The sequence below is a fragment of the Streptomyces sp. NBC_00523 genome (assembly GCF_036346615.1).
GTDB lineage: Bacteria > Actinomycetota > Actinomycetes > Streptomycetales > Streptomycetaceae > Streptomyces.
Genome location: NZ_CP107836.1, coordinates 4318941 through 4374515, shown reverse-complemented (window position 1 = coordinate 4374515; position 55575 = coordinate 4318941). Strand labels below are relative to the sequence as shown.

At 69.6% G+C, this 55575-nt stretch carries 60 protein-coding genes, 3 tRNA genes and 1 pseudogene (1 of these 64 cut by a window edge); 31 read left to right on the top strand and 33 right to left on the bottom strand.

Features of this window, described 5'->3' with window-relative positions; all coding sequences use genetic code 11:
* The 6 genes from OHS17_RS19960 to OHS17_RS19935 form a co-directional block, all read right to left on the bottom strand.
* On the bottom strand, positions 1-62 hold the start of the coding sequence (locus OHS17_RS19960) for a TetR/AcrR family transcriptional regulator (RefSeq protein WP_330315303.1). The gene continues 487 nt to the left of window position 1, outside the view; the window shows 62 of its 549 coding nt (coding positions 1-62); the start codon lies at positions 60-62; the stop codon falls past the left edge of the window.
* 140 nt (positions 63-202) lie between these two features.
* Positions 203-631 carry a MaoC family dehydratase gene (locus OHS17_RS19955; protein ID WP_018101271.1) on the bottom strand — a complete coding sequence of 143 codons (429 nt, stop codon included), beginning with the start codon at positions 629-631 and terminating at the stop codon, positions 203-205.
* A complete protein-coding gene (locus OHS17_RS19950) occupies positions 631-1083 on the bottom strand; it encodes a MaoC family dehydratase N-terminal domain-containing protein (protein ID WP_018101272.1) in 453 nt (150 codons plus the stop codon). The genes OHS17_RS19955 and OHS17_RS19950 overlap by 1 nt, the downstream gene beginning before the upstream one ends.
* 133 nt (positions 1084-1216) lie before the next feature.
* Positions 1217-1381 carry a 50S ribosomal protein L33 gene (rpmG, locus tag OHS17_RS19945; protein ID WP_003956487.1) on the bottom strand — a complete coding sequence of 55 codons (165 nt, stop codon included), beginning with the start codon at positions 1379-1381 and terminating at the stop codon, positions 1217-1219.
* Positions 1382-1469: 88 nt separating this feature from the next.
* Positions 1470-1542: transfer RNA gene (locus OHS17_RS19940), tRNA-Met, on the bottom strand.
* A 44-nt stretch (positions 1543-1586) separates the two neighbouring features.
* Positions 1587-1659: transfer RNA gene (locus OHS17_RS19935), tRNA-Thr, on the bottom strand.
* A gap of 214 nt (positions 1660-1873) precedes the next feature.
* Between OHS17_RS19935 and OHS17_RS19930 the strand changes: the two genes are divergently transcribed.
* A complete protein-coding gene (locus tag OHS17_RS19930) occupies positions 1874-3133 on the top strand; it encodes an amidohydrolase family protein (protein WP_330313287.1) in 1260 nt (419 codons plus the stop codon).
* Between the two features lie 34 nt (positions 3134-3167).
* Positions 3168-3824 carry an SDR family oxidoreductase gene (locus OHS17_RS19925; protein WP_330313286.1) on the top strand — a complete coding sequence of 219 codons (657 nt, stop codon included), beginning with the start codon at positions 3168-3170 and terminating at the stop codon, positions 3822-3824.
* Positions 3825-4003: 179 nt separating this feature from the next.
* Here the strand turns inward: OHS17_RS19925 and OHS17_RS19920 are convergent, their stop codons facing one another.
* The 3 genes from OHS17_RS19920 to OHS17_RS33915 all read right to left on the bottom strand — a co-directional run bounded on the left by OHS17_RS19920 (position 4004) and on the right by OHS17_RS33915 (position 6722).
* On the bottom strand, positions 4004-5200 hold the full coding sequence (locus OHS17_RS19920) for a NaeI family type II restriction endonuclease (protein ID WP_330313285.1): 1197 nt from the start codon (positions 5198-5200) through the stop codon (positions 4004-4006).
* A 78-nt stretch (positions 5201-5278) separates the two neighbouring features.
* Positions 5279-6367 (bottom strand): DNA cytosine methyltransferase, encoded by a 1089-nt coding sequence (locus OHS17_RS19915; protein WP_330313284.1) that lies wholly within the window; start codon positions 6365-6367, stop codon positions 5279-5281.
* Between the two features lie 136 nt (positions 6368-6503).
* Positions 6504-6722: an HNH endonuclease gene (locus tag OHS17_RS33915; RefSeq protein WP_443066143.1), complete on the bottom strand. Its 219-nt coding sequence runs from the start codon at positions 6720-6722 to the stop codon at positions 6504-6506.
* A gap of 220 nt (positions 6723-6942) precedes the next feature.
* Between OHS17_RS33915 and OHS17_RS19910 the strand changes: the two genes are divergently transcribed.
* The 4 genes from OHS17_RS19910 to OHS17_RS19895 all read left to right on the top strand — a co-directional run bounded on the left by OHS17_RS19910 (position 6943) and on the right by OHS17_RS19895 (position 13181).
* On the top strand, positions 6943-8607 hold the full coding sequence (locus OHS17_RS19910; protein ID WP_330313283.1) for an HNH endonuclease: 1665 nt from the start codon (positions 6943-6945) through the stop codon (positions 8605-8607).
* 594 nt (positions 8608-9201) lie between these two features.
* Positions 9202-9531 carry a CU044_2847 family protein gene (locus tag OHS17_RS19905; protein WP_330313282.1) on the top strand — a complete coding sequence of 110 codons (330 nt, stop codon included), beginning with the start codon at positions 9202-9204 and terminating at the stop codon, positions 9529-9531.
* Between the two features lie 59 nt (positions 9532-9590).
* The gene (locus tag OHS17_RS19900; RefSeq protein ID WP_330313281.1) at positions 9591-10823 is read left to right on the top strand and encodes an AAA family ATPase; all 1233 of its coding nucleotides are present in this window, start codon (positions 9591-9593) and stop codon (positions 10821-10823) included.
* Positions 10824-11720: 897 nt separating this feature from the next.
* Positions 11721-13181, top strand: a complete 1461-nt coding sequence (locus OHS17_RS19895; protein ID WP_330313280.1) for a S8 family peptidase — start codon at positions 11721-11723, stop codon at positions 13179-13181.
* Positions 13182-13534: 353 nt separating this feature from the next.
* Here the strand turns inward: OHS17_RS19895 and OHS17_RS19890 are convergent, their stop codons facing one another.
* Positions 13535-14239, bottom strand: coding sequence for an AAA family ATPase (locus tag OHS17_RS19890; RefSeq protein WP_330313279.1), 705 nt, complete (start codon positions 14237-14239; stop codon positions 13535-13537).
* Positions 14209-14967 carry a GntR family transcriptional regulator gene (locus OHS17_RS19885; RefSeq protein ID WP_330313278.1) on the bottom strand — a complete coding sequence of 253 codons (759 nt, stop codon included), beginning with the start codon at positions 14965-14967 and terminating at the stop codon, positions 14209-14211. Before OHS17_RS19885 ends, OHS17_RS19890 begins: the two co-directional genes overlap by 31 nt.
* Positions 14968-15402: 435 nt before the next feature.
* Here OHS17_RS19885 and OHS17_RS19880 point away from each other — a divergent pair, with 435 nt between their 5' ends.
* The 13 genes from OHS17_RS19880 (at position 15403) to OHS17_RS19820 (ending at position 26215) form a co-directional block, all read left to right on the top strand.
* The gene (locus OHS17_RS19880) at positions 15403-15669 is read left to right on the top strand and encodes a DUF6284 family protein (protein WP_330313277.1); all 267 of its coding nucleotides are present in this window, start codon (positions 15403-15405) and stop codon (positions 15667-15669) included.
* The gene (locus OHS17_RS19875) at positions 15666-15956 is read left to right on the top strand and encodes a DUF6303 family protein (protein WP_330313276.1); all 291 of its coding nucleotides are present in this window, start codon (positions 15666-15668) and stop codon (positions 15954-15956) included. Before OHS17_RS19880 ends, OHS17_RS19875 begins: the two co-directional genes overlap by 4 nt.
* Positions 15953-16954 carry a DUF2637 domain-containing protein gene (locus OHS17_RS19870; protein WP_330313275.1) on the top strand — a complete coding sequence of 334 codons (1002 nt, stop codon included), beginning with the start codon at positions 15953-15955 and terminating at the stop codon, positions 16952-16954. Before OHS17_RS19875 ends, OHS17_RS19870 begins: the two co-directional genes overlap by 4 nt.
* Complete coding sequence (locus tag OHS17_RS19865; protein ID WP_330313274.1) at positions 16951-17313, top strand: RRQRL motif-containing zinc-binding protein; 363 nt, start codon at positions 16951-16953, stop codon at positions 17311-17313. The genes OHS17_RS19870 and OHS17_RS19865 overlap by 4 nt, the downstream gene beginning before the upstream one ends.
* Positions 17303-17695 carry a DUF3307 domain-containing protein gene (locus tag OHS17_RS19860; protein ID WP_330313273.1) on the top strand — a complete coding sequence of 131 codons (393 nt, stop codon included), beginning with the start codon at positions 17303-17305 and terminating at the stop codon, positions 17693-17695. Before OHS17_RS19865 ends, OHS17_RS19860 begins: the two co-directional genes overlap by 11 nt.
* A 15-nt stretch (positions 17696-17710) precedes the next feature.
* Positions 17711-18274 carry a plasmid transfer protein TraA gene (gene traA, locus OHS17_RS19855; RefSeq protein ID WP_330313272.1) on the top strand — a complete coding sequence of 188 codons (564 nt, stop codon included), beginning with the start codon at positions 17711-17713 and terminating at the stop codon, positions 18272-18274.
* 65 nt (positions 18275-18339) lie between these two features.
* Positions 18340-20346 (top strand): plasmid transfer protein TraB, encoded by a 2007-nt coding sequence (traB, locus tag OHS17_RS19850; protein WP_330313271.1) that lies wholly within the window; start codon positions 18340-18342, stop codon positions 20344-20346.
* A gap of 179 nt (positions 20347-20525) precedes the next feature.
* Positions 20526-21008, top strand: a complete 483-nt coding sequence (locus OHS17_RS19845; protein ID WP_330313270.1) for a hypothetical protein — start codon at positions 20526-20528, stop codon at positions 21006-21008.
* A 105-nt stretch (positions 21009-21113) separates the two neighbouring features.
* The gene (locus OHS17_RS19840; protein ID WP_330313269.1) at positions 21114-21842 is read left to right on the top strand and encodes a DNA methylase; all 729 of its coding nucleotides are present in this window, start codon (positions 21114-21116) and stop codon (positions 21840-21842) included.
* Positions 21839-22666, top strand: a complete 828-nt coding sequence (locus OHS17_RS19835) for a bifunctional DNA primase/polymerase (RefSeq protein WP_330313268.1) — start codon at positions 21839-21841, stop codon at positions 22664-22666. The genes OHS17_RS19840 and OHS17_RS19835 overlap by 4 nt, the downstream gene beginning before the upstream one ends.
* Before the next feature lie 2 nt (positions 22667-22668).
* Complete coding sequence (locus OHS17_RS19830) at positions 22669-24144, top strand: ATP-binding protein (RefSeq protein WP_330313267.1); 1476 nt, start codon at positions 22669-22671, stop codon at positions 24142-24144.
* Between the two features lie 436 nt (positions 24145-24580).
* Positions 24581-24769: a helix-turn-helix transcriptional regulator gene (locus OHS17_RS19825; protein ID WP_330313266.1), complete on the top strand. Its 189-nt coding sequence runs from the start codon at positions 24581-24583 to the stop codon at positions 24767-24769.
* A gap of 66 nt (positions 24770-24835) precedes the next feature.
* Positions 24836-26215 (top strand): tyrosine-type recombinase/integrase, encoded by a 1380-nt coding sequence (locus tag OHS17_RS19820; RefSeq protein WP_330313265.1) that lies wholly within the window; start codon positions 24836-24838, stop codon positions 26213-26215.
* 172 nt (positions 26216-26387) lie between these two features.
* Here OHS17_RS19820 and OHS17_RS19815 read toward each other — a convergent pair.
* Positions 26388-26469 (bottom strand) — tRNA-Tyr (locus tag OHS17_RS19815).
* A gap of 191 nt (positions 26470-26660) precedes the next feature.
* On the opposite strand from OHS17_RS19815, the gene OHS17_RS19810 reads away from it, so the two are divergent.
* The 3 genes from OHS17_RS19810 (at position 26661) to OHS17_RS19800 (ending at position 28478) form a co-directional block, all read left to right on the top strand.
* Positions 26661-27149 (top strand): YajQ family cyclic di-GMP-binding protein, encoded by a 489-nt coding sequence (locus tag OHS17_RS19810; protein ID WP_018101275.1) that lies wholly within the window; start codon positions 26661-26663, stop codon positions 27147-27149.
* A gap of 146 nt (positions 27150-27295) precedes the next feature.
* The gene (locus OHS17_RS19805; protein ID WP_330313264.1) at positions 27296-27802 is read left to right on the top strand and encodes a methylated-DNA--[protein]-cysteine S-methyltransferase; all 507 of its coding nucleotides are present in this window, start codon (positions 27296-27298) and stop codon (positions 27800-27802) included.
* A gap of 13 nt (positions 27803-27815) precedes the next feature.
* On the top strand, positions 27816-28478 hold the full coding sequence (locus tag OHS17_RS19800; protein WP_330313263.1) for an alpha-ketoglutarate-dependent dioxygenase AlkB family protein: 663 nt from the start codon (positions 27816-27818) through the stop codon (positions 28476-28478).
* A 1-nt stretch (position 28479) separates the two neighbouring features.
* Here the strand turns inward: OHS17_RS19800 and OHS17_RS19795 are convergent, their stop codons facing one another.
* From OHS17_RS19795 to OHS17_RS19730, 14 genes are all read right to left on the bottom strand, one after another.
* Positions 28480-28752, bottom strand: coding sequence for a GlsB/YeaQ/YmgE family stress response membrane protein (locus OHS17_RS19795; protein WP_018101278.1), 273 nt, complete (start codon positions 28750-28752; stop codon positions 28480-28482).
* An 89-nt stretch (positions 28753-28841) separates the two neighbouring features.
* Positions 28842-29234, bottom strand: coding sequence for a YccF domain-containing protein (locus OHS17_RS19790; protein ID WP_026171283.1), 393 nt, complete (start codon positions 29232-29234; stop codon positions 28842-28844).
* Positions 29231-30094 carry a zinc metalloprotease HtpX gene (gene htpX, locus OHS17_RS19785; RefSeq protein ID WP_018101280.1) on the bottom strand — a complete coding sequence of 288 codons (864 nt, stop codon included), beginning with the start codon at positions 30092-30094 and terminating at the stop codon, positions 29231-29233. Before htpX ends, OHS17_RS19790 begins: the two co-directional genes overlap by 4 nt.
* A gap of 195 nt (positions 30095-30289) precedes the next feature.
* A complete protein-coding gene (gene mscL, locus OHS17_RS19780; RefSeq protein WP_018101281.1) occupies positions 30290-30754 on the bottom strand; it encodes a large conductance mechanosensitive channel protein MscL in 465 nt (154 codons plus the stop codon).
* 116 nt (positions 30755-30870) lie between these two features.
* A complete protein-coding gene (locus OHS17_RS19775; protein WP_330313262.1) occupies positions 30871-32388 on the bottom strand; it encodes an NADH-quinone oxidoreductase subunit N in 1518 nt (505 codons plus the stop codon).
* A complete protein-coding gene (locus OHS17_RS19770) occupies positions 32385-33935 on the bottom strand; it encodes a complex I subunit 4 family protein (protein WP_330315302.1) in 1551 nt (516 codons plus the stop codon). Before OHS17_RS19770 ends, OHS17_RS19775 begins: the two co-directional genes overlap by 4 nt.
* 27 nt (positions 33936-33962) lie before the next feature.
* Complete coding sequence (locus tag OHS17_RS19765; RefSeq protein WP_330313261.1) at positions 33963-35963, bottom strand: NADH-quinone oxidoreductase subunit 5 family protein; 2001 nt, start codon at positions 35961-35963, stop codon at positions 33963-33965.
* Positions 35960-36376 (bottom strand): NADH-quinone oxidoreductase subunit NuoK, encoded by a 417-nt coding sequence (nuoK, locus tag OHS17_RS19760; RefSeq protein WP_161206912.1) that lies wholly within the window; start codon positions 36374-36376, stop codon positions 35960-35962. Before nuoK ends, OHS17_RS19765 begins: the two co-directional genes overlap by 4 nt.
* Positions 36376-36960, bottom strand: coding sequence for an NADH-quinone oxidoreductase subunit J family protein (locus tag OHS17_RS19755; protein ID WP_330313260.1), 585 nt, complete (start codon positions 36958-36960; stop codon positions 36376-36378). Before OHS17_RS19755 ends, nuoK begins: the two co-directional genes overlap by 1 nt.
* On the bottom strand, positions 36957-37520 hold the full coding sequence (locus tag OHS17_RS19750) for a NuoI/complex I 23 kDa subunit family protein (RefSeq protein WP_330313259.1): 564 nt from the start codon (positions 37518-37520) through the stop codon (positions 36957-36959). The genes OHS17_RS19755 and OHS17_RS19750 overlap by 4 nt, the downstream gene beginning before the upstream one ends.
* Positions 37520-38488, bottom strand: coding sequence for a complex I subunit 1/NuoH family protein (locus OHS17_RS19745; protein WP_330313258.1), 969 nt, complete (start codon positions 38486-38488; stop codon positions 37520-37522). Before OHS17_RS19745 ends, OHS17_RS19750 begins: the two co-directional genes overlap by 1 nt.
* The gene (locus OHS17_RS19740; protein ID WP_330313257.1) at positions 38485-39354 is read right to left on the bottom strand and encodes an NADH-quinone oxidoreductase subunit C; all 870 of its coding nucleotides are present in this window, start codon (positions 39352-39354) and stop codon (positions 38485-38487) included. Before OHS17_RS19740 ends, OHS17_RS19745 begins: the two co-directional genes overlap by 4 nt.
* Entirely contained in the window at positions 39351-39986 is a 636-nt protein-coding gene (locus OHS17_RS19735) for an NADH-quinone oxidoreductase subunit B (RefSeq protein ID WP_330313256.1), read from the bottom strand. Before OHS17_RS19735 ends, OHS17_RS19740 begins: the two co-directional genes overlap by 4 nt.
* Positions 39977-40399: an NADH-quinone oxidoreductase subunit A gene (locus tag OHS17_RS19730; RefSeq protein ID WP_376455720.1), complete on the bottom strand. Its 423-nt coding sequence runs from the start codon at positions 40397-40399 to the stop codon at positions 39977-39979. Before OHS17_RS19730 ends, OHS17_RS19735 begins: the two co-directional genes overlap by 10 nt.
* Positions 40400-40609: 210 nt before the next feature.
* Here OHS17_RS19730 and OHS17_RS19725 point away from each other — a divergent pair, with 210 nt between their 5' ends.
* From OHS17_RS19725 to OHS17_RS19690, 8 genes are all read left to right on the top strand, one after another.
* Complete coding sequence (locus tag OHS17_RS19725; protein WP_330313255.1) at positions 40610-41806, top strand: sensor histidine kinase; 1197 nt, start codon at positions 40610-40612, stop codon at positions 41804-41806.
* Positions 41807-41942: 136 nt separating this feature from the next.
* Complete coding sequence (locus OHS17_RS19720; RefSeq protein ID WP_330313254.1) at positions 41943-43298, top strand: sensor histidine kinase; 1356 nt, start codon at positions 41943-41945, stop codon at positions 43296-43298.
* 141 nt (positions 43299-43439) lie between these two features.
* Positions 43440-44099, top strand: coding sequence for a response regulator transcription factor (locus OHS17_RS19715; RefSeq protein WP_026171285.1), 660 nt, complete (start codon positions 43440-43442; stop codon positions 44097-44099).
* Positions 44100-44351: 252 nt separating this feature from the next.
* Positions 44352-46307 carry a 2-oxoacid:acceptor oxidoreductase subunit alpha gene (locus OHS17_RS19710; protein ID WP_330313253.1) on the top strand — a complete coding sequence of 652 codons (1956 nt, stop codon included), beginning with the start codon at positions 44352-44354 and terminating at the stop codon, positions 46305-46307.
* Positions 46300-47358: a 2-oxoacid:ferredoxin oxidoreductase subunit beta gene (locus tag OHS17_RS19705; RefSeq protein WP_330313252.1), complete on the top strand. Its 1059-nt coding sequence runs from the start codon at positions 46300-46302 to the stop codon at positions 47356-47358. Before OHS17_RS19710 ends, OHS17_RS19705 begins: the two co-directional genes overlap by 8 nt.
* Positions 47359-47505: 147 nt before the next feature.
* Positions 47506-48366, top strand: coding sequence for an SDR family oxidoreductase (locus tag OHS17_RS19700; RefSeq protein ID WP_330313251.1), 861 nt, complete (start codon positions 47506-47508; stop codon positions 48364-48366).
* Between the two features lie 116 nt (positions 48367-48482).
* Positions 48483-49487 carry an EamA family transporter RarD gene (gene rarD / locus OHS17_RS19695; RefSeq protein WP_330313250.1) on the top strand — a complete coding sequence of 335 codons (1005 nt, stop codon included), beginning with the start codon at positions 48483-48485 and terminating at the stop codon, positions 49485-49487.
* Entirely contained in the window at positions 49475-49933 is a 459-nt protein-coding gene (locus OHS17_RS19690) for a VOC family protein (protein WP_330313249.1), read from the top strand. The genes rarD and OHS17_RS19690 overlap by 13 nt, the downstream gene beginning before the upstream one ends.
* A 45-nt stretch (positions 49934-49978) precedes the next feature.
* Here the strand turns inward: OHS17_RS19690 and OHS17_RS33910 are convergent, their stop codons facing one another.
* The 6 genes and pseudogenes from OHS17_RS33910 to OHS17_RS19655 form a co-directional block, all read right to left on the bottom strand.
* Positions 49979-50887: a peptidoglycan-binding domain-containing protein gene (locus tag OHS17_RS33910; protein WP_383168780.1), complete on the bottom strand. Its 909-nt coding sequence runs from the start codon at positions 50885-50887 to the stop codon at positions 49979-49981.
* Positions 50888-50927: 40 nt separating this feature from the next.
* Positions 50928-52007 carry a peptidoglycan recognition protein family protein gene (locus OHS17_RS19675; RefSeq protein WP_330313248.1) on the bottom strand — a complete coding sequence of 360 codons (1080 nt, stop codon included), beginning with the start codon at positions 52005-52007 and terminating at the stop codon, positions 50928-50930.
* A 16-nt stretch (positions 52008-52023) separates the two neighbouring features.
* Positions 52024-52425, bottom strand: coding sequence for a peptidoglycan-binding domain-containing protein (locus OHS17_RS19670; protein WP_330313247.1), 402 nt, complete (start codon positions 52423-52425; stop codon positions 52024-52026).
* 233 nt (positions 52426-52658) lie between these two features.
* Positions 52659-53225, bottom strand: coding sequence for a hypothetical protein (locus OHS17_RS19665; protein WP_330313246.1), 567 nt, complete (start codon positions 53223-53225; stop codon positions 52659-52661).
* Positions 53226-53367: 142 nt separating this feature from the next.
* Positions 53368-53706: pseudogene (locus OHS17_RS19660) on the bottom strand (DUF6879 family protein); the annotation flags it as partial.
* Positions 53707-53728: 22 nt separating this feature from the next.
* Positions 53729-54580, bottom strand: coding sequence for a sigma-70 family RNA polymerase sigma factor (locus OHS17_RS19655; RefSeq protein ID WP_330313245.1), 852 nt, complete (start codon positions 54578-54580; stop codon positions 53729-53731).
* Positions 54581-54664: 84 nt separating this feature from the next.
* Between OHS17_RS19655 and OHS17_RS19650 the strand changes: the two genes are divergently transcribed.
* Positions 54665-55123 carry a carboxymuconolactone decarboxylase family protein gene (locus OHS17_RS19650; RefSeq protein WP_330313244.1) on the top strand — a complete coding sequence of 153 codons (459 nt, stop codon included), beginning with the start codon at positions 54665-54667 and terminating at the stop codon, positions 55121-55123.
* 150 nt (positions 55124-55273) lie between these two features.
* Here OHS17_RS19650 and OHS17_RS19645 read toward each other — a convergent pair whose 3' ends face one another.
* The gene (locus OHS17_RS19645; protein WP_330313243.1) at positions 55274-55513 is read right to left on the bottom strand and encodes a hypothetical protein; all 240 of its coding nucleotides are present in this window, start codon (positions 55511-55513) and stop codon (positions 55274-55276) included.
* Between the last annotated feature and the right edge of the window lie 62 nt (positions 55514-55575).

Genomic DNA, 55575 nt, shown 5'->3' with positions numbered 1-55575 from the left:
CCGCGGGCGAACTCGGTGATCGCCGCGCGGATGACGCTCTCGCGTCGCTCATCTGCACTCATCCTTGCCATGCCCATAAGTTAGTACTCAATCACTAACTTCGTCAAGCGGGATGTCAGGTGGAGTTGCGAACGGGGGTACGCGTAAGGGGCACGGCCCCTTGGACCGTGCCCCTTACGTGGCGTCGCGCCGCCCCTCGCCGTCAGGCGAGCTGCACCACGGCCCGGGACATGCCCAGGACCTTCTTGCCGTCGCTCATGACCGTCAGGTCGACGCGCACCCGCCGGTCGTCCAGCAGGGCGCCCACCTTGCCGCTGACCTCGATCTGCGCACCCTTGTCGTCGTCGGGGACCACGACGGGCTTGGTGAAGCGCACCCCGTACTCCACCACCGCGCCCGGGTCGCCGGTCCAGTCCGTGACCACGCGGATCGCCTCGGCCATCGTGAACATGCCGTGCGCGATCACATCGGGCAGCCCGACCTCGCGCGCGAAGCGCTCGTTCCAGTGGATCGGGTTGAAGTCGCCCGAGGCACCCGCGTACTGCACGAGCGTCGCCCGGGTGACCGGGAACGACCGCGCCGGCAGCTCCGTACCGACCTCGACGGACTCGTAACTCACCTTCGCCGTCATCACGCCTCCTCGGCGGCGCGCGCCACCAGCTTCGTCCAGGCGGTCACGACCAGCTCACCGGACTCGTCGTGGACGTCCCCGCGGACGTCCAGGATGTCGTTGCCCGCCATCGACTTCACGGCCTCGATGGTCGAGACGACCGACAGCCGGTCACCGGCGCGCACGGGGCGGACGTAGACGAACTTCTGGTCGCCGTGCACGACCCGGCTGTAGTCCAGGCCGAGCTGGGGGTCCTCGATGACCTGGCCGGCGGCCTTGAAGGTGATCGAGAACACGAAGGTCGGCGGCGCGATCACATCGGCGTGGCCGAGGGCCTTGGCGGCCTCGGGGTCGGTGTACGCGGGGTGGGCGTCGCCCACGGCCTCGGCGAACTCGCGGATCTTCTCCCGTCCGACCTCGTACGGCGCGGTGGGCGGATAGGTCCGTCCCACGAAGGACTGGTCGAGCGCCATGAACTCGCAACCTCCTGATGAAAGAACGACTGGGCCGGCCTGTGACGGCGTCCGGCCCCATTCAACGCCAAACCCGCCGCACAACGACACGAGGCCGCCCCCCGAAGGGGACGGCCTCGTGTACGAGCCTGATTCAGCGCGTTTCGCGGTGCGCGGTGTGCGAGTTGCAGCGCGGGCAGTGCTTCTTCATCTCAAGACGGTCCGGGTTGTTACGCCGGTTCTTCTTGGTGATGTAGTTCCGCTCCTTGCACTCCACGCAGGCCAGCGTGATCTTCGGGCGGACGTCGGTGGCAGCCACGTGAGTGCTCCTTGGACGGACGATGGACGGATGAACGCAAAAAAGAGTAGCCGATCGAAGGACCGACCCCACAATCGGCTACTTTTAGTAGCGGTGACCGGACTTGAACCGGTGACACAGCGATTATGAGCCGCTTGCTCTACCGACTGAGCTACACCGCTTTGATGACTGGGCCCCCCGCCGAAGCGGGGTTTCCGATCACCAGAGCCCCAATGCGGAATCGAACCGCAGACCTTCTCCTTACCATGGAGACGCTCTACCGACTGAGCTATTGGGGCGAGCGATGAAGACATTACACGCTCGGTCGCCGATCGCCCAAATCCGTTTCCCGGTGCCCGCCCGACCTGGTCGCGTACCCCGCTCGGGGCGCCCTCACACCGCTGATCAGCAAGGCCGCACCGGTACGACTATTGCGCTCCTCCTCCGACCGGGCCGCGCCCACCTCTAGGCTCTACTCACTCTGCGTGATCTTGACCCCTTCCCTGGAGCACGATGTCCGACAGCCAGCCGCGGCGGCCCGACGACCACGCGGCCGACACCACCGGCGGCCCGGAGACCTCCGCCCTGACGCTCTGCGGCGCCCGCCTCGCCGACGGCCGCGTCGTGGACGTACGCGTCTGCGGCGGCCGCATCGAGGCCGTCGGGACCGCGGGCAGCCTCACCGCCGCCCCCGGCGCCCGCCTCGACCTGCGCGGCCACCTCCTGCTCCCCGCGCCCGCCGAGCCGCACGCCCACAGCGACACCGCCCTCACCGCGGACGGCTCCGGGCCCGCGTCCGAGCGGCCCGAGGACGTCCGGCGCCGCGCCACGGAGGCCGCGCTGCTCCAGCTCGGCCACGGCGCGACGGCCCTGCGCTCGCACGTGCGGATCGGCGGCCCCCAGGGCCTGGCGGCGCTCGAAGCGGTCCTCCAGGCCCGGCGCTCGCTGCGCGGCCTGGCCGACCTGACCCCGGTCGCCGTCCCCCGGCTGCTCACCGGCGTGGCCGGGGCGGGCAACCTGGCGATGCTCCGCGACGCGGTGAAGATGGGCGCCGGGGCGGTCGGCGGCCGGCCGGACCTCGACCCGGACCCGGCGGGATACGTGGAGGCCGTCCTGGAGGTCGCCGCCGAGCACGGCTGCCCCGTGGACCTGCACCTGGACGGCGACGACCCCGCCCGGCTCGCCCGGTTCGCCGCGCTGGCGGGCGGCCTGCGCCAGGAGGTCACCATCGGCCCCTGCGCCGGTCTCGCCCGCCTCCCCGCCGACGTCGCCGCCCGGGCGGCCGGGCAGCTCGCGGCCGCCGGGGTGAGCGTCACCTGCCTCCCCCAGGGCGGCTGCTGCGGTACGGAACACCGGGGCGCCGCCCCCGTACGGCTGCTCCGGGAGGCCGGGGTGCGGGTCGCCGCGGGCAGCGGGGCCCTGCGCGATCCGGCCAACCCGGTGGGGCGCGGCGACCCGCTGGAGGCGGCGTTCCTGCTGGCCTCGCAGGGCGGCCTGCGCCCCGAGCACGCCTACGCGGCGGTGTCCGCCGAGGCCCGGCACGTCATGGGGCTCCCCGAGGTCCGCGTCGAGGCGGGCTTCCCGGCCGAGCTGCTCGCCGTACGCGGGGAAGGGCTGGCCGGGGCGCTGTCGCTGGCGTACAGCCGGATCGTGGTGCACCGGGGGCGGGTCGTGGCCCGGACCAGCGCGGTGCGCGAGTACTGCGACTCGGAGGCGGGCGGCGGGCCCGGTCTTCCCCGCCAGGGACGGCCGGAATCCACCGGCGGGCCGTGAGCGTCACGGCGCGCTCCGGCGTACCGTCGGTCGTATGCGCATTGTCATCGCAGGTGGACATGGTCAGATCGCGCTGCGGCTGGAGCGGTTGCTCGCCGCGCGCGGGGATGAGGCGGCCGGCATCATCCGCAACCCCGGACAGAGCGACGACCTCAGAGCGGTGGGCGCCGAGCCCGTGGTGCTGGATCTGGAATCGGCCACGGTCGACGAGGTCGCCGAGGCACTGCGGGGCGCCGACGCGGCGGTCTTCGCGGCCGGTGCGGGCCCCAACAGCGGCACGGCCCGCAAGGACACCGTGGACCGGGGCGCGGCCGTGCTCTTCGCGGACGCGGCGGAGCGGGCGGGGGTGCGGCGTTACGTCGTGGTCTCGTCCATGGGCGCGGACCCGGACCACGCCGGGGACGAGGTGTTCGACGTGTATCTGCGGGCCAAGGGCGAGGCGGACGCGGACGTACGCTCCCGCTCCGGCCTGGACTGGACGATCCTGCGCCCCGGGATGCTCACCAACGACGCCGGCACCGGCCAGGTCCTCCTGGCCGCCTCAACGGGCCGCGGCCCGGTCCCCCGCGACGACGTGGCGGCGGCCCTGGTCGAACTCCTCGACACCCCGGCCACGGCGGGCCTGACCCTGGAACTGATCTCGGGCAACGTGCCGTTGACGGTCGCGGTGAAGGACATCGCGGGCAACTGACCCACGCCACGAAGAAGGCCCCCGTTCGAAGAACGGGGGCCTTGCTTGTGGCGGCGCCAGGGTTCGAACCTGGGTAGGCTGAGCCGGCAGATTTACAGCGGGCTCGGTTCACCGCCTACGACCTGCGGTGTTTCGTGCGCCACCCTCCGCTGGGGGCCACCTGGGGGACGAGGGCCAGGTCAAGGGATCTGCCCATCAATCCTTCGCTTATCAGGAAGGTCGGGCGCTGGAACGGGAGAGGCCAACAGCTCCTCCCCGCGAGGGCGCGCCCAGAACTGGCCATCCAATGAAAACTTCGGCCGCTCATCGTCAGATGAAACAGGAACGAGGCGGGTGGAGATCCACTCCCCCTTGGTCGGTGCCAGCAGCCCAAGCGCGCGGGCGACGTGTGGGTGTGATCCTTGGTGCCCCAGCACGACGATGCCCTTGGGGCGCAGAGCTATACGGGCGTCACGGGCCCGTTTCGGCGCGTCGTCCTGCTGTCCGACGGTCAACACTGCCTGTCGGCCAATGAGACGTTCCTGCACCTCGCAGAACAGCCTATTCACCCGCTGCTGGCCCGACGAGGCTCGGCCCGGCAGTGATGCAGAGAGAATCTGCTCTCGTACTTCGCGTTCGAGGTGGAGCAGCAGGTTCGTCGGCAGGTCTGTCTGGAGCCCACCCCAAAGCCAGTACACGTCCGACTTGGCTCCGTCGGAGAGCTTGCGCTTGTTGTCTCGGTTGTACGCACGGACGAGGTCGCCGTTTGCACCCGGCGCTCTCTTCCAACGCAGGCGCTCATCGGTGATCCGCACTATGCCAGCGGCCCACCGGCTCGTGTCGTCGTCGATCCAGGTGACGACTGCAGCATGGTCGGCACGGCCACTCCGCTCACCGTGGTCGGCGCACAGATACATCTCCATCGGGATCTCCCAGCCGCCGAGATCCTTGGAGAACTTGCAGTCGATATCGAGGCCGGCGATGGACCAGTCGAGGTCTGCGCCGTTGTCGATGGCGAACTCCTTGGTGAGGTTCACCTCGACGGCCGTGCCGAGATATGTCTTCTCGGTCTTCGTCAGGTGCTGGTACGCCCAGCGCCCCGTCCGCTGGCCATCGAGCAACTCGTCGAGGGAGTCGCGGAGCGCCCATCGGAAGCGCTCCCGCGCCTCCGGTTGGCTGTAGAACCACTCCACGAACGGGGCAAGGTCCTCGGGGACCGATTGCGTAAGGCCGGACTGGATCCGCCACTCACGCGGCACCCTGCTCATGGGCTGAGTCGGGAACTCCCAAGTCCGGTACGAATTACGGCGCGAGTGCTTCGCAGCCAACGCACGCGAATCCTGCATGCCAGCCTGAGCAGGCTCCTCCGGCAACCACAGACCCTCTTGTATCGTCACGCGCTGAAGTGTGGCAGCAGGCACCCAGCCGAGTTCGACGAACCCTCCTCCGCGGGCTTCGAGGAGGGCGCAAAAGCGTCAGACCCGGACCAGCACCCCGTCATCAGCCGCCGTCGCGGCCTGCTCCGGCAGTCGGTGCCACCAATCAAGCTTCGCCAGCATGTCCTCACTCGGAGGAGACCAGCCGAAGGCGGCACTCAGTACATGCATCGCCAGGCGCGGCGGGACGGCATTCCCGATCTGCTGCCCGATGTCGCGACCGGACCACGGGTAGTCGGCGGGAAAGGTCTGCAGACGTCCGGCTTCGGAGTGATTGAACCGATCCAGCTCAGCCCCGTCGAGGGAGACGACACGGTTTCGGCGGATCTTGCCTGTCACGGTGGCAGAGGGCTGAGATGAGGTCCTGCGCCCCCGCAGTTTGGGGTCGCCGCCGGTTCCGTAGTTCGAGATGACCTCGAAGGGTGTTCCTCGCTGGATCACGTCGCTCATGGTGCGCCAGGGCTCCTTCGACGGGTCGCCAGCGCCACGTGGAACCCCCTTGCGGTAGGTCCGATGCGTGGGGGCGGGCAATTTCACGTCGTGTTCCCCCCTACGCGCGATCAATACCGCTCTCTTCCGTGTCTGCGGAACGCCGTAAGCCTCCGTGAGCAGGAGGCCGTAGTCCACGGAGTAGCCCTCATTCCGGAGGGCGTGGGCGTACGCCTGCCAAACAGGAAGCACCGCAGGGACCTGCTCCAGGATGATCGCCTCGAAGGGCTTCCTCTGCACGTCGATGGCTTCCAAGATCCATCGCAGAGGTTCCAGCACCAGGCCGGTCCGTTCGTCATCCAGTTTCGCGAGATCACTGATGATCTCGGCGCGGTCGACCCGAGCGATCATGCGGTCAACGAACTTGAGAACGTCATCAAGGGCCCTACGGCCCGCGCCACTGCCTGCGACCGTAAAGGTTTGGCAGGGCGGGCCGCCGGCCAGTACGTCTGCGTCCGGGAAGCCGGCCGGACCGTACTGCCTCACGTCGCCCTGAATCGTGCCCAAGCCAGCAGCCCGCCGAGTCTCGCAAGCGTCGGCATCCCATTCGATGCCGACCGTGGGTACTCCCAATCTCTCAGCAGCCACGTCCACGCCACCAGGTCCGGCGAACAAGTCGACGATCTTGGTTGGCTGCACGTGATCTCCAGAGCATCAGGGTGGCGGTCTCCGCAGCTGCACTTTGCAGTACAGCCGCTGTGCGAGCGTACCTGTGACCGCTGACAGCCCTGTGCTACGCGAGTCTCTCGCGACTCGGCCGGAATCGTGTGGAGTGCTAGAAGTCCTGCAGGTCTGCCCCGTACTCCGGGTCGAACGACTCACCCTTGGGAACGCCGCCCATGAGGGCGTGGCGCCCTCCTCGGCACTGATTGCAGAGCGTGATCAGATTCCCTTCGTCGTCCTTACCACCCGCGTGGACTGGCAGAACGTGATGAATCTGTAGCGAGGCACCCACCGCTGCAGTCCCCCCCCGCCCGCAGTCCGGCAGCTGCACGCTTGTCCCTGTCGAGGATCTTGGAGAGCAACCCTGTGTCCGAGTCACCTGGCAGGATCAGTGATCCGGAGTCGGATGCAGTGCAGGGGGAAGCTCGGTGGGGAACCAATTGCGCGTCGGCGAGGTCCTGCGATCTGCTCGGAAGAGAGACCCCGAGCCCGTTCTCATCGATGGGTACCCGAACATCCATCACGTCACTGCCTCGCAAAGTCTCCCGCGGATGCAGTTGAGCAAGGGCATCAATCCCATCGCCAAGATCATGGCAGTAGACGGGCGCCGTCGTCCGGCCATCCTGATCCGGTCCAGCCCTTGGAAGGCCGGTACGTCTGAGACCCCGTGGCACGACGTGTTCGACCTGGACAACGGACGTGTGCGCTACTACGGCGACCACAGGGTGGACCACACAGTCCCGGTGGGTCGCACGGACGGCAATGCTGTCCTTCTTGAGACGATGACGCACCATCAGGGCGCCACACCGGAACAACGCGCCCTGGCCGCACCGCTGCTGGTTTTTGCTGCGGTGCCGCGGAACAAGACCCCGAAGGGTTACGTCCAGTTCTGCGGCGTGGCAGTCATCGAGAGGGCTGAGCAGATCGATCAGGAGACGCAGGGCCGCCCCTTCCGGAACTACCGTTACGAACTGGCTGTCCTGGACCTGAAGGAAGATGGCGGTGGGGTCGACTGGTCGTGGATCGAGGCGCGGGGGGATCGATCTCATTCGACCGCGGCAGCGCTTGCACGCGCACCACGGTCATGGCGTCGCTGGGTTGAGCATGGGCATGCCGTGCTCCCCGAAGTGCGCCATCGTCCAGTTGAATCCGAAAGAGACGAGAGGAACGAACCAGAGGCAAGCGTCGATAGTCATGAGTCGTTGGGGCTGTTCCCGGTGCCTCGTCAGTCCCGTGCTTCGATCTCTAGTTCACCGAACCGCATCGAGGCTTCGAAGGAGCTGACCCCGAGCGCTCTGATGCACGGACTGCGGACCCTGAAGGTCCACCAGGTCAACGGTCGACGGAGCCGGCACAAGCCGTTGTCCTTGCTGTGGGGCATCGCGCGAGTCGCCACAGGAAAGTCCCGCCTGGCTCGCTGGGGAGAGTTCCGTGACGAGGTGAGCGGGCTCATGGCCGAGTTCGGACACCCCGATTCGTCCGTGTCTCCTGAGTATCCGTTCTGGCACCTCCACACGAGTCGACTGTGGGAGGTGCGCGGGATCGCCGCCGAGCAGGCGGCCAAGACCCAAGCCGCAACCTTCGACCGATTGGCCCCCGAAGCCGGGATGACCGAACAGGCCGCAGGGCTGCTGGATGACCCCTTTGTACGGTCTCAGGCAGTCGCCGTCCTCCGGGAGACCTACCTTGCTGACGTCGATCAGCATGCGCTGATGGAGCGCCTCGGGTTGGCCGGCTTCGAGAGCGCGAGCGGCATCGGCGCGCCAGACGGAGGCGAGCAAGGGGACGAGGCCACCAATGCCACTGAGCGACGCGACTTCACCGGTTCACGCATCGTCCGCGACACCCGACTCGTCCGAAAGGTAAAGAGCTTGCACGCCGATCGTTGCCAGGCATGCGGCCTGCAACTGGCGACACGCTTCGGCACCTATAGCCAGGGGGCTCACATTCGAGGGCTCGGTCGCCCGCACGACGGCCCCGACGAATTGCCGAACCTGCTCGTGCTCTGTCCCAACCATCACGTCCAGTTCGACGCACTAGCGATCTACATCGACGCCCACGGCATCGTTCGTCTGACTGCCGACGACAGCAGCATCGGCGCGCTGCGCCGGCACCCTGCTCACCACATCAGCGAAGCCCACCTCCGCTACCACCGTGCGCTGTGCGGTAGGGACCTTGTCGGCTCGGAGATTCAGGACGTCGCTCCCCTAACGTGACGCGCCTGCGGCCCGCCGCGCGGGCCGCAGTCAGCAGCGTGCGCGTGGCCAGACCCCAACGCACCAGAGTGAGCTGCACCGAGTCGGCGCCGTGACGGCTTTTACTACCGTGCCACCCCACCCGCCTACACACGGCGCTGACCTGCTCCTATAACCTGCACAAGCCTCAATGCGCTAGGCCCAAGCCCGCGCATGGCCCACGGTCAGCCCGGAAGGGCGGCGTCCGTCTCCTTTTCGGGCTGCCCTCTCCGCCCCGACGCGACTTGGGTAAGGGCCATGTCTTAAGTGGACAGCCCTCTCACCTCTACTGGCAGTCCGCAGGCGTCCCCGGTTGCTCGTACGTGTCGTGGGCGTGTTGTTACGCACTTAGACCCACCGGGCGGCTCCCCCGACGCCCAGACTGAGCGCTGAACCGCGCCGCTGCGGGTGCGCTTCCTAGCCCTAGCCGGGAAGTGGGCGCTCACTGCAGCCACACGCAGACCAAAGCGCGGGAACCAGCCGAACTTACGAACTGATTTGATGCAACCCCTCTGCAAGGGCCCAAGCGTGCGAGATCATCAGTCTGTAAGTGAATCAGCCACACTGGGGGAAGATATGTACAAAGCGGTCAAAATCGATGGTAGCGACTCTGTGTTCCTGATTGAAGTCACTCCCCTTGCTATGGAAAGCATCGATCAGACAAAAATTCTGCGGGGGCGCGGGACGCCCGAGCAGGCACTGACCAATCTGCGCCAGGTGGGTGATGCCATCGTCCAGACCTGCGAAGACGTCTCAGCAGCAGTGCGGGAGCGCTTCGCTGACGCCGCCCCGAACGAGTTGGAGGTCAAGTTCGGGGTTTCTCTCAGTGGCGAGGGAGGCGTTCCCCTGGTGGGCAAAGTCAAGGCTGACTCAACATTCGAGGTGAGAGCGTGCTGGACGCGCTGATCAGCACTTCGTGTGGTTCACCTACGCACTACGGGTGAACATCATGTACCAGTTGACGGATGTGGCCTGGTCAGGGGACCAAACCAGTTGGTAACCTGCCCAGCATGAGTAAGCCGGAGGATGGCAGCTGGTCAGGTCTGAGTAACACCGAGCACGCACTGCTTGAGCTGATGTCGGCTGCCCTGAAGGCGGACGAACGAGCTGCGCAAGAACTGTGCCGACGGTGGATGCGCAGGCCGCCCACAGCGTCCGGTCATGCAGTTGCTCTCCGGGCAGAGCTGAGAGCTTTGCTCACGGCTTCGCCCGAGCGCTCTCCCCTTCGAGGAGGCGCGGCACCTACCGATGACTGGGAGCCGCCGGCCGTCGCCGACTTGCCGAGAGACCCAGATACCAACCAAACGTTGCTCCGCTTGGGTGGGCCACCTGCCGTCTCTGGGCCTGTGCTCGACGAGTTCTGCAGGGCACAAGTCGACAGGATCGTTGCTGAGCGCCCGCTGCGTGAGCGGCTTATGGAGGTAGGACTGCAGCCGTCTCGCAGCGTCCTCTTGAGCGGTCCTCCCGGCGTAGGCAAATCCATGACTGCTGCGTACATCGCCGAGCAAATGAAACAACCGCTTCTCGTCGTGGACTTGGCGTCAGTGATGTCGAGCTACTTGGGGCGGACTGGGCGCAACCTGAGGGCAGCACTTGATTACGCATCAAAAACAGAATGCGTCCTGTTCATTGATGAATTTGACGCATTGGCGAAAAGGCGAGACGACAGCACTGACATTGGGGAGCTGAAGCGCCTGGTAAACGTTCTACTTTTGGAACTCGACCGGTGGCCCGCTGGAAGCTTCTTGGTCGCCGCTACTAATCACCTAGATCTGGTTGATACAGCTATCGCGAGGCGCTTCGATGTCAAAATCGAAATGCGCATGCCAGAGCGCGAGCTTCGACAGAATCTGCTAACCCAAATTCCGGTCATTGCGGCCGGAGACGTTGGCACAGAATTTGTTTCATTGTTGGCTCTCGCAACTGAAGGAGCATCGCATTCCGATATCGTCAAGCTTGTGAACGGTCTAGCGAGAGCAGCAATCATCGAGGACGGAAACCTGAAAGCTTTCCCGAAACGTATTGCAGAGCATGCCATGGCCGCACTTCGCGAGCAATCGGTTACTGATACAGAGACGCGGTCTCAGATTATTCGCCTTGCGCATCAGTCACTTGGTTATTCACAACGAAAAATCGCAGGAATTCTCGGCGTAAGCCATCCAACAGTAAGTCGAGCTTTGGCTTCACGAGAAAAATAGGGGACTTAGTTGCAATTCCCTGGGGGGGAATAAATGAGCCGTAAAACTGGCGGGCGAATCCTCGTCGGGGGCGAGCAAATGTCCGAAATGGTTGATCGAGTTTCAGGAGGAGGAAGCAAGTTCTATCCGTTCTCCATGGAGGAGACCAGGGACTTCCTTGGGCCCCAGGTGCGATCATTGCGGGACTCTGCGGTCCGCATTGATTCGGCCCTGCGAGCCGAACATGTAGTCTTCGAGGCTACTCTGCTGCCGAACTTCCTGGCTAATAGTTACTTCCCGGATCGCCTCGTTAAGCTGTTGGGGCTAACTCCGCTCGGATCTCGCCCAGCTACTGCCGATTTGACGCTTCGCAGCGGCACCACACCGGATGTGCCAACCAAGTCCCTGATCGTCGCTGGGGACGATGCGAGCTTGAATCGCTTAGCCAACATGCTTGAGGGTCGCGAGCTTAACCGGGCCGAAAAGGCGGCCGCGGAAGAACTGCGCCAGTTCTCATCAATTAGCCTGCCGCGTCGTGAGGAAGTGCTGCGGGATTCTACGATAGATACTATCGACCCAGGCCGGGGCTGTATAGCCTATGAGGCCGTCCTTCACCCCGACCCAGATAATCCTGGGTCGGGACGGCAGCCCATGAATAACCGCCTTTTCCATAAATTCGAAGAATACATTGCGAGCCTAGGAGGGGAAGTAGCGGGCACACGCCGCGACATAATTGGCGGACTAACGTTCGTGCCTGTGTTTCTTCCTGTGGACCGGGCAGAGCAGGCTGCTGCCTTTAACCCGCTTCGTTCGATACGGCGTATGCCGCGCATTCGACCCGTTCCTACGGCCCCACTCCGGTCAGCTCCACGAATAGGGCGGCCAGCGCCTCCTGCTGCTGACGCTACTGCGCCCGAGGTGCTTATCTTCGATGCCGGAATAGATGAGGACGGTGACTACTTCGCCGGCTCTGCTCAGCAACACCATCTGACGGACGAAAGTCCCGAATACGGCTGTCTGGAGCACGGAAGCGCTGTGACGGGAGCTGTCCTATATGGGAATGTGCAACCAGGACAACAACTGTCGAAGCCCCCGGTCAGGGCCACCCATTACAGGTGTATTCCCGGGCCAGCTGAGGATGGAACGGAACTTTACTGGCTCCTGGACCAGATTCAGAAGAAGGTCACGGAAGACGACGCTATGATCGTCAACCTCAGTCTCGGGCCGGAAGTTTCTGTGGACGACGGCGAGCCGCACCGCTGGACGGCTGTTCTCGATAGCTTGGCATACGAGAGGGATATACTTTTCGTCACTGCCGTTGGGAATAATGGCGAAACCAGCGACAATCGAATAATGGTCCCGGCCGATATGGTCAATGGACTCAGTGTCGGAGCATGCGATCGCCCCTATCCTGAGGCATTGTGGAGCAGGGCCCCGTACAGTTGTGTCGGTCCGGGGCGCCCTGGGGCTCTGGTGCAGCCGTCGGTCATGGCGTTCGGTGGCGACGAACAATTGCCATTCGCTAGGCTAAGAGCCGACGGAAGAATATCGTACGATTGCGGGACAAGTTACGCGGCACCTCTGGTTTCGCACGAGCTAGCGGTTTTGTCTGGCGAGCTTGGAGACCGAGCTAGCGCTTCGGCATTGAAGGCGTTCGCTGTCCATTTTGCCGAATCGCATGCTGACCCGAACGTAAGCACTGGGTACGGACGGCTTATAAACGATCACGCTTCCGCCCTCTGGTGCGACAGTAACGAGGTCACTGTCATGTACCAAGCTTCTGTTGAGCGTGATCAGATACTGGGGTTTCTCCTTCCCGTGCCTGAGTCTGTTGATCGAGGAAGGGTGAAGGTTAGGTGGACTCTCGCCTATGCGTCACCCACGGATCCGACTGAAGCAGTCGAGTACACGGAATCCGGTCTGGAATTTACACTTCGTCCACATGCCGCCAATTACTCATTTCGAGATCCAGAGAACTCCTCGCACACCGTGAAGGTTAATATCCGTGATGAACCGGAACGGGTAGCCGAGCTGGAAGAGGAAGGCTGGATTCGCAGCAAGAATCCGGTTTCTCGTTCTCAAAAAATAGGACCGAAGGCGTCAGAGGCCAGCAGGCGTCGTGGAGGGAAGTGGGAGACGGTCATGCAGGGGCAAGACCGTCTTCAGGCGAAGAGCCTCTGGCTTCCTCGACTAGATATCGAGTACCTGACACGGGCTGGCGGCGTCCTTACTCGTAGTGCGGCGCCGGTGGACTTCACCCTCCTAGTGACCGTGACATCGCTTTCTGGTATTCCGGTGTACCAAATGGCACAGTCGGAATTCCCGGTTCTTTCTGCGCTTCCTGTGCCAATTGCAACTGAGGTACGAACTCAAACCTGAACTCCATCACGAGCGCGGGAGCCGCTTTGGTTAGAAGCTGCCTTGACGCGAGTGATCATGGCTCCGTAAGCATCCGGCGCGTCGGGCAGTCTGTGCATGACCGGTAAAGCGCGACATGGAGTCATGGCCTGCGAGACTCGTGCCAAGGCGGCCGTCTTAAGCCATGGAGTCTGCCGCCTGGCCACGGCGTAACCCCTTACGGGACGCATGCGGTGCGCGCGACAGGGGTGCCGGGCTGACTGGGAAGGACGGGCCGAGGCAGGTCGCGCGGTGATGGCCGCCTCGATGAGGAAGAATGCAGGCGGAGTCGTCCTGAAGAACTGCGGGCCGTGTGCGCCCTCTTGTCAGGGGGATCAGCGGTCAGGACGATGCAAGGCCACGAGGACGACGGTCGGGTCACCCCCGTATAGCAAGTGCGACTCCTGTGGTGTAGGCGGCACGAATCTAGTGCGGTAACGCTGGAGGTCGCTTTCCGCGAAGTAGATTGCGTTCGGGTCGTTCGCGTGGAACTCGTTGCGCTTGCTGACCCTCGCCCACAATTCTTCATGGCTGGCAGCGAGGTAGACGAGCAGGGGGACCGCGCCTGCTTCAGTGGCGATGCCTTGCCATTTAGCTCGGTCCTCCGGAGTCCAGAGGCCATGGTCAACTACGACGTCCTGCCCGGCTTTGAGCTGTGCGCGGAGGTCGGCCGCCACGTCTTCGAGCACGGGCCGTTCCAGGGTAGGGAAGACGCCCCGAGGGAAGTCGACTCCGTAGACGCCGTGTCGGCGGAACATTTCCTCGTCCGGGCACAGGCGGACGAATCCCCGATCCGTCAAGGCACGGGACAGTGTGGTCTTGCCGGAGCCGGGGAGTCCGGCCATGAGCACGCAGAACGGGGGACGTGTGGGCTTCGGTTGCGTCAAGGCTCGTGAGATGACTGCTGCCTCGGTTTCGGTTCCTCGCGCAGGGGTGCCACCGGGCCTGGCCGTGAGCGGGGTGCCCCCTCGCCCTTCTGGCTCGTTCGCGGGCGTGCTGTTCGCGCCTTTCACAGGGTGACCTCGGTTTCGGTGCGCCATGTACGTCCTGGGGCACCGAGGTCTACGCCGTACTCCACGGCGGTGTCCTCGCTGTCGAGGAACTTCGCTGTCATCACGACCACGGGGTCGGCCGGCGGGTTCTCCGGGTCCAGTTCCAGGAGCCGCGCGTGCTCCGGCGTGAGGCGGCTGGACGATGCTGTGTCGATGCGACGAGTGATCGGGTGGCCGGTTGCCTGCGCGATGAGCTGAAGCGACGTGCCTCCCGTCAGTCGCGCGCTCTCTGCCAGCTGCGGCACCAGCTTCCCGTACCGGGCGGGAATCCACGACGTGCTGTGAGCAACGATGCCGTGCCGGTCCCGGTACACGCGGCTACGCCGTACGACCTTCGAGCCGGGCTTGATGTCCAGGGCCTGCGCCACGTCGGCGGGTGCTGGTACGACGGCTGCCTGGTGCGAGTCGGATCGTTCGCCCGTCCCCCAGCTGGAGCCGGTGCGGCGCCCCCGGTCCTGACGCTGGGCGCCCGAGGACATCGGGGCCGGCTGGTCCAGGACCTCGGTGCCAATTCCGTGGATGCCTCGTACTAGGCCCTCGCTTCGCAGCTTCCGCAGGGCCTTCTCCGCCGTGGCGGCGCTGACCTTCCACTCTTCGGCGAGGTTCTTGATGCTCGGCAGGAGCTCCCCCGGCCGCAACTCGCCGGAAGAGATCAGCTTTGAGTAGTGAGCGGCAATCTTTGCGTAAGGGGCCCGATTGTCGGCCTGGCCTGCCATTTCGCTTGCTCCTTCGCGTGAACATCCCTGAGGTTCCCTACCTTACTGCTTGACACCGCAGGGAACCCTAGGGAACCTTAGGGATGCACCCGCCGGTCGGTCCGATCGAGCGGAGGGCGCCCCGACACACCTGTGTCTGTCGCCCGGAGGGCTCCGTGAAACGGGCTCCAAGGAAGCGCCGGTTCTTTGACAACTGAATGGGGATCACGCCGCCTCTCCTAGGCCAAGTAGGCGGCCACACGGGCTCTCCGTGTGAGTACAGCGCAATCTGCTCTCTCCGCAGCGTTCGAGCTGCGGCCGGTTGCCTCCGCCGCACGTCTCGTACGTGCGGCGCTGAGGGGAGCCGGTTTTCCGACTTCGACGGCGTGCGGCCCCGGTGCTCGAACACCGGGGCCGCTGTTCGGGCCGTCTCACCTGCCAGGGAGACAACGACCCATGAAGACCATCGCTGCACTTCAGGACCTTGTTACGACGGCGTCGCTCGACTTCGAGCCGCCGGCCGCCGAGCTGGACGCGATCGAGCAGGAGATGCCGCTCATCCAGGCGGAGGTCGCGCTGCTTGACGCCAAGATCATGACCCTCGACCGCCCGGCCAGCGAGCTGGACGCACGGCGTATCCGCCGGGCCCGGAACCGGGTCATGGCCGCCCGTCGCGACCTGAGCAACCGCACGGTCACGGCAGAGCCGGGCGGTGCGGCGTGAGCGCACCCGACACCTTCCCCGCGGTGATGACCACGCAGCAGGACACCGGCAGGTGGCGTCTGTACGTGGCGATCTACGGCGTGCCGGCCTCCCAGTGGCCCGAGTACGTCTTCGACGGCGCCACGGTGCCGAGCGTTCGGGACCGTTCACGGGCCCTGGACGCGCTCGGTTACACGTTCACCGCAAGCCCCGAGTGGGGCTGGATCGAGGATTACGTGCCGGGCGACGATCCCGCCCAGCCCGTGTCCCTCTTCGCGTCGGCTCAGGTGCGGAAGGTGGCGTCGTGAACGATGTTCATATCCGTTCAGCGGAGAAGGCGCTGTCGTTGGGGACCTGGCTGATCGTGGGCGGCGCGATGCTGTTCTCGATCCTCACGGTCACCCCGCTGATGGAGCGCCACACCCCTGAGGGCTGGACCTGGACGGCCCCGATCCTTCCCCTCGTCGTGGACGCGGCGGTCGTCATCGTCGTGCGGCTCGATTCCGTGCTGGCCCGGCTGGGCGGGCACGGTGGGCGGTGGCCCATCGCGCTGCGGTGGATGACGGGAGCGATGACCCTCGCCCTGAACGTCGCGGACTCCGCGCTAAAGAAAGAGCTGGTCGGCGTGGCCGTGCACGCGGTCGCGCCCCTCTTGCTCATCGTCACGGCAGAGACCGGTCTTGCCTACCGGCAAGCCATTACCGCCGCCCAGCGGGCCCGTGAAGCCCAGCTCAAGGCCGAACGCAAAGAGCGTGAGCAAGCCGCCGCCGAACGCCGCGAGGAGCAGGAGCGGCGGGCCCGCGAGGAGCGCGAACACGCCGCCCAGTTGGCGCGCGAGCAGCGCGAGCACGAAGCCCTCCTGGCTCGCGAACAGACCGCCCGCGAGGAGGCCATGCGGCGTGAGGAGCGCGAGCGGACAGAGGCCCGGGAGCGGGCCGAGCGTGAGGCCCGTGAACGTCGTGAACGCGAGAGTGAACAGCAGCAGGCTGAGCGTGAACGCCTCGAACGCGAGGCCGCCCATCGCCGCGAGCGCGAGCGTCTGGAGCGCGAGCAGGCCGAGCGTCGGCAGCAGCGGGAGCGGGCGGAGCGTGAGGCCCGTGAACGGGAAGCGCTGCTGTCCGGTGGGCCGGTGAACACCAAGCTGCCCGAGGACCGAGCCCGCCAGATCGTCACCGCCGCCCACGCCTCAGGCATGCCCGTGCGCACGGCTGCGGAGTTGTGCGGGTGGTCGGTCGGCTGGGTCTCCACCCGCTACCAGGAACTGCGCGACACCACCGCCCCCGCTCTCGAAAGCGCCTCGTCATGAGTGGCCTGCCCGTGTACCGGTGGCGCCTGGCCCCGGACGGCCTGGCCACCCGCCGACAACTCCGCGCCATGGGCCTGCGGCCCGGGGGCCAAGGCGTCGTCGCAGAGGTGCACCGGCCCCGGCGCCGGCGTGAACCGCTGGTCGCCTACCTCTACCGCGTCGACCTCGCCCGCCCCGTTCGACCGATGACTCCGAGCCGTACCGCAGCGTTGGAGAAGGCCATGCGGGCCCGGCGCATCTGCCCTGCCTGCTGCCGGGATGCCGGGTACTGCATCCCGCGCTCGCTGGGCATGTGCGTCCCCTGCCACGACGACCCCGCCCGCGACCGCGTCGTACCGGAGGCGTGCCGTGTTCGCTGACCTCGCGTTCCTGCTCTACCTCGGCCACCTGATCTCCGACTACCCGCTCCAGACCGACCACCAGGCCGGGCACAAGGCCGCACCCGGCCTGACCGGTTGGCGGGCGAACATCGCCCACGCCGGAACGCACGTTGTCGTCTGCGGCCTGCTGCTCGCCCTGGGTGCGGCCGTGCTCGGGTGGCGGCTCCCGCTGTTGTCCGCGACGGCCGCTCTGGTGTGGATCGGTGGCACGCACGCGGTCATCGACCGGCGGTGGCCGGTCCAGTGGTGGATGACCCACACCGGCCAGTCCGCATATGCCGCCGCCGGTGGCGCCGCGCACGTCGATCAGACCGCCCACATCGCCGCGCTCGTTGCCGCGGCGCTCTTCCTCTCCGCTTGAGACAAGGGGTTCACCATGGCAAGCAACAGCACCCGGACCACCCCGCCCCGCCCCCGGACCAGGGGTGGGCAGGCGCCCGAGGGCAAGGGCGCCAAGTTCGCGAACCACGCCGGGGCGGCGTTCGGCGGGTTCGTCGGCTCGGTGGCCGGCGGATTCGTCCCCCCGATCAACGTCACCGTCAACAACAACAAGTCAGCCTCCGTCCCCGGAGCCCGCCGCCACGCGGAGAGCCTGCTGCCTCCGCCGGAGTTCGCGACACCCGCGCAGATCCGGAACTACTGCAACAGCCTGCGGGCCGCGGCTGTGATGCTCTCCTTCGAGGTCGCGATGGGCGCCGAGATCCTCAAGGCCGTCCTCGCGACGGTCCCGGACCCCAACGGCCGCATGGGCGGGGCGAAGATCCGGGCGTTCAAGGTGTCCCGCAAGATGCAGCGGGCCGCCGAGGAACTGCGCAACGCCGCGAAGATGGCCGCGGCCTGCTACGCGCAGTTCCAGCAGGAGTACGAGGGCGAGCTCAACGCCCACCGCCACCGCGCCCAGCGCCCGCAGCAGCCCCGCATGAACTGGGGTGCTCAGTGAGCCGCCGGTGGGTCGATCAGGACGGACGCGACATGGAACGGGAGCTGGACAGGATGGGAAGGCGGATGAGGAACCCCGGCGAGCACGGCACGTCGGGCGGCGGGAGCGTCGGGGCCTACCTGCTCCACCGGGCGAAGCCGCACCTGCCGCCGTGGCTCGGCGTCGCCGGGATCGGCGTCGCCGGGTCGGGTGCGCACCTGATGTGGGCGGACTCGGTCGGCGCCGGCGTCGGCCTCACCCTGTCCGCGGTCGCCCTGACCGGGGCGACCTGGTGGGCCGGGCGCGAGACCAGCCCCCAGCGGCGCCTGCACTCCGCGATCACCGTCGCTGCCGGGTCCGCATGGATGACCGGAGCCGCCCTCGCCGGTCCCCTGGCCGGCAGCCTCCCGGACGTCTACCTGATGGGCGGGGCGGTCCTTGCCCTGTCCTGGAACATCCGCATGGCTCTGCGTACCTCGGACAGCGAGGTGGCCGGGGCGGCGGACAAGGGACTGCTGGAGAAGGTCGGTCTCGCGAAGGCGAAGATCGGGCGTACGCAGGTCGAGCCGAACCGGGTCACCGCCGCGCTCGCGCTGGAGCCCGGGGAGCAGACCACCGACGACGTCGCGAAGGCCCTGGCGCGGATCGCGTCGGCGCTGGACCTGCCGCAGTCGGCGGTACGGTTCCAGCCCGACCCGGACTCCGCCCGCCGCGGGGACCTGGTCATCGTGCCCAAGGACATGCTCACCGAGGCAGAGCCGTGGGAGGGACCGTCCCAGCCGGGCGGGTCGATCATGGACCCGCTCGTCATCGGGCGGTACGACGACGGATCGCCGCTGGTGGTGTGGCTGCCGGGCGACCCGGAAGCCGGGCGCAACGCCCAGCACTTCCTGATCGCCGGGGGCACCGGCTCCGGCAAGGGCGACGCGGCGCTGAACCTGCAAACGGAGATCCTGTCCCGCCGCGACGTCATCATGTGGCTGTCCGACCCCAAGGCGTTCCAGGACTTCCGCCCCCTGCTGCCCGCCTACGACTGGGCCGTGGAAGGCGGGGCAGGCACCGAAGCCATGGTGGAGGCACTTCAGCAGGTCATCCCGGCCCGGACCGGGTGGCTGGGCAAGCACTCCTACCGGCAGTGGACCACGCAGGCAGCCGAGCGGCAGACCGACCCGGCGCACTCCTGCCGCCCGGACAACACCGCATGTGGGTGTGAGGGCATGCCGTACATGGTCGCCTGGATGGAAGAGGCTGCCAACACCCTGCGGGCCCTCGGCGACGACGCGTTCACCGGCATCGCGCAGGAAGCCCGCTCCGCCGGGTGCTCGCTGATCGTGTCGCTCCAACGGCCCTCGTACGACCAGATGTCCACCAGCACCCGGGCCTCCCTGCCCTCGGTCATCGCTCTGGGCTGCGACCCCCGCGATGAGGGGTTCTCCCTCCCGGACTCGGTCATCGACGCCGGGGCCCACCCCGGAGCGTGGGGCAACCGCAAGCCGGGCTACTGCTACGTCGTCGCCGGCGGCATCGACCCCGACCGCTACGCCGCCCCGGCCCGCACACGGCAGTTCACCGCGGATGCCGCATCGGTCATGGAAATGCTCGCCCAGTGGGCGCTCCGTAACGGTGCCACCGCCGACGCCGTCACCACCGGGGCCGCGAAGGCGGTCGTCGGCAACGCCTACACCGGCCGGCAGACCCCGAGCGACGAGACGGAGCCGACCGTGCCCGACCACGACGACGACAGCAGCCAGACCGGCACCCTCCTGGACCCCGAGGACGCCGCCATGGACCCCGAGGCCGACCTCCCCGACCCGCAGCAGGGCGACGACGCCCCGTTGTTCGGACAGGAGGCTGGTCGCAAGCCGAGCCCGGAGGAAGCCCGGCAGTTGTTCGCCCGCGCGCTCGATGAGTTCGAGGCGAACGGGCAGATGGTCGTCGGGCCGAAGGACTTCATGGACTGGTGCGACGCCAACGGCTACAGCCGCCCCTGGGTCTCCGCTCGTCTCCGCGACGCGGCCATGGAAGGCCGCCTCCAGCCGACCGCCCAGACCGGCCGCTGGCGCATCGTTCCCGCCCTCGCCGCCGCGGCCTGACACCCGGCGTGACGCCTGACACCATCACGGGCCCGTGACACCCAAACCCCTAGGCGGGAGCAGGTGTCACGCGCCCTGACACCCCGGCCTGACACGCCCTGACACCCACACGTGACACCCACCGGGGTCCCCGCTCAACCGAGCGCGGCACCCCGGCCCGTTCCGGGAGGAACATCCCCATGAACCGACCCGAACAGCCCCCCGTCGACCGGCCGCTCACCCCCGCCGAAGCCGACCTCCGCGCCCGCCAACTCATCGACCAGGCATACATGCCGACCTCGTACCGCGACGAGACCACCCCACCCGCGTACGGGCCGACACCGCCCATCGCGCAGCCGGGGCGCCCACCGATGAGCCAGAAGGCCGCGGACGCCAGCGCCCTCATGCTCACCGGCAGCATCGCCACCCTGTCCCTCGGCGGCGCGACCTCCCTCGTCCTCTACACCCTCGGCCACGTCGACCCCGTAACCCTCGCCGTCGGCGCGGGCGGACCCGTCGCCCTGATCCTCGCCGTCGGCTCCTTGCTCCGCTCCGCCGGCCGCGCCAAGGCCGACGCCCACACCGAGCACCACCACCACTACAAGGGCCCCGTCCACCAGGACCAGCGCACCACCCGCACGACCAACCGGGGCGTCTGGACCAGAACCGTCAACCGTCACTGAGCGACAGAAACCTGTCCAAGCACGACTGAGGGCGGCCCCCGTCTCGCCAAAGCCTGGGGCCGCCCTCATCCAGCAACCCATTCACGAGAACTGGAGACATCCAGCATGACCCAACCCACCACCATCCGGCGAGCCCGCGGTCACCGGCCCAAGATCCTGGACCTCTTCTCCTGCGCCGGGGGCGCGGCCATGGGATACAACCGCGCCGGATTCGACGTGACCGGCGTCGACATCATCGACCGACCCAGCTATCCCTTCAGCTTCGTCCGGGCTGACGCCCTGGACCACCTCGCCGCCCTGATCACGTCCGGGGAGATCACCCGGTTCGCGGCGGTGCACGCCTCCCCGCCGTGCCAGGCCGGATGCACGCTCACGGTCGGTACCAACCAGTCGCGCGGCTGGGGCCGTACCCACGTCCAGCTCATCCCCGAACTCCGGGTCCTGCTCGACACCACCGACCTCCCCTACGTCATCGAGCAGCCCAACGGAAAGGCCCCCGTCCGCGCCGATCTTCGGTTGTGCGGGGAGATGTTCGGGCTCGGGGTCCTGCGCCACCGCGTCTTCGAACTGGGCGGCGGCTGGACCGTGCCCCAGCCCGCGCATCCGAAGCATCGGGGGTACGTGCGCGGCTACCGCCACGGCGTCTACCGCGACGGACCATACGTCGCCGCGTACGGGGCCGGCGGCGGCAAGGCCAGTGTCCCCGAGATGCAGGCCGCCATGGACATCACCTGGACCGACGTCCGCGAGGAACTGACCGAGGCCATCCCCCCGGCCTTCACGGAGCTGATCGGCAGTGCCCGAATCGCGTCGATGCAGGCGGTGGCCGCATGAACACCCACCTGCAAACCGCCCTCGGTCTGGCCGCACGCGGCGTGCCGGTGCTGCCGCTGCGGGCAGGAAAGGTCCCGTTCGGGAACTGCCGAGCCTGCCGGAACAACGCCTGCGGCGGCCGGCCGAGCATGAAGACCCCCGGCCCCTGCGAGTGCTCGCGCCCCTGCCACGCCTGGGCCGCCGCCACCACCGACCCCGCCACCTTGACCGGGCCCGGATGGGCGTCGGCGTGGCGACAGGCCGGTGCTGTGGCCTACCACCCCGGCGGCACCAAGCTGACCGTGGTCGACCTGGACGACGCCCACGCCATCGCCTGGGCCCGTGCCACGCTCCCCGCCACTCGCACCGTGCCGACGACGCGGGGCGAACACTGGATCTACAAGGGCAACATGCAGTCCGCGAACGCCGTGCGCCTCGGCGTCGACATCAAGTCCACGATGTCTTACGCCCGCTGGCTGGGCCCCGGCACCGGCACTATGGCCCCCCTGCCCCACACCGTCCGCGCGCTGGTCGCCTCGAAGCCGTCTCCGGTCCGGCCCGTCACCGCGCCCCTGCCGACCGCGGACGAGGAGTGCCGGCACCGCACACCCGTCTTCCTGGAACGCGGGATCGCAATGGCCGAGCAGCAGATCACCGCAGCCACCACCGCCGTGCACGCCACCGTCTACCGCACCTTCCTCGCCGTGCTCTCCACCCACGGCGGGTGCGGCTGCCTGACCGACACCCACATGCAGCGCCTGTTCGCCGCCGCCCAGACCAAAGGCGAGAGCGCCCGGCACTGCACCGACGCCTGGACCAACGCCCTCGCTCGACTGGGGATGTAACCGTGTCCGACGACGAGAAGAACCCCGCCCGCGAAGTCATCACCGACTACGCCCAGTCCCACTTCCGGTACTTCCGCACCGCCGACGGCACCGTCTACGCCCAGCGCAACGGCCACCCCGTCGCCCGCCCCATCCGCTCCCAGGGCACCACCGGCAGCCACCGCCAAGAACTCATGGTCGGCCTCTACAAGGACGGCCACGGCATGTTCAACGGCACCGCCCTCAAGGAAGCGCTCGACTTGATCGAAGCACTCGCCCTGACCGAGGACACCCAGGCCGTGCACATCCGCGTCGCCCCCGGCTTCGACGGCGCGACGTGGCTAGACCTGGGCCGATCCGACGGGCAGTCCGTGCGCATCCACCCCACCGGCTGGGACATCACCGTCCCCGACCCGCGCGAGGTGTGCTGGCGGCGCACCCAGCTCACCGGCGAGCTTCCGTTGCCGGCCAAGGACACCGAGGGCAAGGGCATCGACCTCCTGCTGCGGCTGTGCAACTTCGCCACCGCGGAAACCGAGTGCCTGGCCATCGCCTGGCTCATCGGCTGCCTGGGACCCTCCGTTCCCGTCCCCGCCCCGTTCCTCACCGGCCCCCAGGGGGCGGGGAAGTCCACGGGCGGACGAATGCTCGTACGCATCGTGGAGGGCATGAGCGGCGACCTACGCCGGGCCCCGAAGGACGAGGAGAACCTGATCGCCGCCGTCGCCGCGGGGTGGGTAACCGCGCTGGACAACCTGTCCCACATGACGCCGGACCTGTCCGACGCCATGTGCTGCATCGTCACCGGAGCCGAGAACGTCAAGCGCGCCCTGTTCACCGACGGCGACGTCTTCCGCGCCCGCTACCGCCGCCCCCTGCTCCTGACCGGCATCGACGTCGGCGTCATCCGCCCCGACCTCGCAGAACGCCTCCTGCCCTTGCGGCTGGAGCGCCCCCGCGTCCGACGCACCGAAGCCGAACTCTGGATGGAGTACGAGGACGTCCTGCCCGTCGCCCTCGGGTCGCTCCTTGACCTGACGGTGAAGGTGCGGGCCGCCGAGGCAGAGACGCCGACGGATCTGCGGATGGCGGACTTCGCGCACCTGTGCGCGCAGCTCGACGTCGCCACCGGCCTCGGTGCACTCGCGGCGTACCGGGCGAGCCTGGACGACCTGAACGACGACGTGATCGAGGGGGACCTCCTCGCTCAGACCGTCCTCGCGCACGCCGACACCATCGCCCCGAGTAGCGAGCAGCGCATGACGTCCACCGAGTGGCTGCACTGCCTCAGCCGCGTCTACAGCGGTGACGAACTCCGTCCGCTCCCCAAGGGGTGGCCGACCACCGGCAAGGTGCTCTCCGACCGGCTCAAGCGGCTGCAACCCACCCTCGCCGCCCGCGGGGTCCTCATCGACAGCGGACGCACCAAAGCGGGCCGCTACCTCGAAATGACCCGCCAAAGCGCACCGCCACCGCCCGAACAGGCGACCGCATTCTGACCCGAGCCCGGCTCACCCGCCCAAGCAAGAAGAGCACCGCCCGCCCGGGTGCTCCTCTTGCTTGTCGGCGGAACGCCGCGCCAAAGGCGTGCCCGAAGGGCTCCTTCTCACGCCTGAACGAGCACCACCACTACTACAGACCGCCCCTCTCTTTTCCTAAGTAGGGAAGGTCTGCGTCACCTGCGTCACCCACGGCGAAAACTGGCCCTTGACCTGCGACAACAACGGTGACGCAGACGGCCGCCCCTGCGTCATCCTGCGTCACCTGCGTCACCAGGCGACGCAGACGATGACGTACCGATGACGCCCGCCCGCTCACCTACGTCACCCAAAGCCCCTGGTCAGAGGCTCAGGTGACGCGGGTGACGCGGTGACGCAGAAATCCCCACTTAGGACAGATGCACCCTCACGCCCAGATCCCAGAGGAGTAGCACCCATGGCCCACCCCCAGATGCTCAAACTCCCCGAAGTCCTCGCCGAACTCGGCATGAGCCGCGCCGCCTTCTACCGCATGCGCGCCCGCCGTCAGGGCCCCCGCCTCATCAAGCTCCCGAACGGCCAGATCCGCGTTCGCCGCTCCGACCTGGACGCGTGGTGGGCGCAGTACGAGGAGACCGCCGCCTGACCTTCCCCTGACGCACCGACCACCGAGGGCCCGCCACTCAGGCGGGCCCTCTCCTCATGGAGAACCATGTCTCTCACGTACGACGTAAGCCTCTACTCACTTGAAGTCCGCCGCGAACGCCCGAAGCCCTACCGGGTGCGCTGGCGGGTCGGGCAGCGCAAGCACTCCAAGAGCTACCAGCTCAAGGCGCAGGCCGACGGCCGCCGGTCCGAGCTGATGACCGCCGTCCGGCGCGGCGAGCAGTTCGATGAGGAGCTGGGGCTCCCCGTGTCCGAGATTCGCGCGATGCAGGGCTCCATCACCTGGTACGAGCACACCCGCGCGTACATCGACCGGAAGTGGGCCGCCGCGCCGGCGAAGTCGCGGAAGAACTACGCGGACGCCCTCGCGACCATCACGCCGGCGCTCATGAAGACAAGGGTCGGGCGCCCGGACACGGCGACGCTCCGCAAGGCCCTGTACGGGTGGGCGTACAACCGGAACCGGTGGGATGACGAACCCCCGGCGGACGTGGCGCACGCCCTGCGCTGGGTGGCCAAGAACTCGTATCCGATCTCCGCGCTCGAACAGTCCGCCACCGTACGGCTCGCCCTGGACGCGCTCGCCCTCAAGCTGGACGGCAAGCCCGCCGCCCCTCGCACCGCGCGCCGCAAGCGGGCCTGCCTGAGCGACGTGCTCGGTCTCGCAGTCGAGCAGGGCTACTTCTCCACGCCGGTCAACCCGCTCACCACCGTGAAGTGGGCGGCTCCCAAGACCGCCGAGGAAGTCGACCCAGACAGCGTGGCCAACCCCCGCCAGGTGCGAGCGCTGCTCAGGGGCGTACGCGAGCAGGGCCCCCGCGGTGAACACCTCGAAGCGTTCTTCGGCTGCCTGTACTACGCGGCCATGCGGCCGGCAGAGGCAACGGCCCTGCGGCTCCCCCAGTGCCACCTGCCGGAATCCGGCTGGGGCACCCTGACCCTCCGGCAGGGCTTCGTACGGGTCGGGAAGGGCTGGACCGACGACGGCCAGGCGCACGAGGCCCGGCACCTCAAGGCGCGCGCGGTGAAGGACTCACGGCCCGTGCCGATCCCTCCGCACTTCGTGCGGATGCTCCGGGAGCACGTCGCCGCGCACGGCACCGCCCCGGACGGGCGGCTGTTCCGGACCAACCGCGGCGGGCTGCTCCAGGAGACCGGGTACGGCGAGGTGTGGGCGCAGGCCCGGGCGGACGTGCTCACGGAGGAGGAATCGGCGTCGCAGCTCGCCCGGCGACCGTATGACTTGCGTCACGCCGGGGTGTCCTTCTGGCTCAGCTCCGGGGTGGATCCGATGGAGTGCGCGCGGCGGGCCGGCCACACGATCGCGGTGCTGTTCCGCGTCTATGCGAAGGTGCTCGCCCGTACGCAGGACCGGGCGAACCGGCGGATCGATGAAGCCATGCGGGAGTGGAACGAACCCGAGTAGGCACCCTCCCCCGGGGGACGTCTGGGGGACACGCCCTGGTCGGAGCTGGGATTCCAGCGAGATCAGGTGAGACAAGGTGGCGTTTCGGGCGCCTGGAGCTCCCCCGCCCGCACAACGAAAAAACCCCTTCCGACCTGCCAAAACAGCAGGTCGGAAGGGGTTTCACTTCCAGTGGCGGCGCCAGGGTTCGAACCTGGGTAGGCTGAGCCGGCAGATTTACAGTCTGCTCCCTTTGGCCACTCGGGCACACCGCCAAGGGATGCCGCCTTCGAGTCCCGGGTTTCCCGCGGTGCTCTCTGGCAACGACGTAAACAATACCTGATGACCCAGGGTGCTACGCCACCGGATTGTTCGGAGGCCCGGACGGTCTCGGGTGGCTAGGCTTTACGCGGCCGCTGCGCCAGGTACGTACTTCCAGCACCCCCGATCCAAGGAGCCACACGTCATGGCCGACTCCAGTTTCGACATCGTCTCGAAGGTCGAGCGGCAGGAGGTCGACAACGCCCTCAACCAGGCCGCCAAGGAGATCTCCACCCGTTACGACTTCAAGGGCACGGACGCGTCGATCGCGTGGTCCGGCGAGAAGATCCTGATGCAGGCGAACGGCGAGGAGCGGGTCAAGGCCATCCTCGACATCTTCCAGTCCAAGCTGATCAAGCGCGGGATCTCGCTGAAGTCGCTGGACGCCGGTGAGCCGCAGCTGTCCGGCAAGGAGTACAAGCTGTTCGCCTCGATCGAGGAGGGCATCTCCCAGGAGAACGCCAAGAAGGTCGCGAAGATCATCCGCGACGAGGGCCCCAAGGGTGTCAAGGCCCAGGTCCAGGGCGAGGAGCTGCGGGTCACGTCGAAGAGCCGGGACGATCTGCAGGCCGTGCAGGCGCTGCTGAAGGCCCAGGACTTCGACTTCGACGTGCAGTTCGCGAACTACCGCTAGAGCGGGGCGGTCCGGGTGCGGAGGCTTTCGTTCCGTGCCCGGACTGCATGTCCGAATACCGCCGGTTCCGGCGGTTCGGGCGCAGCAGACTGGTCCGTGGCGGCCGGCGTTCCGGCCGGTCGTACGGACGAGGAGAGGGACCGGTCATGACCATGCACGCGACGGTCGACAGCCCGCTGGGTGAACTGCTGCTGACCGGGGAAGAGGCCCCGGGCGGGGCGGGCGTCGCGCTCGTCTCGCTCTCCGTGCCGGGCCAGAAGGGCGGCACCGTTGTCCAGGACGGCTGGGTGTACGCGCCGGAGGCGTTCGCGGGGGTCGCCGCCCAGTTGCGGGAGTACTTCGAGGGGCGCAGGACGCGCTTCGAGCTGGTGTACGCGCAGGGGCGGGGCACCGAGTTCCAGCGGCGGGTCTGGGCCGCGCTGGACGCCGTTCCGTACGGCGAGACGGTCTCGTACGGGCAGATCGCCGCGCGCGTCGGCGCGTGCGGCGCCGGGGTGCGGGCCGTGGGCACGGCGATCGGGCGCAATCCGCTGCTCGTCGTGCGGCCGTGCCACCGGGTGATCGGCGCGGACGGCGCCCTGCGCGGGTACGCGGGCGGGCTTGAGCGCAAGGAACGGCTGCTGGGGCTCGAAGGGGCCCTGACGGGGCGTTGACGGGCCACCGCTGATGGACGGGCTCTTCCCCAGGTCGCGGGCCGTCGTCGCGCCCGGGGCCGTGCATGTGCCCGACTGGCTGTCGCCGGAGCGGCAGCGGGAGTTGGTGGCGGCGTGCCGGGAGTGGGCGCGGGGGCCCGTGCCGCTGCGGCACACCGCGTTGCCGGGTGGCGGGGTCATGTCGGTGCGGACGGTGTGCCTCGGGTGGCACTGGCAGCCGTACCGCTACTCGCGTACCGCCGACGATGTGAACGGCGCTCCGGTCGTCCCGTTCCCGGACTGGCTCGCGGAGTTGGGGCGGGCGGCGGTGGCGGAGGCGTACGGGCCGGGAGACGGCTCGGAGGCGTACGCGCCGGATGCCGCGCTGGTCAACTTCTACGACGGCACGGCCCGGATGGGCATGCACCGGGACAACGAGGAGCGGTCCGGGGCGCCCGTGGTGTCGCTCAGCATCGGGGACACGTGTGTCTTCCGGTTCGGCAACACGGAGGGCCGGGGCAGGCCGTGGACGGACGTGGAGCTGGCGTCCGGGGACCTGTTCGTGTTCGGCGGTCCGGCACGCCGGGCGTTCCACGGGGTGCCGGTGGTCCGGCCCGGCACCGCCCCTCCTGGTACGGGGATGAGCGGTGGCCGGCTCAATGTGACGTTGCGTGAAACAGGGTTGGGGCCTGGCTGACTCAGCGGCGTTCGCGGGAGTTGCCGAAGAGCAGCCGGTAGGCGATCAGCAGGATCAGTGAGCCGCCGATGGCCGCGACCCAGGTCGCCGGGTCGAAGAAGTCCTTGGTGATCTCGCGGTCCAGGAAGCGCGACGATATCCAGCCGCCGAGGAACGCGCCGACGATCCCTATGAGCGTGGTGCCGATCAGGCCGCCGGGGTCGCGCCCCGGCAGCAGGATCTTGGCGATGACGCCCGCGATGAGCCCGAGAATGATCCAGCCGATAATGGTCATGCGTGCGAACCTACCCGTCCCTCTGTCCTGGAATCCAAGACGCCGGGGACGGGCGGGTGGTTGCGTGCGCCGCGCCGCGGTCCGGGGGCCTACCAGCCGGCGAACTGCTCGTCGGTGCGCACGATCTCCTTGCCGAAGGGCATCAGGGACACCGGGATCAGCTTGAAGTTGGCGATGCCCAGGGGGATTCCGATGATCGTGAGGCACAGGGCGATGCCCGTGGTGATGTGACCGAGCGCCAGCCACCAGCCGGCGAGGATCAGCCAGAGCACGTTGCCCACGCAGGACGGGCCGCCCGCGTCCCGGCGGTCGACCACCCGGTGCCCGAAGGGCCACAGGGCGTAGACGCCGATCCGGAAGGCGGCCAGGCCGAACGGGATGCCGATGATCGTGATGCAGAGCAGGAGTCCCGCGAGCAGGTAGCCGAGGAACATCCAGAATCCGCAGAGGACCAGCCAAATGACGTTCAGAATGGTTTTCACGGGCGAGGACCTGCCATCTGCTCGAGTCGGGCGATGCGCTCCGCCATCGGCGGGTGGGTCGAGAACATCTTGGACATCCCCTGCCCCGCGCGGAACGGGTTGGCGATCATCATGTGGCTCGCGGTCTCGATCCTGGGCTCCGGGGGCAGCGGAAGCTGCTGTGTCCCCGCCTCCAGCTTCCGCAGGGCACCGGCGAGGGCCAGCGGGTCGCCGGTGAGCCGGGCGCCCGAGGCGTCCGCCTCGTACTCCCGGGAACGGCTGACGGCCAGCTGGATGACGGACGCGGCGAGCGGGCCCAGGATCATGATCAGCAGCATGCCGAGGAGGCCGGGGCCCTCGTCGTCGTTGGAGCGGCCGACCGGGATCAGCCAGGCGAAGTTGACCAGGAACATCACGACGGAGGCCAGTGCTCCGGCGACGGACGAGATGAGGATGTCCCGGTTGTAGACGTGGCTCAGCTCGTGGCCGAGGACGCCGCGCAGCTCGCGCTCGTCCAGGAGGCTCAGGATGCCCTCGGTGCAGCAGACCGCCGCGTTGCGCGGATTGCGGCCGGTCGCGAAGGCGTTGGGGGCCTGGGTCGGGGAGATGTAGAGCCGGGGCATGGGCTGGCGCGCCGAGGTGGAGAGCTCGCGGACCATGCGGTAGAGCTGGGGCGCCTCGAATTCGCTCACGGGGCGGGCGCGCATGGCCCGCAGCGCCAGCTTGTCGCTGTTCCAGTACGCGTACGCGTTGGTGCCGACCGCCACCACGAGGGCGACGATCAGGCCCGTACGGCCGAAGAAGCTGCCGATGACGATGATGAGTGCGGACAGGCCCCCGAGGAGTACGGCGGTTCTCAGCCCGTTGTGCCGGCGGTGCACGGTACGCCCTCCAAATCGTGCAGCAGGGGAGCCCTTGGCGGGTGGGGCCCCACCGCTCAGTGGAGCCTCCCGTACTGGTCAACGCCAGGCGGCGGGAGCGAGTTCCCTGGTCCGGACGGCCCGACGGCCCAGGCCGGCCCCGCTGTACGCGTGGGTCCGGGCTCTGGGCCGTCCGGGTGGAGGTGTCCGGCGCTCTCAGCGCTGGGCGGGGAGCTTCGCGAGTTCCACGGCCTCGGGGTCGGGCTCGACCTCGCTGGTGCAGTGGGCGCAGCGGGAGGCGATGGCCGGGATCTCCGTGTAGCAGCGGGGGCAGTCGCGCAGGGCGGCCTTGATGTCGACCGGCTCGTCGGCCTTCTTGGCGTTGAAGCGGTCCTGGACCTTGGCCATCGGCATGACGACGCCGAAGTAGAGGACGGCGGCGGTGATGAGGAAGGCGATGGCCGCGGCGATGAACAGGCCGTACGGGAACTTCACGCCGTCGACCGTGAAGTGCGCGTTGCTGAAGTCGCCGGTGCCGCGCGTGATGATGCCGATCAGCGGCACGATGAAGCCGTTGCTGAACCCGGTGACGACCGCGGTGAACGCGGCTCCGACGGCGAGACCGACCGCCATGGAGATGACGTTCCCGCGCAGGATGAAGTCCTTGAACCCGCTCAGCACTGCTCTGGCTCCTTGTGGTGATGAGAACGTCGTACGCGTTCCAAGGCACCGACCTTGCCCTGCGCGGGCGGCCCGGAGCAAGCCGATCTTGTCACCTTTCGAACAGGCGATCGGAATCAGAAGAGATTGACGGTGGCGAATCTCAGCACGGTCTGCGGAGCGCCCGACAGGACGACTCCGGCGGCCGCGGTGAGGACGATCGCCGCGGTCAGGGACGCCGGGACACGGTGCCGTACGGCGGGCGCGGCCTCTTCCCCGTCGGCGGGCGCGCGGAACAGGGCGGCCGTCCACTGGAGGTAGTAGTACAGGGCGACGACGACGTTGACGGCCATCACGACGGCGAGCCAGCCCAGGCCCGCGTCGACGGCGGCGGAGAACACCGTGACCTTGGCGAAGAGCCCGATGATCCCCGGCGGCAGCCCGGCCAGGCAGAGCAGGAAGAACGCCAGCGCGAGGGCGGCCAGGGGCCGGGTGGCGTACAGGCCGCGGTAGTCGTCCAGACGGTTGCCGGGGCGGGTACGGGCGACCAGGGCGGCCACCGCGAACGCGCCGAGGTTCACGACGGCGTACATCAGGGCGTACGCCACGGTGGAGCCGATCCTGCGCTCCCCGGCGTACGCGGCGGAGGCGATCGGGACCAGCAGGTACCCGGCCTGGGCGACGGAGGACCAGGCGAGCAGGCGTACGGCGCTGCGCGCGCGGGAAGCGCTCTGGCGCAGCGCGGCGACGTTGCCGACGGTCATCGTGAGCGCGGCGAGGACCGCGAGGGCGGGGCCCCACACGTCCGCGTACGCCGGGAAGGCGATCACGGTGACGAGGATGAGGCCGGTGAAGCCGACCGCCTTGCCGACGACCGAGAGGTAGGCGGCGATGGGCAGCGGGGCGCCGACGTAGGTGTCGGGCACCCAGAAGTGGAAGGGCGCGGCGGCCGTCTTGAAGGCGAAGCCGACCAGGGTCAGCGCGACGCCCGCCCCGGCGAGGGTGGAGAGCTGGGGGTCGACGCGGCCGAGGCGCCCGGCCAGGTCCGTGAGGTGGAGCGTGCCGGTGGCCGCGTACACGAAGCTGACGCCGAGGAGCATCACGGCGGTGGCGGTCACGGAGGACAGGAAGAACTTCAGCGCGGCCTCGGAGGAGCGCCGGTCGCCGCGCTTGATGCCGACGAGGGCGAACGCGGGCAGCGAGGCGACTTCGAGGGCGATGACCAGCGTGGCGAGGTCCCGCGAAGCGGGCAGCAGCGCGGCGCCGGCGGCCGACGAGAGCAGCAGGAACCAGAACTCGCCCGCCGGGAGCTTACGGGTGTCGCCGAGGGAGAGCAGCGCGGTGAGCAGCGCGCCGCCGAGCACGAGGGCCTGGATGACCAGGGTGAAGTGGTCGGCGGTGTAGCTGCAGGCGTGGCTGCCGCTGGTGAGGCAGAAGGTCGAGCGGTCGCCTTCGTGGAGCGGGATGATCAGGGCGAGCGAGACGACGAGCCCGGCGACGGCCCCGTAGCCGAGGAGCGGTTTGCGGGCCTCGGTGACGAAGAGGTCGGCGACCAGGACGACGAGGGCGACGGCCGCGGCGGTGAGCGGGGGCGCGATGGCGAGCCAGTCGACGGACTGGACGAGGCTGGTGGCGCTCTCGGCCGCTGTGGTCACGACTTGCCTCCTGCGAGGAGCTTCTGCACGGCCGGGTCGGTGAGGCCGAGGAGGACGGCGGGCCACAGGCCGGCGAGGACGGTGAGGGCCGCGAGGGGGGTCCAGGCGGCGAATTCGTAGCTCTGGACGTCGGCGATCGGCCGCGGTTCGTCGCGCTGGGCGCCCATGCAGACGCGGCGGACCACGATCAGCAGGTACGCGGCGGTGAGCAGGGTGCCGAAGGCGGCGATCGACATGAACGTCAGGAAGGCGGGCCGGCTCAGCCCCTCGGCCGGGTCGAACGCGCCGAACAGGGCCAGCATCTCGCCCCAGAACCCGGCGAGTCCCGGCAGCCCGAGGGAGGCGACCGCGGCGAACGCGAGGAGGCCGCCGAGGCGGGGCGCGCGGCCGTAGAGCGCGGCGCCGGTGGCTCCGGCGAGGGTGTCCAGGTCGGCGGTGCCGTACCGGTCCTTGACGGCGCCGACCAGGAAGAACAGCAGGCCGGTGATGAGCCCGTGGGCGATGTTGGCGAAGAGCGCGCCGTTGACGCCGGTGGGGGTCATGCTCGCGATGCCGAGGAGCACGAAGCCCATGTGGCCGACGGAGGAGTACGCGATGAGCCGCTTCAGGTCGCCCTTGGCGCCGGGCCGGGCGAGGGCCAGGCAGGCGAGCGATCCGTAGACGATCCCGGCGACGGCGAAGGCCGCGAGGTACGGGGCGAAGGTGTGCATCCCGTCGGGGGCGACCGGGAGCAGGATGCGGACGAAGCCGTACGTGCCCATCTTCAGCAGGACGCCCGCGAGGAGCACGGAGCCGACGGTCGGGGCGGCGGTGTGGGCGTCGGGCAGCCAGCTGTGGAGCGGCCACATCGGGGTCTTCACGGCGAGCCCGATCCCGATCGCCAGAACGGCGGTGACCTGCACGGACGAGGTGAGCCCGCGACCGTTGTCAGTGGCGAGTGCCACCGTGTCGAAGGTGCCGCTCTTCAGTCCGATGAGGAGCAGGCCCAGCAGCATGACGACCGAGCCGAGCAGTGTGTAGAGGATGAACTTCCAGGCGGCCGCCTGCCTCCCCGCACCGCCCCATCGGGCGATCAGGAAGTACATCGGGATGAGCACCATCTCGAACGCCAGGAAGAACAGGATCAGGTCGAGGACGGCGAAGGTGGCGAGGGTGCCGGACTCCAGGAGGAGGACCAGCGCGACGAACGCCTTCGGGGAGGGGCCTTCGGGCAGCTTGAAGTAGCTGTAGAGCGCGCAGAGGAAGGTCAGCAGCGCGGTCAGGACGAGCAGGGGGAGCGAGATGCCGTCGATGCCGAGGTGGATGCGCACGTCGAGCGCCGGGATCCAGCTGATGTCGGTGGTGGCCTGCATCTTCGACGGGTGGTCGTGGTCGAAGCCGGCGGCCAGCACCAGGGTCGCCAGGAGGATGACGCCGGTGACGGTCACGCCGTGGCGGAGCACGGCCTGGTCGGGGCTGCGGCCCTTCAGCCCGGGCGGGGCGGGGAGCAGGGCGGCGACGGCGCCGATGAGCGGGCCGACGACGACGAACGCCAGAAGGAACTGCATCACGGATGCGCTGATATCGATCACGGCTCAGGACCCCGCGTTGACGTTGGCGAAGACGACGGCGGCGACCGCCAGGACCAGGGAACCGGCCAGCAGTGCGCTGAGGTAGGTCTGCACGTTGCCGGTCTGGGCGCGGCGGACGGCCGTGCCGAGCCAGCGTGCGCCGGTGGCGGAGCCGCGTACGTAGGTCTCCACGACCTCGCGGTCCAGGAAGCGGACGAGGCGGGCGGCGGCCTGGACGGGGCGGACGAACAGCGCCACGTACAGGGCGTCGAGGTGGAAGCCGGTGGCCGCGTGGCGGTGGAGCGGGCCGAGCAGCAGGCGTCCGGGGTCGGCGGGGTCGGGGGCGTCCCCGGCCGGGCCGTAGGCGGCGGTGCGGGCCTCGATCGCCTCGATCTCCACGAGGGCCGGTTCCGCGTCCGGGTGGGCGACGACCGAGCCCATGGGGACGCGGGCGGCGAGCGCGGTGGTGTGGCGCCAGGCCGCGTAGGTGACCAGGCCGCCGACGAGGCCGACGCCGGTGGACAGGACCGCGGTGGTCAGCGAGGGGACGAGGCGGTGGCCGTCGAACCAGTCGCCGATGACGCCGACGCTCAGCCCGAGGGCGATGGTCGGGACGGCCAGGACCCACAGGACGGCGGTCATGGCGGCGGGCTGCCTGCCGTGGTCGGGGGCCTCGGCGCCCCGGCCCCGGAAGGCGAGGAGCCAGAGCCGGGTGGCGTAGGCGGCGGTGAGCACGGCGGCCAGCAGCCCGGCGACGAGGACCGTCCAGCCGGCGGCGGCCGGGGCGACGTGCCGGTCGCCGAGCGCGGTGTGCTCGGCGGCGACGAGGACGGCTTCCTTGGAGAAGAAGCCGGCGAACGGGGGGATGGCGGCGAGCGCGAGCAGCGCGACGGTCATCGTCCAGTAGGCGTCCGGGATGCGGCGGGCGAGGCCGCTCATCCGGGACATGGCGGCCAGTGAGTTGGTGCCGGCGGCGTGGATGACGACGCCGGCCGCGAGGAAGAGGACCGCCTTGAAGGCACCGTGCGAGACGAGGTGGAAGACGGCGGCCCCCCGGTCGCCGACGGCCAGGGCGCCCGACATGTAGCCGAGCTGCCCGATGGTCGAGTAGGCGAGGACGCGCTTGATGTCGTCCTGGGCGAGCGCGGCGAGCCCGGACCCGATCATCGTGACGGCCGCCATCACGGCGAGGACGACCAGGGCCGCGCCGGAGGCCGCGAAGACGGGGAGGAGCCGGGCGACGAAGTAGATGCCGGCGGCGACCATCGTCGCCGCGTGGATCAGCGCCGAGACGGGGGTGGGGCCGGCCATGGCGTCGGGGAGCCAGGTGTGCAGGGGGAACTGCGCGGACTTGCCCGCGACCCCGGCCAGGAGGAGGAGCGCGATGAGGGTGGGGTGATCGAGGCCGCCGTGGGCGACGGCGCCCAGGACGCGGGTGATGCGGAAGGAGCCGGTGTCGGCGGCGAGCGCGAACAGGCCGATGAGGAAGGGGACGTCGCCCAGCTTGGTGACCAGGAACGCCTTCAGGGAGGCGGCGCGTGCCTCGGGCGTCTCCCAGTAGTGGCCGACCAGGAAGTACGAGCAGATGCCCATGACCTCCCAGCCGACCAGCAGCACCATCAGGTCGCCGGAGTAGACGACGAGCAGCATCGCGGAGGTGAAGAGGGAGACCAGCGCCGCGTACGAGGGGTAGCGGGGGTCGTCGCGGAGGTACGCGGTCGAGTAGATCTGCACGCAGCTCGCGACCAGGGCGACCAGCACGGCGACGAGGACGGCGAAGCCGTCGAGGTGCAGCGCGAGGTCGATGGGGACGGAGCCGGTGGGGGTGAGCTGGGTCGCCGCGTCGATGGCCCGGCCACCGCCCTGGCGCGCGGCCACGGTGGCCGCGAGGACGAGCGAAACGAGGGAGGGCAGGACGGCGAGCGGGCGCACGTACTCGGGTGCGGTGCGGCCGAGGAGCAGCCCGGCGGCCGCGCCCAGGAACGGGAGGAGGGGGACGAGGACGGCGAGGGTCGTGGTGGTCACGGGGTGGCCTCTGCCTTCTTTGCCTTCCCTGCCGCAGCAGTGGCCTGGTCTTCGGGGTCGGGGGCGTCGTCCTCGTCGTCGCCGGCCGGGACGGTCTCGGCCTCGTCGGTCTCGGCGGTGTCGCGGAGGCGGTCGACGTCGGAGCTGCCCCGGTTGCGGTGGACGGCGAGGACGATCGCCAGGCCGATGCCGATCTCCGCCGCCGCGATGGCGATGGTGAACAGGGTGAGGGCCTGGCCGGAGTGCAGGCGGTCGCGGAGCCATACGTCGAACGCGACCAGGTTGAGGTTGACGGCGTTGAGCATCAGCTCGACGGACATCAGGACGAGGATCGCGTTGCGGCGGGCGAGAACTCCGTACAGCCCGGTGCAGAAGAGGAGGGCGGCGAGCACCGCGGGATAGGCGAGGTGCATCAGCGCTTGTCCTCTCGGGGCGGGGTGGCGTCGGCCCGGCCGCCCTTGCGGGAGAGGACGATCGCGCCGACCAGGGCGGCGAGCAGAAGGACGGAGAGCGCTTCGAAGGGGAGCACCCAGTTGCGGAAGAGGAAGGCGCCGGTGACCTCGGTGGAGCCCTGGGCGGGCCCGTCCAGCTCGATCCACGTCGTACGGAAGGCGTCCACGACGACCCAGACGAGGGCGCCGGCGGAGGCGACGGCGACCGCGAGGGCGGGCAGGCGGTTCTCCGAGTCGGCGTCCGGGGAGCGGCCGATCGGGGCCCTGGTGAGCATCAGCCCGAACAGGAGGAGGACGACGACGGAGCCCACGTAGATCAGTACCTGCACCCAGGCGATGAACTCCGCCGTGAGCAGGAGGTACTCGACGGCGAGACCGCCGAGCGCCACGATCAGCCAGAGGGCGGCGTGCACCAGCTGCCTGGTCGTGACGGTCACGAGGGCCGCGCCGAGGGTGGCGATGCCGACGAGGACGAAGGCGATCTCGACGCCTGCCGGGGAGAGGAAGCCGGGGGCCGCCTCGGCGGCCGCGAGGGCGGTGATCATGCGTTGCCCTCCTGCGCCGTGTCCTGCTCCTGCTCCTGCTGGGCGCGGAGCTTGTCGGCCGTCTTGCGGGCCGCGGCGAGTTCCTTCGGTTCCTCGGCGAGCGGGTCGAGCGCGGGCGGTTCCGGGACCGTCCACATCCAGTCGCGCAGCTTGTCGCGCTCATGGGTGAGGTCCAGGATGTCCGTCTCCGCGTACTCGAACTCCGGCGACCAGAACAGCGCGTCGAACGGGCAGACCTCGATGCAGATGCCGCAGTACATGCAGAGCGAGAAGTCGATCGCGAAGCGGTCGAGGACGTTGCGGCTGCGTTCGCGGCCGCCCGGGGCCGCGGCGGGCACCGTCTCCTTGTGGGAGTCGATGTAGATGCACCAGTCGGGGCACTCGCGGGCGCACAGCATGCAGACCGTGCAGTTCTCCTCGAACAGCGCGATGACGCCGCGCGAGCGGGGCGGCAGTTCGGGCTGCACGTCCGGGTACTGGGCGGTGACGGTCTTCTTCGTCATCGTCCGCAGGGTGACGGCGAGGCCCTTGGCCAGACCTGAGCCGGGGATCGGGGGCACTAGTTGATCGCCACCTTCACGATGCCGGTGAGCGCGATCTGCGCGAGAGCGAGCGGGATGAGGGTCGTCCAGGCGAGCTTCTGCAGCTGGTCCTCGCGCAGGCGCGGGTAGGTCACGCGCAGCCAGATCACGATGAACGCGAGGATGCCGGTCTTCAGCAGGGTCCAGACCCAGCCGAGTCCGTCGGCGCCCATCGGGCCGTGCCAGCCGCCGAGGAACAGCACGGTGGTCAGCCCGCACAGCACGACGATGCCGGCGTACTCGGCGAGCAGGAACAGCGCGAAGCGGAGGCCGGTGTACTCGGTGTACGCGCCGAAGATGATCTCCGAGTCGGCGACCGGCATGTCGAACGGGGGGCGCTGGAGTTCGGCGAGTCCGGCCACGAAGAAGACCAGGGCTCCGGTGATCTGCCAGGGCAGCCACCACCACGCGAACGCGTCCAGGATGCCGGGCAGCGAGACCGTGCCCGCCGCCATCGCCACCGAGGCGGCGGCGAGCAGCATCGGGAGCTCGTACGCGAGGAGTTGCGCGGCGGTGCGGAGGCCGCCGAGCAGGGAGAACTTGTTGGCCGACGCCCAGCCGGCCATCAGCGAGCCGAGTACGCCCACGCCCATCACGGCGAGTACGAAGAAGATGCCCGCGTCGACGACCTGGCCGACCGCGCCCTCGCCCGGGCCGATCGGGATCGCGACCAGCACGAGCAGATACGGGAGGAGGGCCACGGCCGGCGCCAGGCGGAAGACCTTGCGGTCGGCGCCGGCGGGGACGATGTCCTCCTTCTGCGCGAACTTCACGCCGTCGGCGACGAGCTGGGCCCAGCCGTGGAAGCCGCCCGCGTACATGGGGCCGAGGCGGCCCTGCATGTGGGCCATGACCTTGTGCTCGGTCTGGCCGACGACGAGCGGAAGGACCATGAAGACGGCGAAGACGATGACAATGCGGAGGGCGACGTCCAGGGCGTCGTTCACTCTTGATCGCCTCCGTTGTCGGGGGTGGGGTCGTTGTCGGGTCGAACCGGGGGCTTGGTCTCCTGCGGGTTGCGCCACGGCGCGTCCGTCGCCGGAGGCGACCCCGCCCCCTGCTGGCTCGCCGAGCCCTGGGACGCGCTGCGGCTGCGGCGCGGGCGGGTAGCCGGCGCCTCCGGCGGAGCCGCCGCTTCGGGCGTGCTCGGCGTGGCCTCGCCCGCCGTGCGGGCACGTCGCGCCGGGCGGTCCCCCGCGGCCCGCGCGCCCCGCGCCGGGCGCGCCGGAGCCGGCGGCAGCTGGCCCTTCAGCGGGCCCCACTCGTTCGGGTCCGGGACGCCCGGGGGGAGCATCGTGCGGCGCTTCGGGCCGCCGTGGTCCGACTCGCCCGGTTCCTTCGCGCCCGGCCATGCCTTCGCCACGCGGGCGGCCAGCACGAAGTCCTTGCGGAGGGGGTGGCCCTCGAAGTTCTCGGGGAGGAGGAGCGGGACGAGATTCGGGTGGTCCTCGAAGACGACGCCGAACATCTCGTGCGTCTCGCGTTCGTGCCAGGCGGCCCCCGCGTACACACCGATCGCCGTCGGCAGCGACGGGGCCTCGTGCGGCACCGTCGTACGGACGAGCAGGCGGCGGACCCCGGAGCCGGGCAGGGCCGCCACGTGCGCGCACACCCGGAAGCCCGTGCCCGGTTCGTCCACCGCGCTCAGCCAGTCGAAGTACGTGCAGCCGAGGGTGTCCCGGGCGGTTTCGAGGGCGGGGAGCCAGGAGGCGGGCGGGACGTCGACCGTAAGGAGGTCGTACGCCTGCTCGGCCGTCGCGTCCTCGCCGAAGATTTCCGTCACCGCGTCCGGGAGCCGGTCGAAGAGGGTCACTTCCCGTCCTCCTCGGCCGGAGGCGGAGTCACCAGGCCGCTGCGCAGCGCCGCCGTCGACGGGCGGGCGCCCGCGGCCTCCGCGTAACGCTCCCCCAGCGACTCGCGCGCGATCTTCTCCTGGAGCTTCAGGATGCCCTGGAGCAGCGCCTCGGGGCGGGGCGGGCAGCCGGGGACGTAGACGTCGACGGGGATGATCTGGTCGACGCCCTTCGTGACGGAGTACGAGTCCCAGTACGGGCCGCCGCAGTTGGAGCAGGCGCCGAAGGAGATGACGTACTTGGGCTCGGGCATCTGCTCATACAGGCGCTTGACCGCCGGGGCCATCTTGTCCGTCACCGTGCCGGAGACGATCATCAGGTCGGCCTGGCGCGGGCCCGGCGCGAAGGGGATGACGCCGAGCCGGATGAAGTCGTGGCGCGCCATGGAGGCGGCGATGAATTCGATGGCGCAGCAGGCGAGTCCGAAGTTGAAGACCCAGAGGCTGTAGCGGCGGCCCCAGTTGAGGACCACCTTCATCGGTTCCGGCGCGAGTCTGGACAGGACGCCCAGGCGCTTCGGTTCCGGGAGGAACGTGGGTACGGCGGCGGGTTCGTCCCCCGCCCCGGCCGACGACGGGCTCGTCACGTCCATTCGAGGACGCCCTTCTTCCATGCGTAGAGCAGTCCCACGGCCAGGAAACCGAGGAAGATGAACATTTCCACCAGCGTGGTCGCGCCGTAGCCCGGCGCCGCGAAGACCGTCGCCCAGGGGAACAGGAAGATCGAGTCGACGGCGAAGATCACGTACAGGAAGGCGTACACGTAGTAGCGGACCTGGGTGTGCGCCCAGCCCTCCCCCACCGGGTCCACGCCGCACTCGTACGTGAGCAGCTTCTCCGGCGTCGGGACCACCGGCCGCAGCAGCCGGCCCGCGCCGAAGGCGACGGCGACGAACAGGACGCCCACCAGGGCGAGGAGTCCGACCACCGAGTAGCTGTGGAAGTAGTCCGACGACGCGAGCACCGTCCGCGCCGGTGTCGATGCCGCACCGGGAAGACCCGTCACGTCCGCCCCTCGCTCCCTAGCCCCGTCCACGATCTGTACGCACGGGAGTCTAGGCCCTGTAAAGGACGGGTAAGCAGTTGCGTCGGGCAACGAACGGGGAACGGGAGCGGGACGGGTGGGGCACGAGGGGGGCGCGGGTGGGGATATCCCTACTTCACCTCACCCACGAGCCCCATGGCATCCGCCTCGCGCGCCCGGCAGGCTGGTCGTATGACCATGAGCCCCCAGGTGCCCGCCCACGACGGGCCGCCTCCCGTCCGCTTCGCCTTCGGCCGGTGGACGTGGAAGGAGGTCGCGCACCTTCTTTCCAACCTGCCGACGGCGATCGCCGGTTTCGTCTACACGGTGGTGATGATCGCGATCGGCGTGGGCCTCGCGGTCACCGTCGTCGGTCTGCCGCTGCTGGCCGCCGGACTCCAGGGGTCCCGGCTGATCGGCCGCGCCGAGCGCGCCCGCGCCCGCAAGTTGCTGGGAGTCGTGGTCGAGGAGCCGAGCCCGCCGGCCCGGGGCCGCGAGGACGACGGGTTCTTCGTGTGGCTGTGGACCAGCCTGCGCGACCCGGTCGCCTGGCGGGCGGCCCTGTACTCGTTCGTACGGCTGCCGTGGGGCATCCTCACCTTCGTCGTGACCCTCGTCTGCCTCATCGTGTGGCCGGCGCTCCCCTATGCGGCACGGCTGATGGGCAACGCGGACCGGGCCATGGTGCGCGGGCTGCTCTCGCCCTCCGACGACCTGGAACGCCGCATCGCGGAGCTGGAGTCGGACCGGGGCGTGGTGGTCGACACGGCCGCCGCGGACCTGCGCCGCATCGAGCGCGACCTCCACGACGGGGCGCAGGCCCGCCTCGTCGCCCTCGCGATGGGGCTCGGCCTGGCCAAGGAAAAGCTGACGGACGATCCGGAGGCGGCCGCGCGCATGGTGGACGAGGCGCACGGCGAGGTGAAGGTCGCCCTCCAGGAGCTCCGCGACCTCGCCCGGGGCATCCACCCCGCCGTCCTCACCGACCGCGGCCTCGACGCCGCCCTCTCCGCGATCGCCTCGCGCTGCACCGTGCCCGTCTCCGTACGGGTGGATCTTCCGGGGCGCCCGGCGCAGGCCATCGAGGGCATCGCGTACTTCACCGTCTCCGAGCTCCTCCAGAACGTCAGCAAGCACAGCGGGGCCCGTACGGCGTCCGTCGACGTGTGGCGCTCGGGCGACCGGCTGCTGATCCAGGTCGGCGACGACGGGCGGGGCGGGGCCTCGATGGACGGCGGTACGGGCATGGCGGGGCTCGCGGAGCGGCTGGACGCCGTGGACGGGGTCTTCGTACTCGAATCGCCCGCCGGCGGCCCGACGACCGTCACGGCGGAGCTGCCGTGGCGCGACCGTGGAGCCGAGAAGAGCGCCCAGCGCGTGAAGGGGTAGGGAAAACCCCCGCTCCGAGACGGATACCGCCCTCATGGTGCGGCGGCGCCCCGCCCAGCACTCTTGAAGTACAGAACGCACGCACCTCCACAGACGCACGCACCTTCACGGACGCAGAAGAAACGGACGGAACCCCATGGCCACGGCATACGGACCGGACACACGGGACCCTCAGCGGTCGGGAAGCGGCCTCGGGAACCGTCCCTCGCGGCGGCACGTCCTGCCGGCCGCGCTGCGTGCGCCGCTGGAGGGCAGGACCTGGCGCGAGTTCCTCTACCTCCTGCTGAGCCTGCCGATCAGCATCGTGCTCTTCACCTTCGCGATCACCATGGTCTCGCTGGGCGCCGGGCTCCTCGTCACCTTCCTCGGCATTCCGGTGCTGGCGGGCGGCCTGGCGATGTGCCGGGGCTTCGGGATGCTGGAGCGGACCCGGGCGCGGACCCTGCTGCGGCTGGACGTGGCCGATCCGGCGCCGGTGCGCGGCCGCAAGGGCGGGCTGCTGTCCTGGACCGGCGCGGTCCTGAAGAGCGGGGTGTCCTGGCGGCACCTGCTGTACGCGCTGCTGCACTTCCCGTGGGCGGTCTTCGCGTTCTGCGTCGCGCTGACGCTCCAGGCGTGGGGCTGGGCGGCGCTCACCTACCCGCTGTGGCACTGGTTCGTGCCCTCGCACACCGGCGTTTCGGGCATCCAGCTGTACGGGGACACCCAGCACGAGGTCTACCTCGACTCGGGCGTCGATCTCGCGCTGACCGCCGGGCTCGGCCTCGGCATCGTCCTCGTCACCCCCTGGGTGATCCGGGGCCTGGCGACCGTCGACCGGCTGATGGTCGCGGGCCTGCTGAGCCCGTCCCGGCTGGCGGAGCGCGTCACGGAGCTGGAGTCGGACCGGGGTGTCGTCGTGGACACCGCGGCCGCCGACCTGCGCCGCATCGAGCGCGACCTCCACGACGGCGCCCAGGCCCGCCTCGTCGCCCTCGCCATGGACCTGGGCCTCGCCAAGGAGAAGCTGACGGATGACCCGGAGGCGGCCGCGCGCATGGTGGACGAGGCGCACGGCGAGGTGAAGGTCGCCCTCCAGGAACTGCGCGACCTCGCCCGCGGCATCCACCCCGCCGTCCTCACCGACCGCGGCCTCGACGCCGCCCTCTCCGCCGTCGCCTCGCGCTGCACCGTGCCGGTCACCGTGGAGGTGGACCTCCCGTCCCGGCCCGCGCAGGCCATCGAGGGCATCGCGTACTTCACCGTCTCCGAGCTCCTCCAGAACATCAGCAAGCACTCCGGGGCCACCCGCGCCTCGGTCGACGTGTGGCGCACCGAGGACCGCCTCCTGCTCCAGGTGACCGACGACGGGCGCGGCGGCGCCGACCTGGCGTCGGGCAGCGGGCTCGCCGGGCTCACCGAGCGGCTGGACGCCGTGGACGGCGTCCTCGTGGTCGACTCGCCGGCGGGCGGCCCGACGAAGGTCACCGCGGAGCTGCCCTGGCGCGGCTGACCGCGCATCCACAGCACGGCACCACTGGGGTCAACCCCGCGAACGCTCGCGACGTCAATGCCGTTACTGGGATGCTGGACGGCGTACGGGCCGTACCGGCGAGCGAGCAGTGGGGGAAACAGCGTCGTGGTGGAGGACAGGGTGCGCGTGGTCATCGCCGAGGATTCGGTACTGCTCCGGGAGGGACTGACCCGGTTGCTGACCGATCTCGGACACGACGTCGTCGCGGGCGTCGGGGACGCGGAGGCGCTGATCAAGACGATCGGCGACCTCGCCGGGCAGGACGCGCTGCCGGACGTGGTGGTCGCGGATGTGCGGATGCCCCCGACCCACACCGACGAGGGCGTCCGGGCGGCGGTGCGGCTGCGCCGGGACTACCCGGGGATCGGGGTGCTGGTCCTCTCGCAGTACGTGGAGGAGCAGTACGCCACCGAGCTGCTGGCCGGGTCCAGCCGGGGCGTCGGGTATCTGCTGAAGGACCGGGTCGCCGAGGTCCGGGAGTTCGTGGACGCGGTGGTCCGGGTGGCGCAGGGCGGGACCGCGCTGGACCCGGAGGTGGTGGCGCAGCTGCTGGGCCGCAGCCGGAAGCAGGACGTGCTGGCCGGGCTGACGCCGCGTGAGCGCGAGGTGCTGGGCCTGATGGCGGAGGGGCGTACGAACTCCGCGGTGGCCAAGCAGCTGGTGGTGAGCGACGGGGCGGTCGAGAAGCACGTCAGCAACATCTTCCAGAAGCTGGGCCTGGCCCCGAGCGAGGGCGACCACCGCCGGGTGCTCGCGGTGCTGACGTATCTGAACTCCTGACGGGGCTCCGGCCCCCTGGTCCGGCTCCCCCCGGCGCGCCCGGCCAGGAGAGCCGGGCGGCTGATGGATCATGACCGGGCGGTGCCGGAAAAGGGCTCCGCAGGCCATACGCCAACGTGCCGAATCGCGTCTCAAATTGCCGTCCATCATGTGATCTGCCAGAGGTAGGCGACCCCTACGGACGTAGGGTGGGCGGGGGACCTCCGGCGGGCCGGACGGTTCCGAGCCGCCGTGCCGAGGGAGGTCCAGTAAGTGACCAGCCAGGTCAGTAGCCCAGCCGAGCAGGCCGACGATGCCAGCGAGGCGACCGTAGGGGGACAGCGTGCCCCCCAGTCCGCAGCCGCAGGAAGCGGCGAGAAGGAAGTCCGCCGTCTGGACCGGGTCATCATCCGCTTCGCGGGTGACTCGGGTGACGGTATGCAGCTCACGGGTGACCGGTTCACCTCGGAGACGGCGTCCTTCGGGAATGATCTGTCCACGCTGCCGAACTTTCCGGCCGAGATCCGTGCCCCCGCAGGGACCCTGCCGGGGGTTTCGTCGTTCCAGCTGCATTTCGCCGATCACGACATCCTGACTCCGGGCGACGCGCCGAACGTGCTGGTCGCGATGAACCCGGCCGCGCTGAAGGCGAACATCGCCGATGTGCCGCGCGGGGCCGAAATCATCGTGAACACCGACGAGTTCACCAAGCGGCCGATGGCGAAGGTCGGCTACGAGACCAACCCGCTGGAGGACGGCTCGCTGGAGGCCTACAACGTCCATCCGGTGCCGCTGACCACCCTGACGATCGAGGCGCTGAAGGAGTTCGGGCTCTCCCGCAAGGAGGCCGAGCGCTCGAAGAACATGTTCGCGCTCGGGCTGCTGTCGTGGATGTATCACCGCCCGACCGAGGGCACCGAGACATTCCTGCGGGCGAAGTTCGCGAAGAAGCCACAGATCGCCGAGGCGAACGTGGCCGCCTACCGGGCCGGCTGGAACTTCGGCGAGACGACGGAGGACTTCGCCGTCAGCTACGAAGTCGCCCCCGCCTCACAAGCCTTCCCGACCGGCACGTACCGCAACATCTCCGGGAACCTGGCCCTGTCCTACGGGCTGATCGCCGCCGGCCGCCAGGCCGACCTGCCGGTCTACCTCGGCTCCTACCCGATCACCCCGGCCTCGGACATCCTGCATGAACTGAGCCGGCACAAGAACTTCGGCGTGCGCACCTTCCAGGCCGAGGACGAGATCGCGGGCATCGGCGCCGCACTCGGCGCAGCCTTCGGCGGTTCCCTCGCCGTGACGACGACGTCCGGGCCCGGGGTGGCGTTGAAGTCGGAGACCATCGGGCTCGCGGTGTCGCTGGAACTGCCGTTGCTGATCGTGGACATCCAGCGCGGCGGCCCCTCGACCGGGCTGCCGACCAAGACCGAGCAGGCCGACCTGCTCCAGGCGATGTACGGGCGCAACGGTGAGGCACCGGTCCCGATCGTGGCCCCGCGCACCCCGGCCGACTGCTTCGACGCCGCCATGGACGCAGCCCGCATCGCCCTGACCTACCGCACCCCGGTCTTCCTGCTCTCCGACGGCTACCTCGCCAACGGCTCCGAACCCTGGCGCATCCCCGAACTCGACCAACTCCCCGACCTACGCGTCCAGTTCGCACACGGCCCCAACCACGAACTCGCCGACGGCACCGAAGTCTTCTGGCCCTACAAACGCGACCCGCAGACCCTGGCCCGCCCGTGGGCGGTCCCGGGCACGCCGGGGTTGGAGCACCGGATCGGGGGGATCGAGAAGCAGGACGGCACCGGCAACATCTCCTACGACCCCGCCAACCACGACTTCATGGTCCGCACCCGCCAAGCCAAGGTGGACGGCATCCAGGTCCCCGACCTGGACGTCGACGACCCCGCCGAGGCGCGGACGCTGGTCCTCGGCTGGGGCTCCACCTACGGCCCGATCACGGCGGCCGTGCGACGCCTGCGGGCCTCCGGACGGAGTATCGCGCAGGCGCATCTGCGTCACCTCAACCCGTTCCCCAGGAATCTGGGCGAGGTGCTGGCGCGTTACGACAAGGTGGTCGTCCCCGAGATGAACCTCGGCCAGCTGGCCACCCTCATCCGCGCCAAGTACCTGGTCGACGCCCACAGCTACAACCAGGTCAACGGCATGCCGTTCAAGGCCGAGCAGCTCGCCACCGCTCTTGAGGAGGCCATCGATGCCTGAGACCAACGAACTGCTCCAACTGGTACCCAAGGCCGAGGCCAAGCAGTCCATGAAGGACTTCAAGTCCGACCAGGAAGTGCGCTGGTGCCCCGGCTGCGGCGACTACGCCGTCCTCGCCGCCGTCCAAGGCTTCATGCCCGACCTCGGCCTCGCCAAAGAAAACATCGTCTTCATCTCCGGCATCGGCTGCTCCTCCCGCTTCCCGTACTACATGAACACCTACGGGATGCACTCCATCCACGGCCGCGCCCCCTCCATCGCGACCGGCCTGGCCACCTCCCGGCGCGACCTCTCCGTCTGGGTCGTCACGGGTGACGGCGACGCACTGTCCATCGGCGGCAACCACCTCATCCACGCCCTGCGCCGCAACGTCAACCTCAAGATCCTCCTCTTCAACAACCGGATCTACGGACTCACCAAGGGCCAGTACTCACCCACCTCCGAACTCGGCAAGATCACCAAATCCACGCCGATGGGCTCACTCGACGCCCCGTTCAACCCGGTCTCGTTGGCGATCGGCGCGGAGGCGTCCTTCGTCGCGAGAACCGTCGACTCCGACCGCAAACACCTCACCAGCGTGCTCCGCGCCGCCGCCGACCACCCCGGCACCGCACTCGTGGAGATCTACCAGAACTGCAACATCTTCAACGACGGCGCCTTCGAAGTCTTCAAGGACAAAGACCAAGCCCAGGAAGCCGTCATCCGCCTCGAACACGGGCAGCCGATCGTCTTCGGCACGGACGGCTCCAAGGGCGTCGTACGCGACTCCCTCACCGGAGACCTCAAGGTCGTCCCGGTCACCGAGGACAACAAGTCACAAATCCTCGTCCACGACGCCCACGCCCCCAGCCCCACCACCGCCTTCGCACTCTCCCGACTCGCCGACGCCGACACCCTCCACCACACCCCCATCGGCGTCCTGCGCAGCGTCGAACGCCCCGTCTACGACACGACCATGGCCGACCAGCTCGACACCGCCGTCGAACGCCACGGCAAGGGAGACCTCGCCGCACTCCTCGCCGGCAACGACAACTGGACCGTCGTCGGCTGACGCCTAGCTCCGGAGCGCGCCGGACCTGCCCGCGAGGGGCGGGTCCGGCGCGCTTTTGCATGCCCTGACCAGTGCACTTTCTTTTAGTTAGCGCATTCCGTAAGGTGGTGCGCGAGAACGAAGCGAACAAACGAGGAGGAACCCCCCATGAGCATCGTCGTCACCGGAGCCACCGGAGCACTCGGCCGTCTCGTCGTCGAGCACCTGCTGACCGCCGTCCCCGCCTCCGAGGTCGCCGCCGTGGTCCGCGACAAGGAGAAGGCCGCCGGCCTCGCCGCCCGGGGCGTCGAGCTGCGCATCGCCGACTACGACCGCCCCGAGACCCTGAAGGACGCCTTCCACGCCGGTGACCGGGTCCTCCTCATCTCCGGCAACCAGGTCGGCAGCCGCGTCGCCCAGCACACCGCGGTCATCGACGCAGCCAAGGCGGCGGGCGTCGCCCAGCTCGCGTACACCGGGATCCTCGGCGGACCCGAGGCGGACTTCACGCTGGCCGACGAGCACCGCGCGACCGAGCAGCTGATCCTGGACTCCGGCCTGCCGTACACCTTCCTGCGCAACGGCTGGTACACGGAGAACCAGACCGAGAACCTGGCCCCGGTCCTGGCGCACGGCGCGGTCGTCGGCAGCGCGGGCGAGGGCCGTATCGCGTACGCCTCCCGCGACGACTACGCGGCCGCCGCTGCCGCCGTCCTGACCGGCGAGGGCCACCTCAACCGCGCGTACGAGCTGAGCGGCGACACCGCCCTGTCCTACGCCGACTACGCGGCCGTGGTCGCGAAGGTCACCGGCAAGGAGATCGTCCACAACGACGTCCCGGCCGCCGTCCACCAGGAGATCCTGACCGGCGCCGGGCTGCCCGAGGGCTTCGCGGCAATCCTGGTCGATGTGGACCAGGCCGTCCGGCGCGGGCGCCTGGCGGGCACCAGTGGCGACCTGGCCCGTCTGATCGGCCGCCCGACGACCCCGGTGTCCGACACGGTCGCCGCCGCGGTCGCCGCGCTCTGACCCGTACGCCACCCGGTGTCATGACCGTCTGGCGATACGGGCATGACACCGGGCCCCCGGCGGCGCTACCTTCATCTGGTTGACGGTCGTACGACCACACCCACCAGGAGGGGCCCGTGCAGGGGACGAATGAGCAACGGGCCGGACTCCTCTCCGGCTTCGCCGCGTACGGGATGTGGGGCCTCGTCCCGCTGTACTGGCCGCTGCTGAAACCGGCCGGGGCGGTCGAGATCCTGGCCCACCGCATGGTGTGGTCGCTCGGTGTGGTGGCGGTCCTGCTGCTGGTGCTGCGCCGGTGGTCCTGGATCGGCCCGCTGCTGCGGCAGCCGCACAAGCTGGGGATGCTCGCCATCGCGGCCTCCACGATCACCGTCAACTGGGGCCTGTACATCTGGGCCGTGAACAGCGGCCATGTGGTCGAGGCATCCCTCGGCTACTTCATCAACCCGCTGGTCACCATCGCCATGGGCGTCCTGCTCCTGGGCGAGCGGCTGCGCCCCGCGCAGTGGGCGGCGGTCGCCACCGGCGTCGTGGCGGTGCTCGTGCTGGCCGTCGGTTACGGGAAGCCGCCGTGGATCTCGCTGATCCTGGCGTTCTCCTTCGCGACGTACGGCCTGGTCAAGAAGAAGGTCGCCATGGGCGGCCTGGAATCGCTCACCGTCGAGACCGCCGTGCTCTTCCTGCCCGCGCTCGGCTATCTGATCTGGCTGGGCGCGCAGGGCACCTCGACCCTGACCTCCGAGGGCGCCGGGCACACCGCGCTCCTCGCTTCGACCGGTGTGGTCACGGCGGTGCCGCTGATCCTGTTCGGGGCCGCCGCGATCCGCATCCCGCTCTCGACCATCGGGCTGCTCCAGTACATGACCCCGATCGCCCAGTTCCTGCTGGGCGTCGCCTACTTCCACGAGGAGATGCCGCCGGAGCGGTGGGCCGGGTTCGCCCTGGTGTGGGTGGCGCTGATCGTCCTCACCTGGGACGCGCTGCGGACCGCCCGCCGCAACCGGGCCCAGGCGCAGGCGGCACGGCTGGCCGCGACGGCGACGGCCGCTCCGGCGAGCGCCGAGCGGATCGAGGCCGCACCCGGCACAACCCCGGGCGCCGGGACAGAATGCCGGTCATGACCTTTGAGTGGAAAGTCGTCATCGACGCCGTCGACCCGCACGCGCAGGCCGGCTTCTGGGCTCAGGCCCTCGGCTACGAGATCGAGGACAACAGTCCCCTGATCGAAAAGCTCCTGGGCGTCGGGGCCGTACCCGAAGCGCTCACCACCACCGCGCACGGCCGCCGCGCCTGGCTCGACCTGGCGGCGGTACGGCACCCCGACGACCCGTACGACGAGGAGAGCGGCGCCGGGCACGGCCGCCGCCTGCTCTTTCAGCGCGTCCCCGAGCCGAAGACCGTCAAGAACCGCCTCCACCTCGACCTGCACGCGGGCCCGGAGCGCCGCGAGGCCGAGGTGGCGCGGGTGGTCGGCCTGGGCGCGAAGGTCGAGCGCGAGGTCGAGGAGCCGGGGGGCCGGTGGACGGTGCTCACGGACCCCGAGGGCAACGAATTCTGCGTGCAGTAGACGTGGAAGGGGTGCCGGGCCCCGTGCCCCGGCACCCCGTCGCTCTCAGCCGACGAAGGTCACGTCCCAGTGGCTGCCCTCGTCCGCGTAGATGTTGCCGGACGGGGCGGTGTAGAGCGCGGCGCCGTCGCTGCGGGTGCCGGTGTGCGTGAAGGTGCCGGTGATGTGGCTGGTCAGGCACGCCACCCGCTGGAAGTCCAGCTTGTAGCCGTTGCCGTGGCTGTACGTGCCCGAGGCGTGCCCGGTCTCGGTGCCGCCGGTGATGGTGAGCGTGCAGCCGCCCACCGCCTGCTTCAGCGCGACCGCCCCGTTGGCCGTGGTGGCACGCAGCCCGTCGAACGAGGTGCAGGTGCTCTTGGTGCGGTCCGAGCAGTTGCCGGAGGAGACCCAGCCGATACCGGCCGCGTTGAACTGGGCGGCGGCCTGGGCGTGCGTCAGGGTGCCGCTGCCGCCGCCGGACCCGGACCCGGAGCCGGAGAGCAGCGCCTCCCAGGTGGCCGGGCCGGCGATGCCGTCGACCGGGCTCAGGCCCTTGGACTGCTGGAACGCGCGCACCTTCGCCTCGGTCCCGGCGCCGAAGGCCCCGTCCACCGTGAGCCCGCCGCCGTACTTGTTGAGCTGGACCTGAAGGGCCTTGACGGCCGAGCCGTTGCTGCCGTTGCTGACGGTCACGATGAGCTTCGGCCAGGAGGCGGGGCCGACCGCGCCGTCGGCGGACAGGCCGTTGGCGCTCTGGAAGCCGCGGACGCTGCTCACGGTGGAGGGGCCGAAGTCCCCGTCGGCGGTGGTGCTGTAGCCGCGCGCGGTCAGCAGGTGCTGGACGGTCGTGACGTCGGCGCCCTTGTCGCCGCTCTGCACGACGGGCCAGCCGGCGGCCTGGGCGGCCGGGACGATGAGCAGGGTGGCGAGGAGTGCGGCGAACACCGCGGTGAGGACGGACGCTGCGCGTCTCATGAACGTTTCTCCTGTGGGATGAGGTGCGGGAAGGGCGGGATTACGCGACGAGCCGGCTCCACGTGCGGGCGTCCACGACGCCGTCGGCGGGCAGCGACCGGGTCGTCTGGAACCGCGCCACGCTCGCCGCGGTCCCGGGTCCGAAGGCGCCGTCGACGTCCGTCGCGATGCCGTGCGCCGCGAGCTGGCGCTGGGCGGCCTCCACCGCCGTGCCGGAGTCGCCCTGCCGGGCGGGCGAGGCCAGTTGGTTCCAGGTCTGGAGGCCCGCCACGCCGTCCGGGGTCGCGGTCTCCTTCTTCTGGAAGGCGAGCACCGCGGCCTGGGTCGCGGGGCCGTAGTCGCCATCAGCCGTGAGCGCGGCGCCGCGCCCGTTCAGCAGGAGCTGGAGCGTACGGACGCGCTCGCCGGTGTTCCCGGTCGAGAGCACGGGCCACACCGCCGGGGCCGGGTCGCCGCCGACGCGGGCCGCGACGTCCTGGCGCAGCTGCGGCAGGAGTGCGTAGAGGCGGTCGCCGGGGCAGTCGGTGCTGTTGAAGTCGCGGTGGCCGTAGATCTGGTACGCGGGAATCCCGTACTGGCGGCAGATGTGCGCGCACAGCTCCACGAGGCGGGCGTACTGCTCGCCGCGTGGGTCGACCGTCATGTACGTGCCCTCGTTCTCGATGCCGACGGCCACGGTGTTCTGCCCGGTGCAGTGCGCCGACTCCACCTGCCGCGTCCCGCCCTGGAGCGCGGCGAGGCTGCCGTGCCGGCCCTCCGTCACGTACGCGCCCCGGCTGATCGTGAAGTGCTGCCCGGTGTCGATCCACCCCCGCTCGTCCATCTGGTCGTTCTGCATGATCCGGGCCAGCGAGAACGCCTGGTTCTGCGAGTAGTCCGTGCTGTTGGGGGTCGCGGTGTGGTGGACGATGATCTTCTGCGGCGGTGTGGCCAGGGTCTTCACCGGGCTGCTGGGCTGCCGGGCGCCCCAGGCCGCGCAGTCGGAGATCACGGGCCCGGTCGCGGCCCGCGCCCGCCCCGGCGCGGCGAGCGGCAGCAGCGCGGCGGCGCCGAGCGCGAGTGTTCCGGTGAGTACGGCCCGGCGGCGCGGGTGCGGGTGGGGTCGGTCGAGCGCGGTCATACGAGGTCCTTCGGCGTCAGTGGGTGGTGGGCAGGGCGGCGGAGCAGACGCTCTTCATGCCGGGTGCGTTGTCGGCGATGTAACGGAGCATCACGTCGCCCGTGTAGGGCCCGACGACACCGTCCGCGGTGAGGAAGACCGGGTCCCCGTGGACCGGGTCCACGCCCCAGATGTTGATCAGCTGGAACGTCTTCACGGCGGTCTCCGTGCGAGCCCCCCAGATGCCGTCGACCGTGATGTCGCCCTGCACGTTCGACACGTTGACGGCGGTCTGGACGCACCTGACGGCGGTTCCGGTGTCGCCGTACGCGACGTAACCGGCGCTCGTGGACGCCTGGGCCGGTCCGGCGAGGGCGACGGCGGCCAGCGCGGCTCCGGTGACGGCGGCGGCGCGGACGGCCTGGGGCAGCGTGGGCATGGGGCTCTCCTGAGGGGTGCGACGCCCCGGACGGGGCCGACACCGACGAACCTAGGAAGCCGTGCCCCCGTCCCTCCACGCTTTCCCGTCCCGGGAGCCCGGAGGGGCGGTCCGGGATGCGCGTGGGACGCGGCCGCACATGCGCTGACCTGCGGTGACAGGGGCGTACGGGGTCGACGCGCGGGCCCCCCGCCCGGGACGGCGGGACGGGGCCGCTGCGGGCCGCCGGGCGCTCAGGCCGCCGAGGGTGCCCGGTCCTCGATCGCGCGCAGGCGCAGCCCCCGGGCGCCGAGGACGGTGAGCAGGAGCACGACGACGGCTACGGCCGGGATGAGGATCGGGAAGGTGACCGGCTTGTGGCCGCCGAACGCGGCGACCAGGTCCTCGGGGTCGCGCAGGACCTCGAAGCGGTCGCCGGGGCGGGTGGCCGGGCCGCATTTCCTGAGCCCCTTGACCCAGAAGGTGTCCCCCCGCGCTTCGAGCTTGCAGGCGTCGTTGTCGCTGCCGGTGTACGCGGGGTGCCCGTGCTTCACCTCTACGACCGTGGCCATCACCCGCTCGCCCCGCAGGTCCAGGACCGCGCTGCGGAAGCCGTACGGGACTCCGATGACCAGGACCATCGCCAGCAGGAACAACGACACGACGCGCGCCACGGAGGGGATCGCGAGCGCGACCAGGACGGCCAGGGAACCGAAGAGGACCACCAGGTAGCCGGGCGCGTAGTAGAGCGGCCCGTTGTGCAGCAGGTCGTACCCGACCCCGGCCCCCGTCAGCGCGACCCCCGCACCGAACCCGCACACCGCCCCGAGGGCCCGAGGCCACCGGGGCGCCCGGAACTCCCCCCGCACCCGGTCAACCACCCGCGCAACCGCACCCATCCCGGCCCCCGTCGCAGACTTCACCCAACTCGCCTACCCAGGCTGGGAGTTCACATACACGGCATCACATGCCGAGGCTCCGCACGTACTCGTCGAACGGCACGGAACCGGCCAGCGCCACGCGTTGGTGCTCGACGAACAACGCCGGGTCCCCGTCGTGGACTTCACGGCTGATCTGCCGGCCGTCGGGGTCGTAGTTCATGAGGACCACCTCGGACCGGTCGAAGATCCAGAAGTCCTGCACGCCTTCCAGAGGGTTCGCCCGGTCGGTCACGTCCAGGATCCTGATCTCCTCCCCCGCCAGCGCGTGGGGCACGTAGTACTGGGAGAACTCGAAGCGCAGATGCGCCGAGAGCGGCCGGGTCACGATGTGCACACGCCCCTGCGAGCGCCCCTCGGCGACCAAGTTTCCGCGCCCGGCCGCGTCACCCCACGTCCGGCAAGTCCATCCGCGCCAGTCGCGCCGGGTCCGCCACCGCCGTGATGTCCGTGATGCGGTCGCCCGTGACCGTGAAGGTGAGGAGGGACTGCGGGGTGCCTTCCGGGGTGCGGGCGAGGATCGCGGGGAGGCCGTTGTACGTGGTCGGGTGGCCGTGGGCCGCGGCAGCCGCCACGCGGGCCCTCGTGGCCACCTCCGTCGCGCCGAGCACCACGTGCGTGCCGTCCGGGGTGTGCGCGGTCAGCTTCACCTCGGGGTGCAGGACCTCCAGCAATCGCTCGAACCGGCCCTCGCGCGCCGCCGCCAGGAACGCCTGGACCACCTCGCGCTGCCGCCGGTCCGGCCTCGCCGGCTGCTGGGCCCCCTGGACCTTCCGCCGCGCCCGGCTCGCCAGCATCTTCGTCGCGTCCGCCGACTTGCCCAGGATCGGGCCCACCTCCGCGAACGGCACCGCGAACACATCGTGCAGCACGAACGCCAGCCGTTCGTCCGGCCGCAGCGTGTCCAGCACCGTGAGCAGCGCGACCCCCACGGAGTCCCCGATCGCCGCCAGCTCCTCCGGCGCGGCGGTGCCGTCCGGCGTCACCACGTACTCCGGCCCGTCGTCGTACGACACCTCCGGGCGCCGCCGCCCCGACCGCAGCACGTCCAGGCTGATCCGGCCCACCACCGTCGTCAGCCAGCCGCCCAGGTTGTCGATCTCCCCCACGTCCTGCCGCGACAGCCGCAGCCACGCCTCCTGCACCGCGTCCTCCGCGTCCGCGTGCGACCCGAGCATCCGGTACGCGACCGCCCTCAGCCGGTCGCGGTGGGCCTCGAACGCCTCGGCCAACGTCATGGTTGTTACCTCCCTGGAAGCGGCTCCGTCATAGGGATGACGCGCACCGGCGCGGCAACGTAACCCTCCGAAGGAGCCATCCCCGTGGAAAACCGCCTCAAGGACAAGAACGCCGCCGACCCCGATGTCTGGACCGCCGTCCGCCACCTCCACCAGGCGATTGCCTCCGGCGGCGTCGGCCCCAGGATCCTCGCCCTCGTCCACCTGCGCGTCAGCCAGATCAACGGCTGCTCGGCCTGCGTCTTCGCCGCCGTCGCCGCAGGCAAGAAGGCCGGTGACACCGACGAGCGACTTCACACCGTCGCGGCCTGGCGCGAAGCGCCCTTCTATACGGACGCCGAGCGCGCCGCGCTGGCCCTCGCCGAGGGAGCCACCCGCCTCCAGGACGGCGCCCCAGGCGTCACCGACGAAATCTGGGACGAGGTCTGCGCCCAGTTCACGGAGCAGCAGATCGGTGCCCTCAACCTCGAAATCGCCCTGACCAACTTCTTCAACCGCATCAACCGCACGATCAAGGAACCCGCCGGAAAGACGTGGGGCTGAGGCCCGCGTGCTCCGCCTCCACGTGGCGCCTGCGCAGCACCCGGGCGTCCGTCTCCCGGCTCCCGTCCCGCTCGCTCCGGGCGACGGCCTCTTCGAGGTCGAACTCCTGGCACGTGCGGCACGGTTCGGGTTCCTCCGGGGCCGGGGCGCTCACGCGACCTCGCCCCGGCTGCGGGCGTTCTCCCTGGCGGTGCGTGCGGCGAGCCGTTCGGCGGGGGTCGCGTCCCGGGTGTGCTCGGGCCGCACCTCCCACTCCGTGCCGCCCTTCGGCGACCGGAGCGTCCAGTAGGGGCCGGCGACCCCTCGGAACTCCCCCACCAGCGGCTGATCCCAGCGCCCGACGTCCACGATGATCGTCCCGATGGCCGGAACCTGTTCCTCTGCGGACACAGCAGTGCCTCTCCGTAGTCGTTCCACTACCAAGCGGACTCAGCGTGACCTAGAGTGCGGAT

Bases quoted from the DNA above. Each gene is read 5' to 3' on its own strand.
- OHS17_RS19925 (WP_330313286.1), top strand. From the start codon at position 3,168: ATGCGCATTGTCATCGCAGGTGGACATGGTCAGATCGCGCTGCGGCTG.
- OHS17_RS19910 (WP_330313283.1), top strand. From the start codon at position 6,943: ATGCAGTTGAGCAAGGGCATCAATCCCATCGCCAAGATCATGGCAGTA.
- OHS17_RS19675 (WP_330313248.1), bottom strand. From the start codon at position 52,007: ATGACCGCGCTCGACCGACCCCACCCGCACCCGCGCCGCCGGGCCGTA.
- OHS17_RS19800 (WP_330313263.1), top strand. From the start codon at position 27,816: ATGGACGGGCTCTTCCCCAGGTCGCGGGCCGTCGTCGCGCCCGGGGCC.
- OHS17_RS19670 (WP_330313247.1), bottom strand. From the start codon at position 52,425: ATGCCCACGCTGCCCCAGGCCGTCCGCGCCGCCGCCGTCACCGGAGCC.
- OHS17_RS19805 (WP_330313264.1), top strand. From the start codon at position 27,296: ATGACCATGCACGCGACGGTCGACAGCCCGCTGGGTGAACTGCTGCTG.
- OHS17_RS19810 (WP_018101275.1), top strand. From the start codon at position 26,661: ATGGCCGACTCCAGTTTCGACATCGTCTCGAAGGTCGAGCGGCAGGAG.
- OHS17_RS19905 (WP_330313282.1), top strand. From the start codon at position 9,202: ATGTACAAAGCGGTCAAAATCGATGGTAGCGACTCTGTGTTCCTGATT.
- OHS17_RS19930 (WP_330313287.1), top strand. From the start codon at position 1,874: ATGTCCGACAGCCAGCCGCGGCGGCCCGACGACCACGCGGCCGACACC.
- OHS17_RS19820 (WP_330313265.1), top strand. From the start codon at position 24,836: ATGTCTCTCACGTACGACGTAAGCCTCTACTCACTTGAAGTCCGCCGC.
- OHS17_RS19655 (WP_330313245.1), bottom strand. From the start codon at position 54,580: ATGACGTTGGCCGAGGCGTTCGAGGCCCACCGCGACCGGCTGAGGGCG.
- OHS17_RS19795 (WP_018101278.1), bottom strand. From the start codon at position 28,752: ATGACCATTATCGGCTGGATCATTCTCGGGCTCATCGCGGGCGTCATC.
- OHS17_RS19840 (WP_330313269.1), top strand. From the start codon at position 21,114: ATGACCCAACCCACCACCATCCGGCGAGCCCGCGGTCACCGGCCCAAG.
- OHS17_RS19720 (WP_330313254.1), top strand. From the start codon at position 41,943: ATGGCCACGGCATACGGACCGGACACACGGGACCCTCAGCGGTCGGGA.
- traA (WP_330313272.1), top strand. From the start codon at position 17,711: ATGGCAAGCAACAGCACCCGGACCACCCCGCCCCGCCCCCGGACCAGG.
- OHS17_RS19890 (WP_330313279.1), bottom strand. From the start codon at position 14,239: ATGGCGCACCGAAACCGAGGTCACCCTGTGAAAGGCGCGAACAGCACG.
- OHS17_RS19700 (WP_330313251.1), top strand. From the start codon at position 47,506: ATGAGCATCGTCGTCACCGGAGCCACCGGAGCACTCGGCCGTCTCGTC.
- OHS17_RS19735 (WP_330313256.1), bottom strand. From the start codon at position 39,986: ATGGACGTGACGAGCCCGTCGTCGGCCGGGGCGGGGGACGAACCCGCC.
- OHS17_RS19835 (WP_330313268.1), top strand. From the start codon at position 21,839: ATGAACACCCACCTGCAAACCGCCCTCGGTCTGGCCGCACGCGGCGTG.
- OHS17_RS33910 (WP_383168780.1), bottom strand. From the start codon at position 50,887: ATGAGACGCGCAGCGTCCGTCCTCACCGCGGTGTTCGCCGCACTCCTC.
- OHS17_RS19900 (WP_330313281.1), top strand. From the start codon at position 9,591: ATGTGGCCTGGTCAGGGGACCAAACCAGTTGGTAACCTGCCCAGCATG.
- OHS17_RS19845 (WP_330313270.1), top strand. From the start codon at position 20,526: ATGAACCGACCCGAACAGCCCCCCGTCGACCGGCCGCTCACCCCCGCC.
- traB (WP_330313271.1), top strand. From the start codon at position 18,340: ATGAGGAACCCCGGCGAGCACGGCACGTCGGGCGGCGGGAGCGTCGGG.
- OHS17_RS19865 (WP_330313274.1), top strand. From the start codon at position 16,951: ATGAGTGGCCTGCCCGTGTACCGGTGGCGCCTGGCCCCGGACGGCCTG.
- OHS17_RS19880 (WP_330313277.1), top strand. From the start codon at position 15,403: ATGAAGACCATCGCTGCACTTCAGGACCTTGTTACGACGGCGTCGCTC.
- OHS17_RS19825 (WP_330313266.1), top strand. From the start codon at position 24,581: ATGGCCCACCCCCAGATGCTCAAACTCCCCGAAGTCCTCGCCGAACTC.
- OHS17_RS19955 (WP_018101271.1), bottom strand. From the start codon at position 631: ATGACGGCGAAGGTGAGTTACGAGTCCGTCGAGGTCGGTACGGAGCTG.
- OHS17_RS19725 (WP_330313255.1), top strand. From the start codon at position 40,610: ATGACCATGAGCCCCCAGGTGCCCGCCCACGACGGGCCGCCTCCCGTC.
- OHS17_RS19770 (WP_330315302.1), bottom strand. From the start codon at position 33,935: ATGCAGTTCCTTCTGGCGTTCGTCGTCGTCGGCCCGCTCATCGGCGCC.
- OHS17_RS19950 (WP_018101272.1), bottom strand. From the start codon at position 1,083: ATGGCGCTCGACCAGTCCTTCGTGGGACGGACCTATCCGCCCACCGCG.
- OHS17_RS19755 (WP_330313260.1), bottom strand. From the start codon at position 36,960: ATGATCACCGCCCTCGCGGCCGCCGAGGCGGCCCCCGGCTTCCTCTCC.
- OHS17_RS19705 (WP_330313252.1), top strand. From the start codon at position 46,300: ATGCCTGAGACCAACGAACTGCTCCAACTGGTACCCAAGGCCGAGGCC.
- OHS17_RS19885 (WP_330313278.1), bottom strand. From the start codon at position 14,967: ATGGCAGGCCAGGCCGACAATCGGGCCCCTTACGCAAAGATTGCCGCT.
- nuoK (WP_161206912.1), bottom strand. From the start codon at position 36,376: ATGCACCTCGCCTATCCCGCGGTGCTCGCCGCCCTCCTCTTCTGCACC.
- OHS17_RS19690 (WP_330313249.1), top strand. From the start codon at position 49,475: ATGCCGGTCATGACCTTTGAGTGGAAAGTCGTCATCGACGCCGTCGAC.